This window comes from Brevundimonas sp. FV1ye7S (assembly GCF_058680995.1).
The window spans coordinates 2013099-2069068 of the sequence record NZ_CM178726.1; the positions used below are offsets into that span (position 1 = coordinate 2013099).

Genomic DNA, 55970 nt, shown 5'->3' on the forward strand with positions numbered 1-55970 from the left:
TCCGTCCATGCTTCCCTACCAACCCGCCCCCTTCCCGCTCGCCCGTCCCCGGCGTCTGCGCGCCAGTCCCTGGGTCCGCCGTCTGGTCGCCGAGACCGTTCTGACCCCGGCCGATCTGATCTGGCCCCTGATTGTCCACGACGGCGCCGAGGACCGCGTGCCGGTCGCCTCCATGCCCGGCGTCTTCCGCCTGTCGCCCAAGGAAGCCGCAAAGGCGGCGGTCGAGGCGCGCGACCTGGGCATTCCGATGCTGGCCCTGTTCCCGAACGTGGACGGCGCCATCAAGGACGCGGTCGGCACGGGGGCGACCGATCCCGACGGCCTGATCCCCGACTGCATCAAGGCCATCAAGGACGCCGCGCCGGAGATCGGGGTCATGACCGACGTCGCTTTGGACTGCTACACCGACCACGGCCACGACGGGGTGCTGGAAGGCGACCGGATCGTCAACGACGCCTCGCTGGATCGGCTGGCCGAACAGGCCTTCATCCACGCCCACGCCGGCGCCGACGTGGTCGCCCCGTCGGACATGATGGACGGCCGTATCCAGGCGGTGCGCGAGGCGCTGGAGGCCAACGGCTTCCACGACACCCTGATCCTGTCCTATGCGGCCAAGTTCGCCTCGGCCTTCTACGGCCCCTATCGCGACGCCGTCGGCTCCTCGACTGCGTTGAGGGGCGACAAGAAGACCTATCAGATGGACTACGCCAACTCGGACGAGGCCCTGAAGGAGGTCGCCATGGACCTGTCGGAAGGCGCCGACGCGGTCATGGTCAAGCCGGGTATGCCCTATCTCGACATCGTCCGCCGCGTGTCCGAGACCTTCCGCGTCCCGACCTTCGCCTATCAGGTGTCGGGCGAGTACGCGATGATGCAGGCCTCCATCGCCAACGGCTGGCTGGATCACGACCGCGCCGTGCTGGAGACCCTGCACGGGTTCAAGCGCGCCGGCTGCGCGGGCGTCCTGACCTATTTCGCGCCCCAGGCCGCGCGGCTGCTGGGCTGATGCGGTCTGAGGTCCAGATCCGCGAGGCGACCCCGGCCGACATGGCGACGATCACCGCCATCTATGCCGAAAGCGTCGCCAACGGACGCGGCACCTTCGAGCTGGAGCCGCCGGACGCGATCGAGATGACGGCTCGCTTCGCCGCCGTCCAGGCCCTGGGCCTGCCCCGGCTGGTCGCCGAGATCGACGGCGCCGTGGTCGGCTACGCCTACGCCGGCCCGTTCCGCACCCGCCAGGCCTATCGCTACATGGTCGAGGACTCGATCTATGTCGCGCCGGAAGCGCGCGGTCGCGGCGTCGCCGGCGCCCTTCTGGACGCCCTGATCCTCGCCTGCGAAGCCCTGGGCCTGCGCCAGATGGTCGCCGTCATCGGCGATTCCGACAACGCCGGCTCCATCGCCCTGCACCGCGCCCGCGGCTTCGCCGACGCCGGGGTATTCAAGGCGGCGGGCTGGAAACACGACGACTGGCGCGACGTCGTCTTCATGCAGCGCGAACTGGGCGCGGGCGGTCAGTCGGCGCCGGACGCCCCGGGCCTGCCGCTGGTGGACAAGAAGCCGGCGCGATGATCCATTGCCGCGCCCCGCGCCCGCCCCTATCCTGACGCGGTGAAGATCGTCTCGTCCCTTCTGCTGCTGATCGGCGCCCTGGCGGTGCTGACCCTGGGCGCCCTCGGCGTCTCGACAGGACCGGCCATGGCCGAGGCGCCCTGCCACGAGACGAGCGCCGAGGCCCGCCCCGACGCCCGTCACGCCGCGCCGGACCAGACGCCCGCTCACCAGAACAAGGCGATGAAGGCCATGGCCTGTTGCGCCGCCTGCGTCACGGCGCCGGCGCTGGAGCCCGTTTCCCGTCCCGGCCCGACCGTCGCCCCGGCTCGCCTGAGCGCCCCCCAGATCGACTTCCCCGCCGGCCGCCTGCTCTCGCCCGAACCCGGCCCGCCCCGCCTCCTGATCGCCTGAGCCCTGCGCCGTTCGCGGCGCCTTCAGTCACGATCATTCCAGGAGGCCTTCATGGCTCCCCATACGCTCGTCGGCGCCCTCGCCGGCGTCTCCCTGCTCGCCCTCGCTCAGGTGGCGACGGCCCAGGACCATTCTCACCACCAGGCGGCGCCGGCCGCCGATCCTCACGCCGGCCACGACATGGCCGACATGCCGGCCGCCTCACACGCCCCGGCACACGCCATGACCAGCCCCTACGGCCCCTGGCCCATGAGCCGGGACGCCTCGGGCACCAGCTGGCAGCCCGACTCCGGCGAACACGCCGGGATCCACACCATCCGAGGCGACTGGACGGTGATGACCCACGCCCTGCTGAACCTGACCTATGACACCCAGTCCGGGCCCCGCGGCGGCGACAAGACCTTCGTCTCGGGCATGCTGATGGGCACGGCTCGCCGCGACTTCGCCGACGGTTCGACCCTGAACCTGCGCGCCATGCTCAGCCCCGACCCCCTGATGGGCAAGTCCGGCTACCCGCTGCTGCTGGCGGCCGGCGAAACGGCGAACGGCGTCGATCCCCTGGTCGACCGCCAGCACCCGCACGACTTCTTCATGGAGCTGTCGGCCAGCTATTCGAAGCGCCTGTCGGAAAAGGACAGCCTCTACGGCTACATCGGCCTGCCCGGCGAGCCCGCCTTCGGCCCGCCCGCCTTCATGCACCGGATGAGCGCCATGGACAGTCCCGAGGCGCCCATCACCCACCACTGGCTGGACTCGACCCATATCGTCTTCGGCGTCACCACCCTGGGCTGGGCCCACGACCGGCTCAAGATCGAGACCTCGGCCTTCAAGGGGCGCGAACCGGACGAGGAACGCTGGGGCATAGACTCGCCCAAACTGGACAGCTGGTCGGTGCGCGGCTCGTGGAATCCGACGGCCGACTGGTCCTTCCAGGCCTCCTACGCCGACGTCTCGGCCCCGGAACAGCTGGAGCCTGACGAGGACGAGACCAAATGGTCGGCCAGCGCGATCCACACCCGTCGCCTGGGCAAGGCCGGCTGGTGGTCCTCGACCCTGGCCTGGGGCCGCAAGACCAACAGTCACGACGAGTCCAAGGACGGCTGGCTGCTGGAATCCGCCGTCCATCCGAACGACCGCTGGACCCTCTTCGCCCGGGCCGAGCGGATCGAGACGGACGAATTGGTCCCCGGCGACCATGGCGGCCACGGCCCGCTCTACACCGTCGGCAAGGCCTCGCTGGGCGCCGTCCGCGACTGGCGGATCGCCCCCCGCGTCCGCTTCGGCCTCGGCGCCCTCTATGCGATGAACCGCGTGCCGGACGCGCTGGAGCCGATCTACGGCGGCGATCCGGACGGCGGAATGATCTTCATGCGCCTGAAGATCGATTGACGGCTCAGGCCCGTCCGGTTTCAGCCGGGCGGGCCGACGACGGCGTCCCCATGTGCCGCACGGCCTCGTAGCCGAGCGCGACTGCAGACACGGCGATCACGAGCCCCCCTGCGATCAGCAGCAGGCGAAAATGCCGGTGAAGATGATAGAGCAACTCGCCGATCATCGATCGTTCGTGTCCCGTCAGGTCGTGCCAATTCGATCCGTTCAGGACAGTTTACTGCAAAAGGCGGCCCCATAGTAATCGCAGGTCCGTGAACACAGTTTGATCCCAAGCCTTGATCAGACCAGACGGCTCTGAACCACGGCGGCGCCGATGAAGCTGGCGAACAGCGGGTGCGGCGCGAACGGTCGGCTCTTCAGTTCGGGGTGATACTGGACGCCGATGAACCAGGGATGGTCCGGCCGCTCCACCGTCTCGGGCAGAACCCCGTCCGGTGACAGTCCGGCGAAGACCAGGCCGGCCTTCTGCTCGATCGCCTCGCGATAGTTGATATTGACCTCGTAGCGGTGGCGGTGTCGTTCGCTGATGGCGGTGGAACCGTAGATCTCGGCGATCTTGGAGCCTTCGGCCAGGGTCGAATCATAGGCGCCCAGCCGCATGGTGCCGCCCAGGTCGCCGCCCTGCTGGCGCAGGACGCGCTGATTGCCTTGCGTCCATTCGGTCATCAGGCCCACGACCGGCTCGGCGGTCGGACCGAACTCCGTGGACGAGGCCTTGGGATAGCCGGCCAGGTTCCGCGCCGCCTCGATCACCGCCATCTGCATGCCGAAACAGATGCCGAAATAGGGAATGTTGCGCTCGCGGGCGAACCGCGCCGCCTCGATCTTGCCTTCCGAGCCCCGCTCGCCGAAGCCGCCCGGCACCAGAACGGCGTGGGCGCCCTGCAGCCGCTCCTCGCAGGCCTCCGGGTCGCCCTCGAAGGTGTCGGCCTCGACCCAGTCGATATTGACCTTGACGTTATTGGCGACCCCGCCGTGGTGCAGGGCCTCGATCAGGGACTTATAGGCGTCCTTCAGAACCGTGTACTTGCCGACCACCGCGATGGTGACCTCGCCGTCCGGGTGCAGACGGCGGCGCGCGATCTCCTGCCAGCGCGTCAGGTCGGGTTCCGGCGCATCCTCTATGCCGAAATGGGCCAGGACTTCGCGGTCCAGGCCTTCGCGATGGTAGTCCAGCGGGACGGCGTAGATGTCGGCCGAGTCCATCGCCTGGATCACACCGCTTTCGCGCACATTGCAGAACAGGCCGATCTTGCGCTTTTCCTCGGGCGGGATCGGGAATTCACAGCGGCACAGCAGGATGTCCGGCTGGATGCCGATGGAGCGCAGTTCCTTGACCGAGTGCTGGGTCGGCTTGGTCTTCATCTCGCCGGCCGTCTTGATGAACGGCAACAGGGTCAGATGGACGAAGCAGGACCGGCCGCGCGGCAGATCCTGCCCCAGCTGGCGGATGGCCTCGAAGAAGGGCAGCCCCTCGATGTCGCCGACCGTACCGCCGATCTCGACCAGGACGAAGTCCACATCCTCGCCGTCGTCAGTCAGGGCCGGGGTCAGGCAGAAGGACTTGATCTGGTCCGTGACGTGCGGAATCACCTGGACGGTCGCGCCCAGATAGTCGCCGCGACGCTCCTTCTCCAGGATGGTCGAATAGATCCGGCCCGTGGTGATATTGTCGGACTTGGCCGCCGACACCCCGGTGAACCGCTCGTAGTGACCCAGGTCCAGGTCGGTCTCGGCGCCGTCGTCGGTCACGAAGACCTCGCCGTGCTGGTACGGGCTCATCGTGCCCGGATCGACGTTCAGATAGGGATCGAGCTTGCGAAGCCGGACCTTGTAGCCGCGCGCTTGCAAAAGAGCGCCGAGGGCGGCGGAGGCGAGGCCTTTTCCTAGCGAGGAAACCACGCCGCCGGTGATGAACACATAGCGAGCCATGGGCGGACACCTTACTCCATGATTCGCGAACGACGCATGGGCCGCCGCGAATCGAACTGTTGATCAAAAGAAGAAAGCGCGCCCTGCGGCGCGCTTTCGGAAGTCGGGTCGGTCGCCTGCCCGTTACTGGGCGGGCTGCTGGGCCGGAGCGGACGCCGGCGACCGGGCCGCCGAGGCGGACGGCAGGCTGGCTTCCAGGTCGTCCAGCGACGGCGCGGTCGGCTGGGCGGGCGCGGTCGGCTGCTGTTGCTGGGCCGGTTGTTGCGCCTGGGTCTGCGGCGTCGTGGCCAGAGAGCCCACGGCGTCGGCGTCGATCACCGAGACCGAGGCGCGGTCCATATTGCCGACGACCGTCAGGATGATGGTCAGGCCGAACAGCAGGGCCGCCAGCACCCAGGTGATCTTGGTCAGCAGATTGCCGGCGCCCCGCGCCGTCATGAAGCCCGAAGGACCGCCGCCCATGCCCAGGGCGCCGCCCTCGGACCGCTGCAGCAGCACGACGCCCGTCAGGGAGACGGCGACCAGGATGATGGCGACGAGCAGGATGGTCTGGAGCATGGCGTCATTCATGTGGGCGCGGAGCTGCGCCGATCAAGCGGCGGCCTCTATCACCGAAGCCGCCGGGGGGCAAACCGGAAGCGGCCCGTCAGGCGGCGTGGACGATCTTCAGGAAATCATCGGCCTTCAGCGAGGCGCCCCCGACCAGGGCGCCGCCCACTTCCGGCACGGCCAGAATCTCGGCCGCATTGTCAGGTTTGACCGAGCCGCCGTACAGGATGGGCGCGCGACGGGCGGGCTCGCCCAGGCGCTGGATCATGGCGGTCCGTATGGCGGCGTGAACCTCCGCGATCTGTTCCAGAGTGGGCGTCAGGCCCGTGCCGATGGCCCACACCGGCTCATAGGCGACTGCAAAGTCACGCTCGGACAAACCGTCCGGCAGGGAGCCTGCGATCTGGGCGCTGACGACGGCGACCGCCTGGCCCGCTTCATGTTGCTCCAGGGTCTCGCCGACGCAGACGATCGGCTCCAGACCGGCCGCCATGGCCGCCTCGACCTTGGCGGCGACGTCTGCGTCCGTTTCCCCGAAGGCCGCCCGTCGCTCGGAATGGCCCAGAATCACCAGGGTGGCGCCGGCGTCCGCCAGCATGTCCGCCGACACCGACCCCGTGAAGGCGCCCGACGCCTTTTCGTGGCAATCCTGCCCCCCCACTTCGACCGCGCTGTCCGCCAGGACGCGGCGCAGGCGATCCGTCAGGGTGGCGGGCGGGCACAGGGCGATGCGGCATGCGGGCGGCGCCCCCGCCAGGCCTTCCTTCAAAGCCAGGGCCTCGGATACGTCTGCGGAGACGCCGTGCATTTTCCAGTTGCCGACGATCAACTTCACGGATTGTTTCATGACCCCTGTCTAGGGGCCTCAAACCGGCAAGCCAAGAGGGCGCGCCGCAATCTGGCCATCACGCCGTCCTTGCGGGGGCGCGCCTGCCCCGACTATACGCCGCAGTGACGCCAACGTCGGCAAGTCTACGGGTCTTCGAATGATCACCGCCTTCCGCGCCTTCTCGCGCTCCAAGTGGGCCGCCGCCCTGCTCGTCCTGATCGCCATCAGTTTCGTGATCGTGGGCGCGCGGATGGACGTCTTCGCCAACCTGGGCCCGAAACATGTGATCGACGCCGGCGACCGTTCGATGAACGAGGCCGAGTTCAGCGCCGCCTTCGGGCGTGTGCGCGAAAACATCCAGCAACAGGCCGGTCGTCCCGTGACCAACGAGGACCTGATCGCGGAAAACATCCACACCCGCTTCCTGGACAGCCAGACCGAACAGCTCGGCTTCCTGAACTGGGCCTGGAAAGCGGGCATCCGTCCCGGCAAGGAGCTGATCGTCAAGCAGATCCGCCAGATCCCCGCCTTCTTCAACTCGGTCACGGGCCAGTTCGATCAGCAGGCCTATGAGAGCGCCCTGGCGCAACAGAACCTGACCCCCGCCATGCTGGAGCAGGACCTGCGCGACCAGTATGCGACGGAGCATTTCGGCGCCGCCATCTTCGCCGGCGCCCGTGCGCCGCGCATCTACGGCGCCCTGCTGGCCGGCGCCGCCTTCGAGACCCGCGACGGTCGCTGGTTCGAGGTCACGCCCGCCATGGCCGGCGAAATCCCCGCCCCGACCGACGCCCAGCTGAACGCCTTCATTCAGGAAAACGCCGCACGTCTGCGCGCGCCGGAGTTCCGCATGGTGTCCGTCGTCCTGTTCACGCCGGACCCGGGCGCCGCCCCCGTCGTGTCGGATGAGCGTATCCGCGAACGTTTCGAGTTCAAGAAGGACAGCCTGGGCAAGCCCGAGACCCGCACCTTCGTGACCCTGACCGCGCCCAGCCGCGACGTCGCCCAGAAGATCGCCGCCGCCTTGCGCGCCGGCCAGTCGCCCGCCGATGTCGGCCGCGCCAACAGCATCCAGCCGGCGAACTTCAACGCCACGCCCCGCGCCGCGGTCGGCGACGCGGCCACCGCCGCCGCCGTGTTCGGCCTGCAGGTCAACCAGGTCTCTGACCCGGTCCAGGCCGGCGTCGGCTTCGCCGTCGCCAAGGTCACCGCCATCCAGCCCGGTCAGCCCGCGACCCTGGAAAACTCGCGTGAACAGATCGTCGCGGAACTGCGCGCCGAAGACGTCAAGGGCCAGACCTACGCCAAGGTCGAGAAGTACGAAGCCGCCCGCACCGCAGGCAAGAACCTGGCCGACGCCGCCCGCGAGGCCGGCGGCCGTGTCATCGACCTGCCCCCCTTCACCAAGGACGGCAAACTGCCCAACGGCCAGGCCCTGAACGCCCCCCCGCAAGTCTTCGAGACGGCCTGGAGCCTGACCAAGGGCGGTGAAAGCGACGTGATCGACGCCGGCCAGGGCCAGTATTTCGCCGTCCGTGTGAACGACATCCGTCCCTCGGCCCTGCCGACCCTGGCCGAAGTCCGCGCGCCTCTGGCCGCCCAGTGGACCCAGCGCGAAATCTCGCGCCGTCTCGCCGCCAAGGCTGAGGAACTGGCGAGCCGCGTCCGCCAGGGCCAGGACATCGCCGCCGTCGCCCGTTCGGTGAACGCGCCCCTGACCGTCCGGACCGGCGTGGTCCGCGACCAGGCCACCCAGGAATCGCTGGGCCAGGGGGTGCTCCAGGGCCTGTTCGGTCAGGCCAAGGGCCAGGTCTTCTCCCAGCCGGGCGAAGGCGGTTATCTGGTCGGCCGCGTCGACGGCGTCCACGCCGCCAATCCGGCCGTCGCCGGTCCTCTGGCCGAACAGGCCCGCCCGCGCATCACCCAGGAACTGGTCCAGGCCATGGTCCAGACCGAGATGACCGCCGGCGCCCAGCGCTCCAAGGCCAAGAACGACGTCGGCCTGGCGCGTCAGGCCCTGGGCCTGTCCGCCGAGCCGACCGCTCCCGCCGCACCGGCGCAATGACCACGGCCGGCCAAGACGCCTCGGGCTTCAACGGGGCCGACTACGACGCCTTCGCCGCCGGCCTTTCGGCCGGTCGGCCGCAGGTGCTGGTCCGGCGCGTCATCGACGACCTTGAGACGCCGGTTTCGGCCTATCTGAAACTGGGTCGCCATCGCCCCTACGCCTGTCTGCTGGAATCCGTCGAAGGCGGCGCCGTGAAGGGCCGCTATTCGATCCTGACGCTGGACCCGGACGTGGTCTGGCGTTGCCGGGCGAACGCGGCGGAACTGGCGCGTGGCCCGGCTGTGGTCGAGGGGCGTTTCATCGCCGAGCCCCTGCCCACGCTTCAGTCCCTGCGCGCCCTGATCGCCGCGTCGAAGTTCGACCTGCCGCAGGACCTGCCGCCCATGGCCGCCGGTCTGTTCGGCGTCTTCGGCTATGACATGGTGCGCCTGCTCGAGCCGCTGGGCGAGCCCAATCCGGATCCGCTGGATCTGCCGGACGCCGTGCTCACCCGTCCGTCCCTGGTCGCCATCTTCGATTCCGTCGGGCAGGAGATCATCCTGGTCTCCGCCGCCTATCCCGACGCCGGCGCCGCGCCGCGTGAGGCTTTCGACGCCGCCGTCGCCCGGCTGGACGCCTTCGAGACGGGGCTGCGCGAGCCGCTTCCGGTGCGCGCCGCGCCGCAGCCGACGCCCGCCCCCACCTTCGTCTCGCCCGTGGATGAGGCCGGCTTCGGCGAGATGGTGGCCAGGGCCAAGGACTATATCGCCGCCGGCGATATCTTCCAGGTCGTGCTCAGCCACCGCTTCTCGGCCCCTTGGACCGAAGATCCCTTCGCCTTCTACCGCTCCCTGCGTCGCCAGAACCCCTCGCCCTATCTGTTCTATCTGAACTTCGAGGGCTTCCAGCTGGCCGGGTCCAGCCCGGAGATCCTGGTTCGGCTGAAGGACGGCCAGGTCACCATTCGTCCGCTGGCCGGAACCCGCATGCGCGGCGCCACGCCCGAGGCGGACAAGGCTCTGGAGGTCGAACTGCTGGCCGATCCCAAGGAGCGGGCCGAACATCTGATGCTGCTGGACTTGGGCCGCAACGACGTCGGCCGCGTCGCCGCGCCGGGCACGGTCGAGGTGACCGAGAGCTTCGTCGTCGAACGCTACAGCCAGGTCATGCACATCGTCTCCAATGTGCGCGGCAAGGCCGATCCGAAACTGGACGCCGTCGACACCTTGCTGGCCGCCCTGCCCGCCGGCACCCTGTCGGGCGCGCCCAAGGTGCGGGCCATGGAAGTGATCGACGAACTGGAGACCGAAAAGCGCGGCGTCGGCTACGGCGGCGGGGTCGGCTATATTTCGGCGGGGGGCGAGGCGGATATCTGCATCACCCTGCGCACCGCCCTGTTCGCCGATGATCAGATCTTCGTCCAGGCCGGCGCCGGCGTGGTCGCCGACAGCGATCCTGCGGCCGAATACGCCGAGACCCGGCACAAGGCCCGCGCCCCGATGCGGGCCGCCGACGACGCCTGGCGCTTCCGCACCGGCAATCGCTAGAGCATGATCGTTTCGGACGGAACCGCGTAGCGGTTCCGGCAGAAGCGTGAATCATGCTCTCGCTTCAATCTGGAGCCTGATTCACGGCATCAGCGGAATCGCGAAGCGATTCCTCCTCAGCCGATCAGGCTCTAGGGCCCGTAGGTCGCCGGGGGTTCGTCAAAGCGGACGCCCGGCCCCAACACGACGACCCCAGCCATGACCACGGCCGCCGTCGCGGCCAGGGCGGCGGCGCCCAGGGCCGCATAGGGGCTGATCGGCTTGGGTTCGGCCACGACCAGCTTCGCCTTGGCGGCGGCGATCTTGTCGGCGATGTCTTTTTCGGCGCTGAGTTTCACGACCCCCATCTGCCCCCGCCAATGTTAAGATGCGCTTTAACGCCGCGCACGCTTGGCGCGGCGGCTTGTCACGCCTAGAAGCCAGATCATGATCCTCGTCGTCGATAACTACGACAGCTTTACCTACAACCTCGTCCACTACCTCGCGGAGTTGGGCGCGCCGACCCATGTGGTGCGCAACGACGACCTGACGGCGGACGAGGCCTGGGCGCTGAACCCCGCCGCCGTCCTGCTGTCGCCCGGCCCCTGCGCGCCGGATCAGGCGGGCATCTGCCTGCCGCTGATCGAAAGCGCCCCGGCCTCCATGCCGATCCTGGGCGTCTGCCTGGGCCATCAGTCGATTGGTCAGGCCTTCGGCGGCGACGTGATCCGCGCCAAGACCCTGATGCACGGCAAGACCTCGCCGATCCTGCACGACGGCAAGAGCGTCTTCGCCGGCCTGCCCTCGCCCTTCACCGCCACCCGCTATCACTCCCTGGCCGTGAAGCGCGAAACCCTGCCCGACTGCCTGGAAGTGACCGCCTGGACCGCCGACGGCGAGATCATGGGCCTCCAGCACCGCAGCCGCCCGATCCATGGCGTCCAGTTCCACCCGGAATCCATCGCCACCGAACACGGCCACGACATGCTGGCCAACTTCCTCGAGATCGCCGGCGTGAAGCGCCTCGCGGCCGCCTGATCGTGGCGGCCTGATCATGGCTGACGGGTTCAAGCCGATCCTCGCCCGCCTGGTCGAGGGCCACTCCCTGACGTCCGAGCAGGCGCACGACTTCTTCGCCGCCTGCCTGCGCGGCGAACCGACCCCGTCGCAAGTCGCGGCCGCCGTCACCGCCCTGCGGATCCGCGGCGAGACGGTGGACGAAATCGCGGCCTTCGCCCAGGCCATGCGCGACGCCGCCCTGACGCTGGACCATCCCTACGAGGTGATCGACACCTGCGGCACCGGCGGCGACGGCCAGCACACCTACAATATCTCAACCGCCGCCGCCCTGGTCCTGGCCGGCGCAGGCCTGAAGGTCGCAAAGCACGGAAACCGGGCCATATCCTCGAAATCCGGCTCTTCCGACGTCCTGTCGATCCTGGGCGTCAATCTGGCGGCCAGCCCGGATCAGCAGCGCAAGGCGCTGGACGAGGCCGGAATCTGTTTCCTGTTCGCCCCCGCCTATCACGGCGCCATGCGCCATGTCGGGCCGGTGCGGGCCGAGATCGGTTTCCGCACGGTCTTCAATCTGTTGGGACCGCTTTCGAACCCGGCCTCTGCGAAACGTCAGGTCATGGGCGTCTATGACCCGCGTCTGCTGGAGCCCCTGGTCGAGGTGCTGGGCCGGCTGGGCGCGACCCGCGCCTGGACGGTCCATGGCCAGGGCCTGGACGAACTGGCCACCTCCGGCCCGACGGAAGTCGCGGAGTGGAAGGACGGCGCCGTCCGCCGCTTCCAGGTCACGCCCGAAGACGCCGGCCTGCCGCGCGCCTCCATCGACGCCATCCGCGGCGGCGACGCCGAGGAGAACGCCGCGGCCCTGCGCGCCCTGCTGGCGGGTCAGAAAGGCGCCTATCGCGACATCGTCCTGCTGAACGCCGCCGCCGCCCTCGTGGTGTCGGATCGGGCGACCGACCTCGCGGAAGGGGCCGCCCTCGCCGCCGCCGCCATTGACGACGGCCGGGCCGCCAAGGCGCTTGAGCGTCTGGCCCGCATCACCTCCACGCCGCTGGATACCGAAGACAAAGCATGACCGACGTTCTGGCCCGCATCGCCGCCTACAAGCGCGAGGATGTCGCCGCCCGCAAGGCCGCGACCACCCAGGACGCGATCGAGGGCCTGGCTCAGGCGGCCTCCGCTTCGCGCGGTTTCCGCGCGGCCCTGGACCGGACCGTCGAGGAAACCGGCCGCCCCGCCCTGATCGCCGAGATCAAGAAGGCCAGCCCGTCCAAGGGCCTGATTCGTCCAGACTTCGACCCGACCGCCCTGGCCATCGCCTACCAGGCCGGCGGCGCATCCTGTCTGTCAGTCCTGACCGACGGCCCCAGCTTCCAGGGCGACGACGCCTATCTGGGCCAGGCTCGCGCCGCCACGGCCCTGCCCTGCCTGCGCAAGGACTTCCTGGTCGATCCCTGGCAGGTGGCCGAGAGCCGGGCTCTGGGCGCCGACTGTATCCTGATCATCCTGGCCATGATCGACGATCAGCTGGCCGCTGAACTGCTGGCCGAGGCCGAACGATTCGGCATGGACGCCCTGATCGAAACCCACGACGAGGCCGAAATGGCGCGCGCCTGCGCCCTCGGCGGCGATCTGGTCGGGATCAACAATCGGTCGCTCCGCACCTTCGAGGTCGATCTGGAGGTGACCGAACGCCTGTCCATGCTCAGCCCCGTCCGCGCCCTTCTGGTCGCCGAGAGCGGCATCTTCACGCCCGAGGACGTCGATCGCGTCTCCGCCGCCCACGCCCAGGCCATTCTGGTCGGCGAAAGCCTGATGCGGCAGGCCGACGTCGAGGCCGCGACGCGCAAGCTGCTGGCCGCCTGATTCAACCCGACGCGCGTGGTGAAGCGACGCCGTTAAGTTGACATTAGGAAGGAACACTTACAGAACATCGTCAATGTTCACGGCCCGTTCCGATTCGAGGAAGGGGCTCATGAGGGCCTGGCGATGCTCACGCGCAAGCAGCACGAACTGCTGATGTTCATCCACGAACGGATTCAGGAGACCGGCGTCTCCCCCTCGTTCGACGAGATGAAGGAGGCGCTGGATCTGGCGTCCAAGTCGGGCATCCACCGACTGATCACGGCGCTGGAAGAACGCGGCTTCATCCGCCGCCTCGCCCACCGCGCCCGCGCCCTGGAAGTGACCAAACTGCCGGAACAGGCCACCGCCGGCGCCCCGCGCGGCCGGGCCGGGTTCAAGCCCGACGTGATCGAAGGCGGCGGCGGCGCGCCACGCCCCGCTGCGGCCTCGGCCGCCAACGACACCCGCGAACTGCCCCTGCTGGGCAAGATCGCCGCCGGCACCCCCATCGCCGCGATCCAGCACGAGCAGGAGCGGCTGTCGGTGCCCGAATCCATGCTGGGCAAGGGCGATCATTACCTCCTCGAGATCGAGGGCGACTCGATGATCGAGGCCGGCATCCTGAACGGCGATCTGGTGGTCATCCGTCGCGGCGACACGGCCAACAACGGCGAGATCGTCGTGGCCCTGGTCGAGGGCGAAGAGGCCACCTTGAAGCGTCTGCGTCGCAAGGGCGGCTCCATCGCCCTGGAACCCGCCAACCGCAACTACGAGACCCGAATCTTCGGTCCCGACCAGGTCGAGGTTCAGGGCAAGCTGGTCGGCCTCATGCGCCGCTATCACTGACATCCGGATCCGGCCGGCGCGCCCAGGGGCGATCCCCGCGCACGTCGGCCGTCCACACCGCCTTCCAGCGGTCCGATCCGTCGCGCCACAGCTCCACCGCCCCGCCGCGCGTGAAATCAACGCCGTCGACCACGAGACGGCCGTCGCATGAGGCTGGCAGGGCGACGACCGCAGCCCGCACGCTGACGACGGATGCAGCCCGGCACAGGTCGGCCATCTGCTCCGCATCCGGGGTCTCGCGCGCCCACCACAGGGCGACCGGCCCGGCTTCGAGTGATTCCGGCCGACAGGAAGACCGGTCGCACGTCCAGCCCGCCTCCGGCCGATCCGCCGTCGTCAGGCCCCGCCGCCGTGACCACAGATCGACGGCGAAGGCGCGCACGCCCGGCCGGATCACGACCGCCTGGGCCTGGTGATGAAAGGCGGCGTTCGTCCCGCCGTCCCCGATCCAGAGATCCGGCGTCGGCGCCCTGGGCCAGACCAGAACCGCAGCCGCAAGCGGCAGGCCCAGCCAGCGCAGCCGCCCCTGCCACAGACAGACGAACAACACCCCCAGAAAGGCGATGGGCAGGACATAGTCCGGCGCGCTGGCCACCGTCCGCACCGCCCCCGGCAGACCGGCGGTCCAGCCCCCGATCGCCAGCATCAGTTCGACGCCCCACCCCGCCACCGCCAGGAACGGCCCGCCCAATCCCAAGGGCTCCAGCGCCGCCCCCAGCGCCAGGGCCGGCATCAGGACAAAGTCCGCCACCGGCGCCGTGCCCAGATTGGCCAGAAGCCCGTACATGGCCGTGCGGTTGAAATGCTGCATGGCGAACGGCCCGGTCGCCAGTCCCGCCACGACGCTGGCCGCCACCGCCGCCGTCAACCAGCCGCCGAACCTCTGCGCCGCCACTATGAGCCAGGGCGCCGAAATCTCGCGCACCCGCTGCGGCCAGGCCTCGACCAGGGCCACCAGGGCCGCCGTGGCCGCAAAGGACATCTGAAAGCCCGGCGTGACGATGGCCTCGGGCTGGATGGCCAACACCACAAAGGCCGCCACAGCCAGGCCATGCATCGTCACCGCCTGCCGATCCAGCAGTATGGCCAGAAAGGCGATGGAGGCCGTGATCGCCGCCCGCTCGGCCGGCGGCGGGGCGCCCGACACGACCAGATAGGCGCCGACCGCCGTCAGTCCGGCCAGGGCCGCGACCTTCTTGCCGGGAACCCGCAACGCCAGCCACGGCCAGGCCGCCACGCCCAGTCGGGCCGCGAAAAAGACGAAGCCGCCGACGATGGCCATGTGCAGGCCCGACACCGACAGAATGTGCGCCAGGCCCGAATCCCGCATCACGTCCATGTCCTCCTGGCTGATCCAGGCCTCATGGCTGGTGGTCATGGCCGCCGCGATCCCGCCCGTCCGTTCGCCCAACCGGGCCACGATCCTTTCGGCCAGGGCGTAGCGGGCGCTGTTCACCGCCATTTCCAGGCGCAGCCGCCACGGCGCCGACGGCAGGTCGAGCCGTCGCGTCTCCCCCAGGGCGAAGGCGATCCCGCCCATGCCCTGGAAAAAGGCGTTACGGCCGAAGTCATAGGCGCCGGGGCTGGCCGGTGCGGGCGGCGGATTGAGAATGGCGAACAGACGGACCGCCTCGCCGGGCCGGGGCGGATCGCCCCGCACCGTGGCCCTGAGCCGCACCGGCGTCCGATCCGGCGCCAGCCCCCGAATCCAGACCGGCGCGAGCACGATCCGCGCGCCCCTCTGGCCGGGGCTGTCCACATCCACCACCCAGGCCTCGATCACCGTCGCTTCACCCAGGGCTGGAGCGATGGGCGCCGCCACCATCTCCGTGCGGATCTTGGCCGCCGCCAACCCTCCGGACAAACAGGCCAGCATCATCAGCGGCCAGGTCAGGCGTCGCGCCCATCCCCGTCGTCGCGCCGCCATCCAGCCCGCGCCGGAGACGATCGCCCCGAGCAGCAGCGGCCACAAGGCCGGCTCCGACCGCAGGGCGAAATAGATCGCCCCGCCTCCGCCAAAGGCCACCGGCGCCCACAGCCGCCATCTCAGCCTCTGCGCCGCAGCCTCGTCCTCCAACCAGGCCCGCAATCGCGCGCCGGGGGTAGGCTTTGTCGTCTCGGGGCGTATAAGGGCCTCGCTTACGGACCCTTCCCCCATGACCTCACCTTCCTCGACTGTCGTCACGCGCTTCGCCCCCTCGCCGACAGGCTATCTGCATATCGGCGGGGCGAGAACCGCCTTGTTCAACTGGCTGTACGCCAAACGACACGCAGGGCGTTTCCTGATCCGCATCGAGGACACCGACCGCGAGCGGTCCACCGACGACGCCGTCAAGGCCATCTTCGACGGGCTGAGCTGGCTGGAGCTGTTCGCCGACGAGGAACCGGTTTTCCAGTACAGCCGCGCCGACCGCCACCGCGAGGTGGTGGACGAGTTGCTTGAGACCGGCCACGCCTATCGCGATTTCACCACGGCCGAGGAGACCGGCCGACTGCGGGACGCCGCCAAGGCCGAACGTCGCGCCTTTGAGTCGCCGTGGCGCGACCGCGCGCCGACCGTCGACGACCTGGCCCTGCCTCACGTCGTGCGTTTTCGCCGCCCCCAGTCCACGACCGTCACCGTGGCGGACGAGGTTCAGGGCGCGGTCAGTTGGTCGACGAACGACCTCGACGACCTGGTCCTTCTGCGCTCGGACGGGGCCCCGACCTACAATCTCGCCGTCGTCGTGGACGACCACGACATGGGCGTGACCCATGTCATTCGCGGCGACGACCACCTGAACAACGCCGCGCGCCAGAGCCTGATCTACGACGCCCTGGGCTGGGCCCGACCGACCTTCGCCCACATCCCACTGATCCATGGGCCCGACGGCGCCAAGCTGTCGAAACGGCACGGCGCCCAGGCGGTCCACGAATACGCCGAAATGGGCTATCTGCCCGAGGCCATGCGCAACTACCTGGCTCGGCTGGGCTGGGCCCATGGCGACGACGAACTGTTCAGCGACGCCCAGGCGGTGGAATGGTTCGACCTGGCCGGCATCGGCAAGGCCCCGGCCCGGCTCGATTTCGACAAGCTGGCCCACGTCAATTCCCACTGGCTGCGTCTCGCGGCGGACGAACGCCTCGCCAAGCTGACCCTGGATGTCCACCTGCAACGCGGTCGCGTGATCGCCGAAGACGACGAGGCCAGGCTCCAACGCGCCATGCCCTTCGTCAAGGACCGCGCCAAGACCGTGCTGGACCTGGCCGACCAGACCGAATTCGTGCTGAAGAGCCGCCCCCTCGCGCTGGACGACAAGGCGCGCGCCCTGCTCTCGGGCGAAACCCTGGACCGCCTCGGCCGTCTGCGGGACCGGCTGACGCTGTTCCAGTCCTGGGATGTCTTCGCCCTGGACGCCGAGCTCAAGAGCTTCGCCGAATCCGAAGAGGTCGGCTTCGGCAAGATCGGTCCGCCGGTGCGAACGGCCCTTACCGCAGGGTCAACTTCACCCGATATCGCACGAACTTTGTCCGCTCTTGGGCGCGACGAAAGTCTCGGGCGCTTGGATGATGCGCTGCAACAGACTAAGTGATCACCCACAACCAAAAAAGCGGCCGACGCCTCCCCGCGCCTGGACGTGTGATGCAAAGGGGCATTCATGACTGAACAAGCCAAAACCGCCGGCTCGGCGACCCTGTCCTTCGAGGGCAAGACCATCGAGCTTCCGGTCCTTTCGGGCTCCACCGGCCCGGATGTCATCGATATCCGCAAGATGTACGCGGGTACGGGCGCCTTCACCTTCGACCCGGGCTTCACCTCCACCGCCGCGTGCGAGTCAGCCCTGACCTATATCGACGGCGACGCCGGCGTGCTTCTGCACCGCGGCTACCCGATCGACCAGTTGGCGTCGAAGTCGAACTTCGTGGAGGTCTGCCACCTGCTGCTGCACGGCGAACTGCCGACTGCTGCGCAGTACGAAAAGTTCGAAAACAGCATCACCATGCACACGATGCTGCACGCCCAGTTCGACCGCTTCTTCGAGGGCTTCCGCCGCGACGCCCATCCCATGGCGATCATGGTCGGCACCGTGGGGGCCCTGTCGGCCTTCTATCATGACAGCCTGGACATCCATGATCCGGTCCAGCGCGACATCTCGGCCATCCGCCTGATCGCCAAGATGCCGACCATCGCGGCCCGCGCCTACAAGTACCACGTCGGCCAGCCGTTCATCTCGCCGCGCAACGACCTGTCCTACGCCGAGAACTTCCTGCGCATGTGCTTCGCCGTGCCGGCCGAGGACTATAACGTCGATCCGGCCCTGGTTCGCGCCATGGACCGCATCTTCACCCTGCACGCCGACCACGAGCAGAACGCCTCGACCTCGACCGTCCGCCTGGCCGGTTCGTCGGGCGCCAACCCGTTCGCCTGTATCGCCGCCGGCATCGCCTGCCTGTGGGGTCCGTCGCACGGCGGCGCCAATGAAGAGGCGCTCAACATGCTCAAGGAAATCGGCACGCCCGACAAGATTCCCGAGTTCATCCAGGGCGTGAAGGACCGCAAGTACAAGCTGATGGGCTTCGGCCACCGCGTGTACAAGAACTACGACCCGCGCGCCAAGGTCATGCAGCAGTCGGCCTATGAAGTCCTGGCCGCCACGGGCCGCGAGAACGACCCGCTGTTCCTGGTCGCCAAGGAGCTGGAGAAGGTCGCCCTGTCGGACGAATACTTCACCTCGCGCAAGCTGTTCCCGAACGTCGACTTCTATTCGGGCATCACCCTGTCGGCCATGGGCTTCCCCACCACCATGTTCACCGTCCTGTTCGCCCTGGCCCGCACCGTGGGCTGGATCGCCCAGTGGCAGGAAATGATGGCGGATCCGTCGCAGAAGATCGGCCGTCCGCGCCAGCTCTACACGGGCCCGACCCAGCGCGATTATGTGGCGATCGACCAGCGCGGCTGATCGAGCACCACAGGCCTGAAATGCAAGACGCCGGGGAGACATCCCCGGCGTTTTTGTTTGGGGGCGGCCGACCCGAGATCAGCCGCCCCGCTTGGCTTCAATGACTTGCAGGACCGCGTCAGCGGCAAGGGCCGACGGATCCGGGCCGCCGCGGCCCATCCGATCCAGCGCTGCGGTCTGACGCCGCGCCTGATCGGCCGCCGCCTCATGGTCGGCCAGAAGCCGTTGGACCGCAGGCGCCAGGATATCCGGCGACGCTTCGTTCTGGATGAACTCGGGCGCGATGCGCTCGTCGGCGGCGATATTGAACAGGGTGATGTGTTTCGCCGTCACCACCCGCTTCATCAGCTCATAGCTGAGCGCGCCGATCCGATAGGCGATGACCATCGGCGTTCCGGCCAGCGCCAGTTCCGTCGAGACCGTTCCGCTTGTGGCCAGGGCGGCCGTCGCGGCCCGCATGGCGTCATATTTCTCGGCCTCATCGACCAGATGGACCCGAAACGGCCAGGCGGCGACGCGGCTGGTGACATCCTTGGCCACGGTGCCCGCAGCCACCACGGCCACAGCCAGACTAGGATCGGCGGCCTTCAACCTGCGGATCGTGGCCTCATAGACGGGCGTCATGCGCGCGATCTCGGCGGGCCGACTGCCCGGCAGGATCAGCAGCAGTTTTGCATCGGCGGCGATTCCCCGCCGTGCGCGGAAGGCGGCGCCGTCCGCGCTGTCCATATCCACATGCAGGGCCGACGAGCCGACGACCGTCGTGGGCAGGCCCGCACGCTCGAACCAGGGCGCATCGAAGCTGTACAGCGCCAGCAGGTGATCCACGGCGCCCGCCAGGGTCTTGGCCCGACTGGGGCGCGACGCCCAGACCTGGGGGCCGACATATTTGATCAGCGGCACGTCCGGCCGGGCGGCGCGGATCGCCTCGGCCACCCGGATGGTGAAGCCCCAGCTGTCGATCAGCACCACCGCGTCCGGCTGTTCGCGCGCGGCCAGGGCCGCCGTCTCCCGAACCCGGCGCCGGACCATGCCATAGGCGCGCAGGCCCTCGATCCAGCCCAGGATCGACAGTTCGGCGATGTCGAAAGGGCTGACCACGCCCTCCGCCGCCATGCGAGGCCCGCCGACGCCGACGAAGCTCACCGTGTCGCCCAGCCGCTTCCGGAGCGCCTGGGCCAGGCCGGCGCCGAGCGCGTCGCCCGAGGCCTCGGCCGCGACCAGCATGATCTTCAACGGACGGCTCATCGGTCTTCCCCCCAGACGAACAGACCCAGCCGGTCCGCAGCCTCCACTATAGCCGGACGGTCGATCAGGATCAGCCGCCCGGTCACGCCGGCGATGCCCGCCAGGCCCGCCGCCGCCGCCAGCTCGACCGTGCGCGGCCCGATCACCGGCATGTCCACACGCAGGTCCTGGATCGGCTTGGGCGCCTTGCCCAGAGCCCCCTTGGGGGCTGACGCCGAACCGCGGAGATCGGCCGGCAGGCCCGCCACCCGGTGCAACATGGCGTCCGTGCCCTCCTGGGCCTCGACCGCCAGCACCAGACCGTCGCAGACGACCGCGCCCTGACCGATATCCAGTTCGCCCGATTTTTCGGCGACATGCAGCGCCTTCTTCAGATCGGCGATCTGGTCGGGCGTCGGCGAAACCGCGCCCAAGGCCCCCGACGCCAGGGTTTCGCCGCCCAGGATGTCATCGGCGCCTTCGACCGCGAACCCTTCGGCCTCGAAGATCGAGAGGATCTTGCGCAACAGGGCGTCGTCGCCCTGGGTCGCCGCTGAGACGATCCCCGGCAGCAGGGTCGCGCCCTTGAAGTCCGGCTTCAAGCTCTTGAAATCGGGTCGGTTGACGATGCCGGCCAGACAGACGGTCGTGCAGGCCTCGGCCTTCAGCGCCTTCAGTATGGCTCCGATCTGGGCCATGCCGAACTCGGCGCCCGGCCAGCGGGTCAGATGGGGGTCGGCGAACCCGGCCAGACGGATGATGAAGACCGGCCGCCCCTCGGCGTCGCACCGCGCCGCGACGGCCGCCGGCAAGTCGCCGCCGCCGGCGATCAGGCCCAGCTTTCCGGAAGGGCTCATTCCGCGTTCGGCAGACACAGCGGACGCCGCCCGCCGTCGCGGATGAAGGCGATGATCTCCATGATCTCGGGCAGGTCGGCATAGGCCTGGGCCACGCCGTCGATCCGGCCGGCGAACTCGCCCGAACCTTCGAACAGGTCGCGATAGGCGGCCAGCAGACGCCGCACCTGATCCTTGCCGTAGCCCTTGCGCTTCAGCCCGATCAGATTCAGCCCGCGCAGCCGCGCATGATTGCCCCAGGCTGAGCCATAGGGGATTACGTCGCGAGTCACGGCGGCCAGACCGCCGATGATCGCCCCCTGCCCCACACGCCCGTTCTGGTGGACGGCGCACAGGCCGCCCAGGAAGACCTTGTCGCCGATATGAGCATGACCGCCCAGGGTGGCGTTATTGGCCATGACCAGATTGCTTCCGACCACGCAGTCGTGGCCCACGTGGGCGCCCGTCATGAACAGGTTGTTGGAGCCGACGACGGTCACGCCCGTCCCCTGCGGCGTGCCCCGGTTGAAGGTGCAATGCTCGCGGATCAGGTTGTTCTCGCCGATCTCCAGCCGCACCGGCTCGCCCTTGTAGCCGTTGTGCTGCGGGTCGCCGCCGATGACGGCGAACGGATGGATCGTCGTTCCCGCCCCGACGGTCGTATCCTGCTGAACCACCACATGGCTGACCAGACGCACGCCCTCGCCCAGGACCACGTTCGGCCCGACGGTGCACCAGGGCCCGACCTCGACCCCGTCGGCCAGGGTCGCTGTAGCGTCGATCAGGGCGGTGGGGTGGATGGTCATCAGGCGGCGGGCTCTGTCGCTGGAGTGGGCACGGTCACGACCATGGCCATGAATTCGGCCTCGGCGGCCAGTTTTCCGTCGATGAAGGTCTCGCCGCGGAACTTGTAGGCGTCGCCGCGCGCCTTGATCACCTTGACCTCCATGCGCAGCTGATCGCCCGGCCGCGCCGGCTTGCGGAAACGCACGCCGTCGATGGACATGAACATGATGACCTTGTCGGCCACAGCCACGTCCAGGGTCTTGGACATCAGCAGGGCGCCGGTCTGGGCCATGGCCTCGACGATCAGCACGCCGGGCATGACCGGATCGATCGGGAAATGACCCTGGAAGAAGGGCTCGTTATGGCTGACGTTCTTGATGCCCACGATGGAGGTCCGGGGCACGAAGGCCTCGGCCTTGTCCACCAGCAGGAAGGGGTAACGGTGCGGCAGCCGCCGCATCACCTCGGCGTAATCGATCTTGCCGTCTTCGCTCATCCCTATGATTCCTTCGGGGCCTTCTTTGAAGAGGCCTGTTTGGCGAGCCAGATGGTTTCGCGCAAGAACTGTCGGATCGGACGGGCCGGATAGCCGGACCAGGTCTCGCCCGCCGGAATGTTCGCCAGCACCCCGGCGCCGGCCGCGACCCGCGCGCCTTCGCCGATGGTGATGTGGTCGCCGATCCCCGCCTTGCCGCCGAAGATGACATTGTCGCCGCTGGTCACAGAGCCGGAGATCCCGGTGTTGGCGGCCATCAGATTGTTGCGACCAATGACGCAGTTGTGGCCCACCATGACCAGATTATCGATCTTGGTGTTCTCGCCGATGACCGTGTCGTCATAGGCGCCACGATCGATGCAGGAGTTGGCGCCGACCGTCACCCCGTCCTGCAGGATGACGCGGCCCAGCTGGGGAATATCCATGGCGCCGGCGGCCGTGCCGGTGGCGCCGAAGCCCGCCTCGCCGATCCGCGCGCCGGCGTACAGTTTCACCCGGTCGCCGATCAGGGCGAAGCCGACGGTGACGTTCGAACCGATGACGCAGTCGCGGCCGATCTGAACGCCCGGACCGATGACGGTGTTGGCGCAGATGCGCGTGCCCCGGCCGATGCGGACGCCTTCGCCCAGCACGACGCCCGGTTCGATGACGACGCTGTCGTCCTCCACCGCCTCGGAGGCCTGGATAGCCCGGTCCAGCGTCACCGGACGGTGCAGCAAGGCCGAGGCCATGGCCCAGGACGCCTGGGGCGTGCGTGAGATGATGACGGCGGCTTCCGCAGGCGCCGACTCCACGGCCTCGGCCGGCACGATCACGCAACCCGCTCGGGTCCCCGCCAGCGCCGCGGCGAATTTGCGGTCGCCCAGAAACGCGATCGCGCCCCCGTCCGCAGAGGACAGGGGCGCGACCGAGGCGATGGTCCGGTCCCCGCCCCTCTCGACCTCGCCCCCGATCTGGGCCGCCAGTTCGGCGACGGTCAGAGGAGACAGGGTTTGAAAGAAGCGGGTGTCGGGCATGTCGAACTTAGTTGGCGGCGGCCGGCTGTTGCGACTGCTGGGCCGGGACGGCCATACGGTTGAACGAGAGGGTCGGCAGGGCCGTGTTCAGGCGCTGGATCGCCGTATCGGTCAGATCCATGGCCGGGTTCATCATGAAGACGCTCTCGCGGTCCAGCAGCAGGCCGCAGCCCTTCTCCTGGTACAGGGCGGTCAGGATCGGCGACACGGCCTCGGTGATGGCCTGGCGTTGCATGGCCAGGGTGTAGCGCAGTTCGTTTTCGCGCGTGCCTTCCAGCTGTTGCGCTTCCTGGGCGCGCTGCTGCAGGGCCTGACGGCGCTGTTGCAACTGGTCGGCCGGCAGGCTGGCGCCCGAGGTCTGAAGCTGCTGGGCTTCGGTCTGAAGCGCGGTGGCGTAGGGCTGGAGTTCGCCCTGAACTTCCTGCGCCAGTTGCTGCATGCGCGCCTCGACGGCCTGGCCGGCGGCCGACTGGGCCAGCAGACGGGCGTTGTAATAGACGCAGACGCCCGGGATGACCGGACCGGGGTTGGCGGGTGCAGCGGCCTGTTGGGCCGAGGCGGCGGTGGCGACCAGGGTGGCGGCGGCCGTGGCGGCGATGATCAGAGCTTTCATGGGACTTCCTCGTGCGTGCGCTTTTGCGTCGCGGGCTTAGAACTGGGTGGAGGTCGAGAAGCGGAAGGATTCCGTCTTGTCGTAGTCTTCCTTGGACAGGACCTTGGAGATGTCGAACCGGATGGGGCCCATCGGCGATTTCCAGTGAATGCTGACGCCGGCCGACGCCCGCAGAGACAACTCATCGGCGATATTGGTGTTGACCGTGCCGGTCGTTGTCAACTTGTAGCGATCATCCAGCACGCCCAGGGTGCCGACGTCGGCGAACAGCGAAGTCTTGATGCCGTACTGCTCGGGCAGATAGTTCGGCAGGGTCAGTTCGACGGTGCCGATGGCGTAGAAGTTGCCGCCCAGGGCGTCGGTCGTCCGCAGGTCGCGCGGCCCCATCCCGGCGGTCTCGAAGCCGCGGAAGCTGTTGCCGCCCTTGAAGAAGCGGTCGTTGATCCGGATCGGATCGCCGTTCCAGCCGCTGACATAGCCGGTCGAGCCCTGGACGCTGACGACCCAGCGCGGCGAGAAGCCATAGTACCAGGCTGCGTCGGCTTCGGTCTTCACATAGTTCACGTCGCCGCCGAGACCGGCCAGGTCCTGACGCAGCGAGCCCGACCAGCCGCGCGTCGGGCGAACCGGGTCGTTGGTGTAGTTCATCTGAAGCGTATAGCCGACGGACGAGTTGATATAGCTGCCGACCTGGTCGCACAGGGCCGAAGAGCCGCTGCCGGTCGCGTTGCAGTAGCCGGTCGGGACGATGATCTCGTCCGATTTCAGGAAGTAGCGGGTGCTGAGCAGCATATTGCCGTTCAACGGATAGGACAGGCGCAGGCCGCCGCCGGTCGAACGGTAGTCGTAGGACGAATATTTGCTCAGGTCATATCGCGAGTGGAACAGATCCCAGCCCGCCCGAAGGTCGCGGCCCAGGAACTTGGGCTCGGTGAAGCGGAAATCGACCTGCTGACGCAGCGAACCCCATTCAAGACGCGCGACGACGTTCTGGCCGCGCCCGCGGAAATTCCGCTCGGAAATGCCCAGGTTGACCGTGAAGGAGTCGACCGAGCTGAAGCCTGCGCCGACGGACAGTTCCCCGGTCGGCTGTTCCTGGACGTTGACGTTGATGACCGAACGGTCGGGCGCGCTGCCGCGCGTTTCCTCGATCGTCACATCCTTGAAGAAGCCGAGCGCGCGCAGATTGTTGCGCGAACGCTCCATCAGGGCGCGGTTGAAGGCGTCGCCTTCGGTCAGCATCAGTTCGCGGCGGATGACCGGGTCGATGGTGCGGGTGTTTCCGACCACATTGATGCGGTCGATATAGACGCGCTGGCCCTCGGACACATTGAAGGTCACGTCCACCGTGTCGGTGTCGGGGTTGGCGCGATAGGTCGGATTGATCTCGACGAAGGCGTAACCGGCCGAACCGGCGGCGAAGGTCAGGGCGTCGACCGCCTGTTCGATCTTGTCGCTCTCGTAGAGCTGGCCTTCGCGGATCGGCACAAGCGCCTTGAGGAATTCGGCGTTGAGGCGGTCATTCTGGGTAATGACGTCGACCTTGCCGAAGTTGTACTTGTCGCCCTCGTTCAGGGTCAGGGTCAGCTGGAACGCCTGATCGTCAGGCTGCAGCTCGGCCACCGACGAGACGATGCGGAAGTCGTAGTAGCCGCGGTTCGTATAGAATTTCCGCAGCTGCTCCTGGTCGTAATCCAGGCGGTTCGGATCATAGTTGTCGTTGCTGGAGAAGAACTTCCACCACTGCGACCGCTCGGTCACCATGACGCCGCGCACGTCGTTGTCGGAAAACGCGTGGTTGCCCAGGATGTTGATGGCGCTGATGCCGGTCTGGGGGCCTTCGTTGATCTCGAAGATCACATCGACGCGGTTCTGTTCCAGCTGAACCAGTTTCGGCGTCACGGTCGCCGAGATGCGGCCCTGCAGGCGATACAGTTCGACGATGGCGCCGACATCTTCCTGCACCTTGGCGCGGGTGTAGATGCCGCGCGGCTGAAGCGTGACTTCCTTGGTCAGCTTGTCCTGCGACAGGGCGCTGTTCCCCTCGAACACCACCTGGTTGATGATCGGGTTCTCGACGATCTGGACGATGAGGTCGCCGTTCTGCACACCCAGCTGCACGTCGGCGAACAGGCCGGTGCGTGACAGGGTGCGAACCGCGACATCCAGAACGGCGGCGTCGACCGTGTCGCCGGGGCGGATCGGCAGATAGGACAGGACCGTGGTCTGGTCGATCCGCTGCGCGCCCTGAACCAGGATGCGATTGACCGTCAGCGACTGGGGCGCGGCGATCTCGACGCGCGGCGGCTGTTCGTCGGCGGGCGCGGGCGCCGCAGGAGCCCCTGCAGTCTGAGCCAGGGCCGGGGCGGCGAAGCCTGCGGCGACAGCCAGCGCGAGGAGGCTGGATCGGGCGCCCAGTCGGACGGCGGCGCGTGATGTCATGTCGTTCATTCTGGAAACCATCGGGGGCTGGCGTCGGCTCACGAGACGAGCCCGCCGAGGAATTGGAAGATGTTGAGCTTCTGTAGGTCGTTCCACGTCGCGAACAACATAAATCCCGCCAGAAGCGCAAGACCTGCGCGATAGCCCATCTCCTGATACCGCGCCGCAACGGGCCGCCGCACTATGGCTTCATAGCCGTAGAAAAGCAGATGTCCGCCGTCCAGCACAGGGATGGGCAAGAGATTTAGAAAGCCGATTCCGATCGAAAGTATGGCGGCGAAGGTTGTCAGGGTGAGCAGAAGGTTGATTGCGATGGCCTCGGGCGCCGGATTGGCCTCCACCGCCGCCGTCGTCAGCGAACCGGTCGCCTTGGCGATGCCCAACGGACCGCTGAACTGGTCGCCCGACTCCCGACCCGTCGCCAGACGCCCCAGGTAAGTCAGGGTCGAACCGACGACGTCGCGGGTCTGGCGCACGCCTTCGACCACGGCGTCCACAGGCCCATAGCGAACATGACGCAGGTCGCCCGGCGCAGGCGCGAGCTCCAGGCCGATCCGGCCGACCTTGACCCGCCCGGCGATGGGATCGTTCTCTTCGCGACGCTCGGGAACGGCGGTCAGCTCCACCACCTGCTGCGCACGTTCGACGGTGAATCGGACGGGATCGCCGGTCGACAGCATGACGGTGCGCGTCACCTCTCCGCCGTCCTTGATCGCCTTGCCGTTCACCCCGGTGATCAGGTCGCCGACCTGGAAGCCGGCGGCGGCGGCGGGCGAACCGGCCTGGACCTGGGCCACGCGGGCGGGCCGTAGTTGCGCGCCCACGCTCATGAAGACGATCGCGAAAATGGTGATGGCCAGCAGGAAGTTGGCGGCGGGCCCGGCCACGACGATCAGGGCGCGCTGCCAAACCGGCTTGAAGTGGAAATAGTCGCGCTCAGCCCCCGGCCCGCTCTCGGCGATCACCCGCTGGCGCAGTTCGGCCAAGCCCGCCTGATCCGGCACGCTGGAAGCGTCCAGATCGCCCGAGAATTTGACATACCCGCCCAGCGGCATCCAGCCGAGCCGCCATTCGATGCCGTGCCGGTCGGTGCGGCTGAAGATCGCCTTGCCGAAACCGATGGCGAAACGGTCCACCTTCACGCCGAAGGCGCGGGCGACGAGGAAGTGACCCAGCTCATGAATGGTGACGATGAAGGTCAGCACCAGCAGGAACGGCACGATGTAGATCAGGATCTGACCCAGAGCGCCCAGCATTGTAAAATCGTCTCCCCTGGCCGATCAGGCCGCGTTCGCCAGTCCGGCGATTATGGTTGTGGCCATCAGACGGATCTGGGCGTCGACCGAAAGGGCCGCGCCACAGGCGTCTCCAGAGCCGAAAACCATCCCCGCCTTCGTCGCACGATCAAGGGTTTCGGCGACGACTGCGGCAATATTGAGAAAGGCCAGCTTGCGGTCAAGAAATGCAAAGGCCGCGACCTCGTTGGCGGCGTTGAACACGGCGGGCGCCGCCCCCCCCGCCTGCAAGGCCTGACGCGCCAGATCCAGGGCCGGGAACCGCGCCAGATCGGGCGCTTCGAACGTCAATCGCCCCAGAGCCGCCAGGTCCAGCTTCGGCGCGGGCCAGGCGATGCGATGGGGCCAGGCCAGGGCGCAGGCGATCGGCGTGCGCATGTCCGGCGGCCCCATCTGGGCCAGAGTCGAACCATCCACATATTCCACAAGGCTGTGGATGATCGATTCGGGGTGGACCACGACGTCGATCCGCTCCGCCGGCATGGCGAACAGATAGGCCGCCTCGATCATCTCCAGGCCCTTGTTGGCCATGGTGGCGCTGTCGACCGAAATCTTGGCCCCCATGCTCCAGTTCGGATGGGCGACGGCCTGTTCGGGCGTGATCCCGGTCATCTGGGCGCGCGGGGTCTGGCGGAACGGCCCGCCCGAGGCGGTGAGCACCAGTTTCGACACCTGCTCGGGCGCATCGGCCGGAAACACCTGGAAGATAGCGGAATGTTCGGAATCGACCGGGATCAGCCGCCCCCCGGCCCGTCGAACGCGCTCGATCAGGGCCGGGCCGCAGCAGACCAGGCTTTCCTTGTTGGCCAAGGCCAGGATGGCGCCCGTTTCGGCCGCCGCCCAGGCCGACTTCAACCCTGCGGCCCCGACGATGGACGCCATGATCCAGTCGGCCGGCCGCGTCGCCGCCTCCACAATGGCGTCCTCGCCCGCCGCCGCCGCCACGCCGGTTCCCGCCAGGGCGTCGCGCAGATCGGTCAGCCTCTTCGGGTCGGCCGTCACCGCCAGTTTCGGCTTCCAGCGCCGCGCCTGCTCGGCCAGTTTGGCGATATTGGCGCCGCCCGTCAGGGCCTCGACCTCGAAGGCCCCCGTGCCGGTGGCCTCGGCCTGTTCCATCAGGTCCAGGGTCGACGAGCCGACCGAGCCGGTGGAGCCCAGAACCGTGACGCGGCGACGGATCAAGACGCGCCCTTTTCCAGCAGAACCACCAGCAGACGTCCCGCCGCCACCACCACGACCGCGAACATCAACCCGTCCACCCGGTCCAGCAGGCCGCCGTGGCCGGGGATGGTGTTGCCCGCGTCCTTGACGCCGAACCGGCGCTTCAGCCCCGACTCCCACAGATCGCCGCCCATGGTGGCCAGCGCGGCCGCCAGGCCCAGGATCGCGCCCCAGAAGATGGTCAGGCGGCCCATGTCGAACCAGGCCGTCAGGGCCGCACCGGCGACCGCGCCCGCCAGAATGCCGCCGACGAAGCCGGACCAGGTCTTGTTGGGCGAATAACGCGGCCACAGCTTCGGCCCGCCCAGGGTCGAACCCGCCAGATAGGCCAGGATGTCCGCCGACCAGGTCACAGCGAAGACAAGCGCCGTCCAGTGCAGACCGACCGCGCCGTCCCCGTCGCGCAGCCAGATCAGCAGCACCGAGGGCCAACCCAGATAAAGCACGCCATAGGCCGCATCCACGGCCTGCTGGCCTCGGCTTCGGGCATAGAGCCCCGCAGCGGCGGCGCCGAACACCAGGATGACGAAGGCGACCGACATGACGCCGAAATAGGCGCTGACGACGGCGGCCACGACGGCCAGGGCCACCGCCAATCCGACGGGACGCGGAGCCTTGGGCGCGCTCATGGCGCCCCATTCGAAGGCCAGGACGACACAGGCGGCCAGCATCAGCGCCAGGAACCAGACGCCCCCGAACCAGGTGGCGGCCACCGCCGCCGGCGCCAGGACGGCGGCCGAGGCCGCCCTCAAGGCGATATCCCGCCCCTTGACCGCCATCAGGCCGACACGCGCGCAGGCGCGTCCTCTCGCCCGCCGTAGCGGCGTTCGCGTTGAGCGAAGGCGGCGACCGCCTCCCCCAGCGCCTTCGGCCCATAGTCGGGCCACAGGATGTCCTGGAACACCAGTTCGGCGTAGGCGGCTTCCCACAGCAGGAAGTTCGACAGGCGCTGCTCGCCCGAGGTGCGGACGATCAGATCCAGCGGCGGCGATCCCGCCGTGGCCAGGCCGGCGGCCAGGGTGTCTTCATCGATCGGCTCGACCGTCTCGCCCGCCAGCAGTCTTTGCATGTGGCGACGCGCGGCGTCGACCAGATCGGCCCGGCCGCCATAGTTGAAGGCGACCTGAAGCATGAACCGGTCGTTGTGGGCGGTCTGGCGTTCGGCCTTTTCGATGATGGCGGCGATGTCGGACGGCAGTCCGTCGCGGCGGCCGAGAATGCGCAGGCGCACGCCCGCCTTCTCCAGCCGCGCCAGATCACTGGCCACATAGGTCCGCACCAGCCCCATCAGGTCCGAGACCTCCTCGGCCGGACGGCTCCAGTTCTCGGTCGAGAAGCCGAAGACGGTCAGGCATTCGATGCCGAAATCGGGCGCGGCCTGGATCGTGCGCTTCAGCGCCTGGACCCCCTCGCGATGTCCCATGGCGCGCGGCAGGCCCCGGGCGCTCGCCCAGCGGCCGTTGCCGTCCATGATGATGGCGACATGGCGTGGTCCATCGGAACGCGAGCTCGAAGGCGCGGCGCGGTCTGCCGTCATCTGTCGTTCCGTCCCTTCAGACCCAAGCCGTTCCGCCTCAGACCTGCATGATCTCTTGTTCCTTGGTCTTCAAGGCCTCGTCGATGCGCTTGATGGCGGCGTCCGTCTCCTTCTGGATGTCCGCCTCCAGCTTCTTCTGTTCGTCCTGGCTGATCTCGCCGGCCTTCTCGGCCTTCTTCAGATCGTCGTTGGCGTCGCGGCGCACGTTGCGCACGGCGATCTTCTGTTGCTCGGTGTACTTGCCGGCCAGCTTGACCAGGTCCTTGCGGCGCTCCTCGGTCAGCGGCGGCACGGGGATGCGCAGGGTCTGTCCGTCGACGATGGGGTTCAGGCCCAGGTTGGCGTTGCGAATGGCCTTTTCGACCGCGACCACCATGCCCTTGTCCCACACGTTCACGGAGATCATCCGCGGCTCCGGCACGCTGATGGCGGCCACCGCCGACAGCGGCGAGGCCGATCCATAGGCCTCGACCCGCACGGGCTCCAGCAAGCCGGCGTTGGCGCGTCCGGTGCGCAGCCCGCTGAATTCTTCCTTCAGCGCCACGACCGCCTTCTCCATGCGGTCGCGATAGGTTTTCACTTCGGGCTTGGCCATGGTCTTGGTCTCTCTTGTCTTGAACGGATCGTCGAACGATCAGGCGCGGTCCTGGATGATGGTGCAGGTGCCCTCGCCGGTCAGGGCGCGGCGCAGGGAGTCGTCTTCGCGGATCGAGAAGACCACGATCGGAATACCCGTGTCGCGCATCATGGCGATGGCGGAAGCGTCCATCACCCGCAGATCCTGGGCCAGAACCTCCTGATAGGTCAGGGTCTCGTAGCGGGTCGCGGTCGGATCCTTCTTCGGGTCCGCAGTATAGACGCCGTCAACGCTGGTGCCCTTCAGCAGGGCGTCGCAGCCCATTTCGGCCGCGCGAAGGGCGGCGCCCGAATCCGTCGTGAAGAAGGGCGCGCCGACGCCGGCGGCGAAGATGACCACGCGGCCCTTCTCGAGATGACGCAGGGCGCGGCGGCGGATGTAGGGTTCGGCGATGGCGGCCATCGGAATGGCGCTCTGCACGCGGGTCGAGACGCCGATCTTCTCCAGCGCCGACTGCATGGCCAGGGCGTTCATGATGGTGGCCAGCATGCCCATATAGTCGGCCTGGGCGCGCTCCATGCCCGCCGCCGCCTTGGACAGGCCGCGGAAGATGTTGCCGCCGCCGATCACCAGACAGATTTCCACACCCTCGGCCGCGACCTGGGCCACGGCCTTGGCCACGGTGTCCACGGTCTTCATGTCGACGCCGAAGGCCTGATCGCCCATCAGGACTTCGCCGGAAACCTTGAGCAGGACGCGCTTGTAGCGAAAATTGGCGGGGGCGTCGGGCATGCGGCGGGGGTCCGTTTGAATGCGGCGCCTTTTGAATCAGGCGACTTCTTATAGACGAAGGGCGCGCCGGCCATCAAAGCCGAACGCGCCCTTCTGATACAAAACCCTCACGAATGAGGGGAAGACTGCTTAGTTGCCGCCCATCATCGAGGCGACTTCCGACGCGAAGTCGGGGCCTTCGACCTTCTCGACGCCTTCACCCAGCGCCAGACGGACGAAGCCGGCCAGGTGCAGGTTGGAGGAGCCCAGTTCCTTGGCCGAGTTGGCGACCAGCTGTTCGATGGTCACGTCGGGGTCCATGACGAAGGGCTGCTTGGACAGCACCACGTCCTTCTGGAACTTGTTGATCTGGCCTTCCACGATCTTGGCGATCATGGCTTCGGGACGGCCTTCTTCCTTGGCCTTTTCGGTCAGGACGGTGCGTTCCTTCTCGATGGCGGCGGGGTCCAGGTCGTCCGTGTTCAGCGACAGCGGCGCCGTGGCGGCGACGTGCATGGCGATCTTGCGGCCCAGTTCGCGCAGGGCGGTCTTGTCGCCCTCGCCTTCCAGGGCGACCAGCACGCCGATACGGCCCACGCCGGGCGAAACCGCGTTGTGGACATAGGTCGAGACGACGCCTTCCGACACCGACAGGCGGGCGGCGCGGCGCAGCTGCATGTTCTCGCCGATGGTGGCGATCATGTTGGTCACTTCGTCCTGGACCGTCTTGCCGGCTTCCAGTTCGGCGCCGTGCAGGGCCTCGACGGTGTGATGCTCCAGGCCCAGCTGGGCGAACGACTTGGCGGCGTTCTGGAACAGTTCGTTACGGGCGACGAAGTCGGTTTCCGCGTTGAACTCGATGGCGGCGGCGACTTCGCCCTTGCCGTCTTCCTTGGACGCCACGGCGACCAGGCCCTCGGCGGCGACGCGGTCGGCCTTCTTGGCGGCCTTGGACAGGCCCTTGGCGCGGAGCCAGTCGATTGCTGCTTCGATGTTGCCGTCGTTTTCGACCAGCGCCTTCTTGCAGTCCATCATGCCGACGCCCGAACGCTCGCGAAGTTCCTTCACGAGGGCGGCAGTGATCTCGGCCATGTTCTTCTCCTTGGGGGATTCGTATGTGGGAACGGCCGGGCTGATTTAGCCCGGCCGTGTGTCAGTTCAACGCACGGCCTTCTGATTGACGCTCAAGTAGCGAGCCGCCGCGCGGCAAGCGTAGCGTCAAAAGGAGGGCCGTCGGGCGATCAGCCCGTGGCCTTCTCGGTTTCGACGGCGTCGTTCGCTTCCGAAGTGGCGGCCTGAGCAGCTTCATCGGCGACAGCCGGTTCAGCGGCGGCGACCAGTTCAGCGGCGACGTCTTCCGTGCCGGCCGGAGCGGCGTCGGCTTCGACCGGGGTCGAGGCTTCACGCAGCATGGGCTCTTCCGGATTGATCGCAGCACCCAGGTCCACGCCCGAGGCCGAGGCGCCGGCGGCCAGACCGTCCAGGACCGCGTCGGCGATCAGGTCGCAGTAGGTCTGGATGGCGCGGGCGGCGTCGTCGTTGCCGGGGACCGGATAGGTGATGCCGTCCGGGTCCGAGTTGGTGTCCAGGATGGCGATGATCGGGATGTTCAGCTTGCGGGCTTCCTGGATCGCGATCGCTTCCTTGTTGGTGTCGATCACGAACATGATGTCCGGGATCGAACCCATGTCCTTGATGCCGCCCAGCGACAGCTCCAGCTTGTCCTTCTCGCGCTGCAGGTTCAGCAGTTCCTTCTTGACGCGGCCTTCGCCGCCGTTCTCGAGAATGCCTTCCAGTTCACGCAGACGGGCGATCGAACCCGAGACGGTGCGCCAGTTGGTCAGGGTGCCGCCCAGCCAGCGGTTGTTCATGTAATATTGGGCGCAGCGCTTGGCGGCTTCGGCGACCGGCTCGGAAGCCTGGCGCTTGGTGCCGACGAACAGGACGCGGCCGCCCTTGGCGGCGACGTCGCGCACGGCCACCAGAGCCTGGTGGAACAGCGGCATCGTCTGCGACAGGTCGATGATGTGGATGTTCGAGCGCGAGCCGAAGATGTAGCGGTCCATCTTCGGGTTCCACCGGTGCGTCTGGTGGCCGAAGTGGGCGCCCGCTTCAAGCAGGGTGCGCATCGAGAATTCAGGCAGAGCCATGATCGTTCAGTCCTTTTTCCGATCAAACGTGGCGCGGGGGATTAAAGGTCACAAGACCCTCGGAATGGAGCGGATCGGGATGTCTCCCCGAAACGCGCCTCGCCCGCGTTGCGAAATGCGGGGGCCATGTAGGCGGGATAGGCCCGAATAGCAAGCGCCGCCTGACAAAACACAGAAGGCGGCCCCTTTCGGGACCGCCTGTCATGGGCGAAATTCGTCGCCCTTAGTTCATCGCATCCATCAGGGCCTGGGCGCGATCGCGGTGGGCCGTGATGGTCGGGATCAGCTCCCGGGCCAGACCGGCCAGGGCCGGGGCGTCGGTGTTGTCGTCGAAACCGTTCAGCAGGGTCAGGGTCTCGTTATGAGCGGCGACCTGCTGCTCCAGATAGACCTTGTCGAAATCAGCCGGCGTGGCGGCCTTCAGATTGTCGATCAGCCCCTGGCGACGTTCGTCCAGCGTGGTGGGAACCGTGACGTTCGGAGCCGCCGTCGCGACGACCGAGGTCATCTTCTCGCCCGCAGCCGTATGATCCTTGTCGATCATGGCCGCCAGGGCCTTGACATCGGCATTGATCGACTTGGCGGCCGCGACCTTTGCGGCCTCGATTTCATACATGTTGCCGACCGCCAGGCTGGTGACGAAGCCCTCCACGGTGTTGGCGCCCATGGTGGCGGCGGAGGTCTGGCCGACGACGCCGGAAGCGGCGTCCTGGGTCGCATTGACGGCTTCATCGGCGTTCTGGGCTGCGGTGTCGCCGCCCTGATTGCAGGCGCCGAGCAAAGCGACCGAAGCGACGCCGGCGAGAACGAGATTTTTCATTGGAACAGTCTCCCTTTGGACTGAGTCAACCCCTGACGGCCGCAAGCGGTTCCGTGATTTCAACAGCTTGACCATATGCAACCGGCCTTCAGGGCGTCATTCAGGCAGGCTGTAATCCAGGACATAACGATGCTCCCCGTCGGCGATGGTCAGGTGGAAGACCCCGCTTACTCCCGCCAGATCACCACTGCCTGAGCCCGGCACGATGGTGATCAAAAGCTCTTGCGCGCCCGCATTCATGACGCCCCGATGGATCATTGAGAAACCGCCCTGGCGGCCGTTCAGCGCGCCCGTCACCCGCTCCAGGGCGACATAGGCGCCGGACTGGCCGGCCATGATCCCCAGCATCTCCCCCGCGCCGGTTCCTTCAAGATCGCCGTAGAAGGTCTTGGCGAGCTTCATTCGGCCGTGGACGTCGGCGGGGGCGTCGGCAGGCGCGTCCGGCTCGGGCGCGACCGGCGTGATCTTGACCTCGAAGGTTCCGGCGGCGTGGGACAGCGCGATCATCACGCCTCCTCCAGCATCAGGACGCCCGGCGCCGACTTCAGGGCGCCGCGCAGGGCGCCGTCCAGCCGGTAGCGGCCGGGAAGCTTGACCTCGACCTCCTGACGGCCTTCCAGCGAGGCGACCAGGGAGATTTCGCCGCCCTTGCCGATGGCGCCGGAGCGGGCGCGTTCCAGCCGGGCCTTCAAGGCGTCGGCGTCGGCGGTGCGGGCCGAGACATGGATGCGCAGGCCGATGTTGGCGTCATCCAGCAGATTGTCCATCTGGCTGGCGTCGTCGCCGAAGAACCGCACCTCGCCTTCCGACGCCTTGGCGCGGACCCGCACCATGACCGAGGCGCCGGGCTCCAGCACCTCGCGGCATTTGCGCAGCTGTTCGGGTGGGAACAGGCATTCGAACTCGCCGGTCGGATCCGAGAAGGTGACGAAGGCGAATTTCTCGCCGGTGCGGGCGCTGGCGCGTTCCTGCTTGCGGCGCACCACCCCGGCCATCTGGAAGGCCTCGTGGCCCGATTCCGCCAGGGGAATCGCCTCGGCGACGAAGGTGACGCGCTTGCGTTTCAGGGCCGAGGTCATCTCGTCCAGCGGGTGGCCGGACAGATAGAAGCCGACCGCCGACAGTTCATGGTCCAGCCGCTCGGGCCCGACCCAGGGCTCGACGCTCTTCAGCCGCGGCCGGCCGACATGGGCCTGATCCCCGCCGAACAGGGAGACCTGGGACGAGGCGCGTTCGGCCGCCACGCTCTGGCAATAGGCCATCAGGACGTCGGCCTGTTCGACCAGTTGGCGGCGGTTGGGATGGATGCTGTCGAAGGCGCCGGCCTTGGCCAGGCCTTCCAGCGCCCGTTTGTTGACGCTGCGCGGGTCGACCCGTTCCAGGAAGTCGAAGATGTCGGCGAACCGGCCGCCGGTCTCGCGCACCTCGATGACGTGTTTCATCGCCTCGAGCCCGACGTTGCGGATGGCGCCCAGGGCGTAGAGGACCACCCCACGACTGTCGTCCCAGGCCACGTCGAAGTCGGCCGAGGACCGGTTCAGATCGGGCGGCAGCACCGGCACGTCGAACCGTTTGGCGTCCTGATAGAAGACCGCCAGCTTGTCGGTGTTCGACAGGTCCAGACTCATCGAGGCGGCGAAGAACTCGACCGGATGATTGGCCTTCAGCCAGCCGGTCTGGAACGAGATCAGGGCGTAGGCGGCGGCGTGCGACTTGTTGAAGCCATAGCCGGCGAACTTGGCCACCAGGTCGAAGATCGAGCCGGACTGGGTCTCGGGGACGGTCTTCTCCAGCGCGCCCTTGACGAAGCGCGCCCGCTGGAAGTCCATCTCCTCCTTCTTCTTCTTGCCCATGGCGCGACGCAGCAGGTCGGCCTCGCCCAGGCTGTAGCCCGCCAGGATCTGGGCGATCTTCATCACCTGTTCCTGGTAGATGATGACCCCATAGGTCTCGGTCAGCACCTCCTTCAGACTGGGGTGCAGATAATCGACCTCGGCCCGACCGAACTTCCGGTCGATATAGGTGTCGATCATCTCCATCGGCCCCGGCCGATACAGCGAGATCAGGGCGGTGATCTCCTCGATCGAGCCGCAGCGCATCTTGCGCAGGGTGTCGCGCATGCCCTGGGATTCCAGCTGGAACACCCCGACGGTCTGGCCCGAGGCCATCAGCTCGTAGGTGCGGGCGTCGTCCAGCGGCAGGCCGTTCCAGTCCTGCGCCGCGCCGCGCCGTTCCAGATAGCCGCGCGCGCGGTCCAGCACGGTCAGGGTCTTCAGGCCCAGGAAGTCGAACTTCACCAGCCCCGCCGGCTCGACCCATTTCATGTTGAACTGGGAGGCCGGAATGGTGGAGCGCGGATCCTGGTACAGGGGCACCAGTTCGACCAGGGGCCGGTCGCCGATGACGATGCCGGCGGCGTGGGTCGAGGCGTTGCGGTACAGCCCCTCCAGCTCCAGCGCCGTCTCCAGCAGGGTGCGGACCGCAGGTTCGGCGTCCCTGGCTTCCTTCAGGCGCGGCTCCAGGTCGATGGCCTGGGCCAGGGTGACGGGATTGGCCGGGTTGTTCGGCACCATCTTGCAGAGCCGGTCCACCTGACCCAGCGGCATCTGCAGCACCCGGCCCACGTCGCGCAGCACGGCCCGCGCCTGCAGGGTGCCGAAGGTGATGATCTGGGCCACCCGGTCCTTGCCGTAGCGGTCCTGGACATAGTCGATCACCTCTTCGCGCCGCTCCTGGCAGAAGTCGATGTCGAAGTCGGGCATGGAGACCCGTTCGGGGTTCAGGAACCGCTCGAACAGCAGGCCGAACCGCAGCGGGTCGAGGTCGGTGATGGTCAGGGACCAGGCGACCAGAGAGCCCGCCCCGGACCCCCGCCCCGGCCCCACCGGGATGCCGTGCTCCTTGGCCCATTTGATGAAGTCGGACACGATCAGGAAATAGCCGGGGAAGCCCATCTGCTGGATGATGCCGACCTCCCATTCCAGCCGGCTCCAGTATTCCGCCTCGGGCACGGCGGGGGTGATCTGGCCAAGGCGGACCTTCAGCCCCTCGCGCGCCTGGTGCGCCAGTTCGTCGGCCTCAGACCGCCCTGCCCCGGTGTCGAACCGCGGCAGGATGGGCGCATGGGTGTTGACCAGGAAGGCGCAGCGCCGGGCGATGTCGATGGTGTTGTCGCAGGCCTCGGGCAGGTCGGCGAACAGGTCGCGCATCGCCTCGGCCGACTTGAACCAGTGTTCGCCGGTGATGCGGCGGCGGTCTTCCTGGCCGGTGAAGGCGCCGTCGGCGATGCACAACAGGGCGTCGTGCGACTTGGCCTGGGCCGCCTTGGCGTAATAGACGTCATTGGTCGCGACCAGGGGCGTCTCGTGGGCGTAGGCCCATTCGACCAGACCGGGCTCGGCCCGCTTTTCGTCCTCCAGCCCGTGACGCTGCAGCTCGACATAGAAGCGGTCGCCGAAGGCGGATTTCATCGTCGCCAGGGCGGCCGCCCCCTCATTCGTCTTGCCCTGGGCGAACAGGGGATCGACCGGACCGTCGGGGCCGCCCGACAGCAGGATCAGCCCCTCGGACCGCGCCACGACCTGATCCCAGGCCACGCCCGGTTCGGCCATTTCGCCCGCGTCCAGATAGGCCGAGGACGACAGGGCGCACAGGTTGCGCCACCCGGCCTCGTTCTGGACCAGCAGGACCACGGTCGGGGTCTTGGCCCAGCGCACGGCCTGATGTCCGCCGATGCCGAACACCGGCAGGGCGCAGGCGATGATGGGCTGGACCCCGGCGTCACGGGTGTACTGGCTGAACTCCAGCGCGCCGAACAGATTGGTCCGGTCGGCGATGGCCACGGCCGGCATGCCCGCGTCCGCCGCCAGCTTGCCCAGCTTGCCCGCCTTGATCGCGCCTTCCAGCAGCGAATAGGCCGAGCGGACCCGCAGATGGACGAAACCCTGACTGTTGACCGGTTCGCTCACTGGACCTCCGCCTGTCGCGCCTCCGAAGGGAGGCCGCGCATCATCCTGGACCGAGTCTCACATCGCCGCCCGCCGGAACACCGCAAACCTTCAGCCGGGCCGCGCGATCATCGATCCGCTGTGGATAGAGGCTTCAGACCGTCACGGCGAAAAAACACAGTCCAAATAGTCTAGAATCTCTCATAAGCGATTGATTTTACACAATGCGAATTCAGACCCTGTCGGTGCGAGTCTGAAAATCAGGCGGCCGTCACGCTGAAGGCCAGGGTCCAGACCATCCAGACGAAACCGCTGCACGAGGCCAGCGACAGCATATCTCTCATCAAACGCGGCATGGCGACTTATCCCCAGACATGAATGTTCTTGCCTTGTTCTATGTTCGCTCATTGTTCTCGTCAACCCCGGTCTTATCCCAAGGGGCGAGACGGTCTGAAACCATTTGCAGCGACGCATCGTATGCCTGTGGAGAAAGGGAGATGTCCCCATGCCCAAGTCTCTGAAATTCCTGGCTGGCGCGGCGATTGCGGCCGCCCTGGTCGTCGTGACGACCGCCGCGCTGCCCCGGACCGACCGCGCCCAGGCCCAGCCCGCCCGGTCGATGCTTCAGACGGCCGTCTTCGCCGGCGGCTGTTTCTGGTCCGAGGAAAAGGCGTTCGACGGCCTGCCGGGGGTGCGCTCCGCCGTGTCGGGCTTCGTCGGCGGCCGGACGGCCAACCCGACCTATGAGCAGGTGGTGCGCGGCGGGACCGGCCATATGGAGGCGGTCCAGGTCACGTTCGATCCCCGCGTCGTCAGCTATCGCGCCCTGGTCGACCGCTACTGGCGCACCATAGACCCGACCGATCCGAACGGGCAGTTCTGCGACCAGGGGCCGTCTTATCGCGCGGCGGTCTTCGCCACGGCGGACCAGAGGGCGGCGGCGGTGGCGTCACGCGATGCGGCCATGCGCGTTCTGGGCAAGAGCTTCACCACCCCGGTCGTCGGGGTCCAGCGGTTCTGGCCCGCCGGGCCTGAGCATCAGGACTACGCCCGCCGCAACCGCGCTCATTACGAGGCCTATCGCCAGGGCTGCCGCCGGCCCCAGCAGCTGCGCGCCATCTGGGGCGACGCCGCCGTGGGGTGAGGCGGGCGGGCCTTCAGCAGGCCCGATTCAATAAGCCTGGCTCAATAGGCCTGGCTTTGGGCCGCCCGTTCTTCCAGATGGCCGTCCTTCAGGGCGAAGACGCGGTCCATGTGGCCGGCCAGTTCCATATTGTGGGTGGCGATCAGGGCGGCGACACCCGTGGTCTTGGCCAGGTCGCGCAGGGATTCGAACACCGACTGGCTGGTGGTCGGGTCCAGGTTGCCGGTCGGTTCGTCGGCCAGCAGCAGGCGGGGCTTGTTGGCCAGGGACCGGGCGATGGCGACGCGTTGTTTCTCGCCGCCGGACAGCTGGGCCGGCTGGTGAGTCAGGCGTTCGCCCAGGCCCAGAGTCGTCAGGGTCTCCTCGGCTTGGCGGCGCGCCTGGGCCAGGCTCATGCCCGCGATCCGCATCGGCAGGGCGACATTGTCGCGGGCGTCGAACTCGGCCAGCAGATGGTGGAACTGATAGACGAAGCCGATGCGCGACAGGCGCAGGCGGGTGCGGGCGCGTTCGTCCAGATCGCCGACCATTTCGCCGTCGATGGCGACCGTGCCCTCGGTCGGCTTCTCCAGCAGGCCGGCGGCGTGCAGCAGGCTGGACTTGCCGGAGCCCGAGGGGCCGATCAGGCCGACCATTTCACCGGGCATGACGTCCAAGTCGACGCCCTTTAGCACGGTCAGGCCGCCGTTGGCGGTGTCATAGGTGCGGGTCAGGCCGCGCACCGACAGGATGGGAGACCTACTCATAGCGGAGCGCCTCCACGGGATCGATGCGAGAGGCCGTCCAGGACGGCGGCAGGCTGGCCAGGCAGCTCATGCTGAAGGACAGGATGGCGACCCAGGTCACGTCCATCGGATCGACCAGGGCCGGGATGGCGTCCAGCTGATAGACGTCGGCGTTGAACAGCTGGACCCCCAGCACGGCCTCGATGGCGTGCTGGATGGCGCCAATGTTCCAGCAGAACAGCAGGCCGAGGGCCAGGCCCGCCAGAGTGCCCGCCACGCCGATCATGGCGCCGGACATGAAGAAGATGCGCAGGATCGACGACGGGCTCGCGCCCACGGTGCGCAGGATGGCGATGTCGCGCGTCTTGTTCTTCACCAGCATGACGATGCCGGAGATGATGTTCATGGCGGCGATGGCGACGACCAGGCCCAGGATGATGCTCATGGCCACCCGCTCGACCCGCAGGGCGCCGTAGAAGGCGGCCAGGCGCTCGCGCCAGTCGCTGATGACAGATCCGGGGCCGGCGGCGTCGCGGATGGCGGGGGTCAGCTCGCCGACGCGGTCGGGGTCGTCGACCTTGATCTCGATGGCGTCCCAGACCCCCTCCTTGCCGAAGAACAACTGCTGCTGCTCCAGCGGCATGAACAGGAAGGCGCGGTCGAAGTCGGCCGTGCCCGAGCGGAACAGGCCGCCGACGAAATAGGTCTTTTCCAGACCGCCCAGATTGCCGAAGGCGCTGTCGGCGCCGGTCGGCGAATAGAGGGTGACGGGATCGCCGACCCGCAGGCCCAGGGAGTTGGCCAGGGCCGCGCCCATCAGGATGCGGTCGCCGCCGTATGCGCCCTTGCCGAAGTCGGCGCGTTCCTTGGGCGTCAGGCTGTCGAAGACGTATTTGGTGGTGGCCAGGTCCTGGGGCCGCACGCCGCGCACCATGGCGCCCGTGGTGAAGTTGCCGACCCGGACCAGGCTCTGGCTCTCGTTCAGCGGGGTGACGCTGACCACGCCGGGCACGGCGGCGATCCGCTTCAGGGCGGCGTCCCGATCTTCAGACGTCAGCACCGGCCCCTGGACGTACATATGGCCGTTGAACGACAGCATTCGGCCCAGCAGTTCCGAGCGGAAGCCGGCCATGATGCTCATGACGCTGATCAGCACCGCGACGGCCAGCATGATGCCGATGAAGCTGATCACCGCGATGGTCGCCACCCCGCCCTCCTTGCGCTTGGCGCGCAGGTAGCGGAGGGCCAGGCCGATCTCCCACGAGGAGAAGGCTCCGGAAGGACGGGACGGCAGGTTCAAGCAGTCAACCTTTCGATGGCTTCGGCCAGGGGCACGGAGACCTTCTCGCCGGTGGCGCGGCGCTTCAGCTCGACCACGCCGTCGGCCAGCCCCTTGGGACCGATGGTCAGTTGCCACGGCACGCCGATCAGGTCGGCGGTGGCGAACTTGCCGCCCGGCCGTTCGTCGGTGTCGTCGTACAGCACGTCCTTGCCGAGCTTCTCCAACTGAGCGACCGCGTCCTCGCAGGCGGCGGAGACGGCGGCGTCATTGGCGCGCAGATTGATCACGACCACGTCGAACGGGGCCACGGCGTCGGGCCAGATGATGCCGCCCTCGTCGTGGCTGGCCTCGATGATGGCGCCCAGCAGGCGCGATACGCCGACGCCGTAGCTGCCCATGTGGACATTGGCGTCCTGACCGTCCGGCCCGGCGACCTTGGCCTTCATAGGGGCCGAATATTTCTCGCCGAAATAGAAGATGTGGCCGACCTCGATGCCGCGCGCCGACAGACGGTCGCCCTCGGCGGTCTCGGCCTCGAACCGGGCTTCGTCGTGCATTTCCTCGGTCGCGGCGTAGAGCGCGGTTCGTTGATCAACGATTGACTGAAGATCGTCCCAGTCCACGTCCGCGCCCGGCGCCGGCATTTCGACCAGGGCCTTGTCGCAGAAGACCGCGCTCTCGCCGGTCTCGGCCAGGACGATGAACTCGTGGCTCAGGTCGCCGCCGATCGGGCCGGTGTCGGCGCGCATCGGCACGGCCTTCAGACCCATGCGGGCGAAGGTGTTCAGATAGGCCACGAACATGCGGTTGTAGGCCTTGCGGGCCGAGGCCTCGTCCACGTCGAATGAATAGGCGTCCTTCATCAGGAACTCGCGGCCGCGCATGACGCCGAACCGCGGGCGGCGCTCGTCGCGGAACTTCCACTGGATATGAAACAGGTTCAGCGGCAGCGACTTGTAGGACTTCACATAGGCCCGGAAGATGTCGGTGATCATCTCCTCGTTGGTCGGTCCGTACAGCAACTCGCGCTCGTGCCGGTCGGTGATGCGCAGCATCTCCGGGCCGTAGGCGTCGTAGCGGCCGCTTTCGCGCCACAGGTCGGCCAGTTGCAGGGTCGGCATCAGCAGCTCGACCGCACCGGCCCTCACCTGCTCCTCACGGACGATCTGCTCGATCTTGCGCAGCACGCGCAGGCCCAGCGGCAGCCAGGCGTAGATGCCGGCGGCCTCCTGCTTGATCATGCCGGCGCGCAGCATCAGCTGGTGCGAGACAATCTGGGCGTCCGAAGGGGCTTCCTTCAGCGTGGGCAGGAAAAAGCGCGACAGGCGCATGATGGGGAATCCTAGGCGTAGAGACAGACCAAGGCTTTAGCCGCTGGACCGGGGCGAAAGCTAGGCCGGGATGGGGATTAGACCGCCGGCGCGCGCGAGAAGTCCGGCAGGGGCAGCCAGCCGGTGAAGATCAGCACCATGACGAAGACCCAAACCAGGGCCGCGACCCAGGTGGTGGTGATGAATTTGCGCTTCAGGTTCGGCGTCGTCGGCGCACCCCATTGGGCGCCGTCCGTCGGCGGCTCGTGGGTCTCGCGCGAGGTTCCCAGCGGCAGCACGCCGAACAACACCGTCCACCAGACGATGATGTAGATGCCGAACATGGTGATGGGGCCGATGGGCATGGGACCTCCTGTCCGGGCTTTGGCGCCCGGTTGAAACCGGTCTAGAGGATCGGCCTCCTCTGGACGAGTCCCCGACATGCCGCAGATCACCCTGGAATACACCCGCCACCTGGCCGACGCCGACTGGACCCCGGTCGCCCTGGAGATCCATCAGGCCGCCGTCGAGATCGCCGGCGCCGCCCTGTCGGCCTGCAAAACCCGGCTGATCGCCCTGGATCACGTCGTCATCGCCGACGACGCGCCCGAGACCGCCATGCTGGCCTGCCGCGTCGGCCTGATGCTGGGCCGGACGCCGGAGCAGAAGATCGCGCTGAGCGAAAAGGTGCTGGAGATCCTGACCGCCGCCCTGGCTCGCACGGCCGGCAAGGTCGAGGTGTCGGCCGAGGTGTTCGAACTAAACGAAACCTATCGCAAGGCCACGCTCGGCTGACACGACATCGCGGTCGGTCGCGCCTCAGGGATGCGGCCGACCGACGCCGTAGCGCGCCGCGAGATAGGGGGCGATGGCGTGATCCTGCAGGAAGCGACGCCCCGTCGTTTCGCTGACCTGAGCCTCGGGCCAGTCCAGTTCGCCGTCGAGGATCAGGATAGGGCAGCTCTGATGCGCTTCGCCGACCTCGGCGATGACCGGCGGGCGCGGTCGAGCATGGTCCAGATAGACCACCTCAAGCGCGTTTCGCAGTTGGGGGTAGAAGGCCAGCACGCCCTCCACATAGGCGCCGGCCGGGCAGAACCAGGGACCGCCCTGGTCGTCATGCCAGTCGGGATTCAGCAGGAAGAGTCGCTCTCTCAACGACATAGCCAATACGAATCCACTCCCTCGCGATCCTCGCAAAACGGCCGCCCTCTGCAAATCAGATGCGGCCAGGGTCGCTCATTTCACCGCGTGGAAATAGCACCGGGGATTATTGGGATCGCTGAGCTTGTTGTGTGGATGTTCCGAAATCATCACGTTCTTGAATCCGCACCACTTCAACATGGCCACCACAGCGGCGGGATTGGGCGACCAAAAATTCGTCGGATCGCCGTTATGAGGCATAGCGTTCAGGAACTGCATCGCCGGATCTTTGACATCGACGAGGGCCACAGCGGTTTCTACGATCAAGCATTCCCCAGTCACTTCCGCCGCCCGTTTCAAGATCATTAGGGGATCGGTGACGTGATAAATCACGCCGGACAGAAGAACGACATCGAAAATGCCCACGGTTTCGGTCGAGATATTTGGAACATCGATCTCAAGGTCCTCGACCTTTGAGTTCAGCGCTTGCCTGGCATGATTGAAACCAGCTTGCGTCCCCCAGCCTGGGCCACCCCAACAGTACCAGTCCGTCGCCAGAACACGTGACGCACCCCGCTTCTCGGCTTCGAAAGAAAAAAATCCATCCCATGCGCCAATATCGAGCACCGACTTGCCCGCCACCGGATAACTGAACACGACATCCGCTTCAGCTCGAAGGAGAGCGTTGTCCTTAAAACCGGGCGTTACAACACCATCTCCTAGATCAATACCATGAAACCAGTGAATATTGTCAGGCAGCGTAGCGGTCATGAGGGTTCCCCTTGGCGATCAGACACCCCTACCGCACCCCTTTCCGCCAAGGCAAGGAGGACCGACAATGTCTATCAAAATCAGTTCTACCCACAGGCCGCGCCAAAGCCCGGCGCACGCAGAGCCAGCAGAATTGACGAGCGCGCTTCCTGGGTTATCGCTCCCGCCCCCTCCAGCACGCAGCCGACGGCGGTGTTCGAGTTCGGGGCCAGCAGGCCGTAGGTCAGGCCCTCGGCCTCCAGTCGGGCCTGGGCGCCTTTCAGGGCCTCGACCGCCTCGGCGACGCGGGCCGGGTCTCTGGTGATCCGCGTCATCTCGTGCAGGGCCTCGCCCGAACTGGGGAAGTCATAGGCGTCGGGCGTATAGGGGGCGATCTCGGCCGAGAGACGGTCGGGGTGATCCGTGACGCCGAACTTGGCGTTCTGGCTGGCGGAAAAAGCGATGGCCGGTCCCGTCTGCGGCACGACCAGGATGTAGGCGTGGCGCGGAAACAGCAGATAGTGGCCCATGTATTTGGTCACGGGCACCAGCGGCAGCCGGTCCGGCCCCAGGGCGTGGGCGCCGACATAGACGCCGGACGGCAGGCTGCGCGCGTCGATCCGTCCGTTCAGCCTCAGGATCCGGTCCACCATCACATGGTCCAGCAGAAAGACCCCGTCCTCGGCCTCTCGCTCCAGATAGGCGTGGATCGCGGCGGTGTCGGGCGCCGGGCCGAGGTCGCGGCTATAGACGGTTGGAAAGGCCGTCGGCGACATAGGCTGTCCGTCCGGCGGACTGAACCACAGGACGCGCAGTTCGTGGACGGTGCGCGACAGCGGCTCGTCGCCGCGAAAGGTCGAAAGGCTGAGCGCCAGGTTCACCGCGGCGAACAGGGCGACGAAGCCAGCCGTCCCCTGCCCTGCGATCATAGCCCAGCGGCGCCAGCCGCGCAACGGATGACGGGCGTGGCGCACCCGTTCCAGCAGACGGCGGCCGCGCGTGGGCTTGTCTGACATGAGTTTCCCCAACCGTTCAGGCGCAAGAAATGCGCCTGAACGGTCAAGGTTGCATCAGACCCGCAGGACGACCGTCTCGACGATCGGACGGCGATCCCAGATCTGCTGGCTGGCCTTCTTCAGCACGCGAGCCACGGCCTGTTCGATGACCATTTCGTCGTCCAGGGCGTCGCCCTTCAGGCTCTTGATCACCTGTTCGACGCGCTCGGCCAGATTGTCCAGGGCGTCGCCCAGCGGTGTGGCGGTGTCGCCGGGCAGGCCGACGCTGCGGATGTCGATGTCGCTGGCGATGCGGCCGCGCTTGTCCAGGGCGAAGCTGACGATCAGCACGCCGTTGGTCGAGGCGTGGCGACGTTCCTTCAGGGCCTCGCCCTGTTCGGTCACCAGCATGCCGCCGTCGACGTAGAGGCGACCGTTGGGCACTTCGTCGATGATCTTGGCCGGTCCGGGGGCCAGGCGAACCATGTCGCCGTTGCGCGGCGTCACGGTTTCCTTGACGCCGATATCCTTGGCCAGATTGGCGTGTTCCAGCAGGAAGCGACGCACGCCATGGGTGGGCACCGCGATCTGCGGCCGCACCCATTCGTACATCTGCTTCAGCTCGTCGCGGCACGGGTGGCCCGAGACGTGGATGCCGGGGTGATCCTTCTCGGTGTAGAGGCGCACGCCCCGATCCGCGAGGCGGTCCTGCAGATTGCCGATGGCCAGTTCGTTGCCGGGGATCTGACGCGACGAGAAGATGCAGTGGTCGCCCAGGCCCAGTTTGACGACCGGATGGGTGCCGTCGGCGACGCGCGACAGGGCCGCGCGGGCCTCGCCCTGGCTGCCGGTGCACAGATACAGGATCTGGTCGGCGGGCCAGACGCGGGCCTCTTCGTCCGACAGGAAGGGTTTCACGTCCTGCAGCATGCCGACGTGTTTGGCCGCCGCCGTAATCCGGTGCATCGAACGGCCGGCCAGCGACACGCGACGCCCGCAGGCCTCGGCCGCGCGAATGACGCTGTCCATCCGGGCGACGTTGGAGGCGAAACAGCCCACGGCGACCCGGCCCTTGAGGCTGGAGATCAGCTTGGTGATCGCCACGGCCACATCGCCCTCGGACCCGGCGACGCCCGGTACGAAGACATTGGTCGAATCGCAGACCATGGCCAGCACGCCCTCGTCGCCCATGGCGCGAATGGCGGGGGCGTCGGTCTTCTCGCCGATGATCGGCTGGTCGTCGATCTTCCAGTCGCCGGTGTGGAACACCACGCCCAGGGGAGTGTCGATGGCCAGGCCGCTCGGCTCGGCGATCGAGTGGCTCATGTTGACGAAGGTGACGCCGAACGAGCCGATGTCGACCGTGCCGCCCAGCGGCACCTCGATCAGCTCGACCTCGTCCAGGATGCCGCGCTCGCGCAACTTGTCCCGGATCAGATAGGCGGTGAAGGGGGTGGCGTAGATCGGCGCCTTGATGCGCGGCCACAGCCAGCCCAGGGCGCCGATATGGTCTTCGTGCGCGTGGGTCAGGACGATGCCCTTGATCGTCTCGCCTTCCAGATAGGAAGGATCGGGCACGATCACGTCCACGCCGGGCGTGGACAGGTCGCCGAAGGTGACGCCGACATCGACGATCAGCCATTCACGATCAGCCTCTGGCCCGAAGCCATAGGCGTTGAGGTTCATACCGACCTCGTCCGAGCCGCCCAGCGGCAGGAAAACGAGTTCGTCTTGGTTTTGCTTTTTCATTCAGTCAGTCATTTGGGCGTTACGACGCCAGATTTCCAGGAGGCCGCGAATAGTCAGGTCGGGATCGAAGTGATCGATGCTGTGTGTCGCGCCTTCGAACAGGCTGGCGACGCCGCCGGTTCCGATCACGGTCATGGGCCGCGCCCATTCCGCCTTGATGCGCTGGACCAGGCCTTCGATCAACGAAATATAGCCCCAGAAGACGCCGGACTGCATGGCCTCGACGGTGCCCTTGCCGATCACATGTTCGGGCTTCTGAATGGCGATGCGCGGCAGTTTGGCCGCCGCCTCGTGCAGGGCCTGAAGCGACAGATTGATGCCGGGGGCGATCAGGCCGCCCTCGAACGCGCCGTCGTCGGCGACGATGTCGAAGGTGGTGGCCGTGCCGCTGTCGATGACGATCAGGTCGCCGGGATAGACCAGCTTGGCCCCGATGGCGTTGACCAGCCGGTCGGCGCCGGCCTCGCTGGGTTTGGCGATACGGACGTCGATGCCCAGCTCGGCGTTCTCGCCGATGACCAGAGGTTCGATGTTCAGATAGCGGCGCGCCAGATTGCGCAGGTTGAAGATCGACTGGGGCACGACGCTGGAGATGATGCAGCCGGTCAGGGCGGCGAAGGCCAGCCCCTTCATGGTCATCAGCTGGTTCAGCCAGACGGCGTATTCGTCGGCGGTGCGGCTGGCCTCGGTGGCCGCGCGCCACTGGGCGATCCAGTCCGTTCCGTCATGCACGGCGAACAGCGTATTGGTGTTGCCCTGTTCGATGGCGAGCAGCATGTCAGGCGGCCTTGCCGAAGAAGACGTCGCCGGCCGAAATCAATCGCACGGAGCCGTCGGCGAGGCGCAGGCGCAAGGCCCCGTCAGGCTCCACACCCTCGGCCAGGCCCTCGATCGTTTCGTTGTCCAGACGCGCGGTGCACGGGCCGTTCAGCCCGGTCAGACGGCTGGTCCAGGCGTCCAGCACCGGCTCGAAGCCCATCGTCTGCCAGCGCCCCCACCAGACGGCGAAGGTCTCGGCCAGGATCTCGGCGGCGGCTTCGACCGGCGGGGCGAAGGCGAGGTCCTCGCGTAGCTTTTCCGCGATCGCGGCCGAGGCCTTCTCGGTTCCCTCGGGCGCATGGGCCAGGTTGACGCCGATCCCGACGGCCAGCCAGAGCCCGCCGGACGCATGCGCGCCGCTTTCAACCAGGATGCCGCACGCCTTGCGGCCGTCCAGCAGGACGTCGTTCGGCCATTTGATCGAGACCAGGGCCGGCGAGACGAAGACGTCCAGCAGGTCGGCGACGGCCAGGGCGGCGATGAAGGTCGCCTGCGCGGCCTCGCGCGGCGACGCATGAACTCGGATCAGCAAGGTCGCGGCCAGATTGCCGGGCTTGTCCACCCAGCTTCGGCCGCGCCGGCCACGCCCCGCCGTCTGGCGGCGCGCGATGATCCACTTCGGGCCGACCTCGCCCGCCTCCGCCAGCCGCCGGGCTTCCGACAGCGTCGAGTCGATCTCGTCGAGGATGACCAGGGGGGCGGGCGTCAACGCCCTAACCGTTCCCGAAGCCGGCGCTCGCAACCTTGGTCAGCGGCTCCAGCCAGGTCAGACCGACAATCACCAGCGGGAAGGCGAAGGCGGCGCAGGCCCAGCCGATGATGCTGGTCTCCGGCGAGGACTTGTCCATCTGGATGTCGTCCACGGGTGCGTCGAACCACATCAGTTTGATGATGCGCAGATAATAGAAGGCGGCGACGACCGAGGCGACCAGACCGGCCGCAGCCACCGGCCACAGACCGGCGTCGGCGGCGGCGCCGAAGACATAATACTTGCCCCAGAAGCCCGAGAACGGCGGCATGCCCAGGACCGACAGCGACAGGACGGTCAGGGCCACGGCCGTGACCGGACGATCCTTCTTCAGACCCGCCAAATCGGCGATGCGGCGGATCGGACGGCCCGACTTGGACAGGCTGAGCAGGATGGCGAAGAAGCCCAGCTGGTCGATGACATACAGGGTCATGAACATCAGCATGGCCTGCAGGCCTTCGCTGGTGCCGGCGGCGATGCCCAGCAGGGCGTAGCCGATGTTGGCGATCGACGAATAGGCCAGCAGGCGCTGGACATCCTTCTGCACCAGGCCGCCGAAGGCGCCGACGACGAAGCTGATCAGGGAGATGGCGACCAGGACCTGCGACCACTGGGCGTGGGCCTCGCTGAAGCCGCCCTCCAGGGCGCGGGCGATCAGGACCATGGCGGCGACCTTGGGCGCCGTGGCGAACAGGGCCACGACCGGGGTCGGGGCGCCTTCGTACACGTCGGGCGTCCACATGTGGAAGGGCGCGGCCGAGACCTTGAACGCCAGACCGCAGATCAGGAAGACCAGACCGAACACCAGGCCGGGGCTGGGGTGATCGACGGCAAAGGCGGCGATGTCCTCGAACCGCATCGAACCGGCGAAGCCGTAGATCAGGCTGGAGCCGTACAGCAGCAGGCCCGACGACAGGGCGCCGAGGACGAAATACTTCAGGCCCGCTTCCGACGCCTTGACGTCGTCGCGGTGGAAGGCGGCCAGGACGTACAGGGCCAGCGAATGCAGCTCGATGCCGACATACATGGAGATCAGGTCGCCCGAGGACGCCATCATCCCCATGCCGACCGAGGCCAGCACGATCAGGACCGGATATTCGAACTTGGCGATGTGGGTCCGTTTCATCCAGCCGTCGCCCAGCACGATGGCCACGGCGGCGGACAGATAGATGACGCTCTTGCCGTAGATGGCCAGCGGATCGGCCACATAGGCGCCGTTGAAGGCGACGCCCCACGGTCCCATGAAGGCGAGGACGGCGGCGGCGATTAGCAGCAGGACCGACAGGATGGACACCAGCCGGGCGCTCTTGTCGCCGATGAAGGCGCCGACCATCAGCAGGACCAGGGCGCCGACCGCGAGGGTCAGCTCCGAGGCGGCGAGGTGCAGGGCGGAGGACAGATCAGGCATGCTTGGTCTCACCCGCCGATCGCGACGCGATAGGCATTGGTCAGGGCCTCGACGGCGGGCCCGGTGTAATCGAGGACGGCGGCCGGATGGACGCCCAGCCACAGGGTGCCGAGGATCAGCGGCACGAACAGCAGCAGCTCACGCTTGTCGATGTCGGCGATGGTCATCAGCTTCGGATTGGTGATCTCGCCGAACATGACCGCCCGATACAGGGTCAGGGCATAGACGGCCGAGAAGATGACGCCCGAGGCCGCAACCAGGGCCGCCCAGGTCGAGGCCTGATAGGCGCCCGTCATGGTCAGGACTTCGCCGATGAAGCCCGAGGTGCCCGGCAGGCCGACGTTGGCCATGGTGAACATCAGGAAGATGGCGGCGAACCAGGGCATGCGCGAGGTCAGGCCGCCGTAGAAGGCGATCTCACGCGTATGCATCCGGTCGTAGACGACGCCGACGCACAGGAACAGCGCGCCCGAGATCAGACCGTGGCTGATCATCTGGAACACCGCGCCCTGCATGCCCTGATAGTTGCCCGAGAAGATGCCCAGGGTGACGAAGCCCATGTGGGCGATCGACGAATAGGCGATCAGCTTCTTCATGTCCGTCTGACGCCAGGCGACCAGCGAGGTATAGACGATGGCGATGACCGACAGGGTGAAGACCAGCGGGCGGAACATCTCGGACGCCACCGGGAACATCGGCACGTTGAACAGGATGAAGCCGTAACCGCCCAGCTTCAGCAGGATGCCGGCCAGGATGACCGAACCCGCCGTCGGCGCCTGAACGTGGGCGTCGGGCAGCCAGGTGTGGACCGGCCACATCGGCATCTTCACCGCGAAGGAGGCGAAGAAGGCCAGCCACAACAGGGGCTGAACGGCCGGGTCGAAGGCGTACTGCTTCAGCTCGGGAATGCTGGTGGTGCCGGCGGTGTGCGACATCCACAGCATGGCCAGCAGCATCAGCACCGACCCCAGCAGGGTGTAGAGGAAGAACTTGTAGGCGGCGTAGATCCGGTTGGTGCCGCCCCAGATGCCGATGATCAGGAACATCGGCACCAGGGTGCCTTCGAAGAAGATGTAGAAGAGATACAGGTCCAGCGCCGTGAAGACGCCGATGACCAGGGTCTCCAGCACCAGGAAGGCGATCATATATTCGACGACGCGCGTCTCGACCGACTTCCAGCTGGCCAGGATGCAGATCGGCATCAGGAAGGCGGTCAGCAGGACGAACAGGATCGAGATCCCGTCGACGCCCAGATGATAGCTGGCCCCGGCGAACCAGGGGACCATTTCAACGAACTGATATCCGGGGTTCGACGGATCGAAACCGGCGACCAGCACGACCGAGACCGCCAGCACGACCAGGGTCGTGATCAGGGCGATCCAGCGCGCGGCCGGAGCGGCGGCGTCCTGGGACTTCGACGCCAGCCGGGCGAGGAAGATCGCCAGGGCGCCGGCCAGCGGCATGAATGTAACGAGGCTCAGGATGTAGGGCACGGGCTCAGGCTCCCCACGCGAGGATGGCGAAGGTGAGCAGACCGGCCACCCCGAGCAGCATCACGAAGGCATAATGATAGACGAAGCCGGACTGGAGCTTGCCCAGTCGTGCGGCGGATTTCAGCGACGCCCAGGCGGCGCCGTTCGGGCCGAGGCCGTCGATGATCTTCACGTCGACGATCTTCCAGAAGACGTCGCCCACGGCCTTGAAGCCGCGCACGAAGACGAAGTCGTACAACTCGTCGAAATACCACTTGTTGTACAGGAAGTTGTACAGGAACCCGCCCCGCTCGGCCATGCGACGGCCCATGCCTTCGCGGGCGACATAGATCCAGTAGGCGAAGGCCGTACCGGTCAGGGTCAGGATCAGCGGCGACCACTTCACCCAGGTCGGGACGTCGTGGCTTTCGTGAAGCACATGGTTGTGCTCGCCGGTGAAGATGGCCCCACGCCAGAACTCATGCTCGTGATGGCCGATGAAGTGCGGCGCGAACACGAAGCCTGCGGCGACGGCGCCGACCGACAGCAGGATCAGCGGAACCAGCATGACCCAGGGGCTCTCGTGCGGTTGCAGCGGACCGTGATGGCCATGATCGTCATGCGCATGGTCGTCATGGGCGTGCGCATCGGAGACCGGCTCGGAATGGGTTTCCAGCTGGGCGTGCGAGGCGTGATCGTCGGCATGATGGGCGTCGCCCTCTTCCTTCCACACCGGCTTGTTGTGGAAGGTCATGAAGATCAGGCGCCAGGAGTAATAGGCCGTCAGACCGGCGGCGATCAGACCGATGGAGAAGGCGAACATGCCGACCGCCGAATGGCCCGAGGCCGCCGAGGCGAAGGCGCTCTCGATGATCGAGTCCTTCGAATAGAAGCCGGCGAAGCCGCCGACGCCGGGGATGCCCAGGCCGGTGATGGCGATGGTGCCGATGGTCATGACGGCATAGGTGATCGGCAGCAGCTTCCACAGCCCGCCCATCTTCCGCATGTCCTGCTCGTGGTGCATCCCGTGGATCACCGAACCGGCGCCCAGGAACAGCAGGGCCTTGAAGAAGGCGTGGGTGAACAGGTGGAACATGGCCGCCTGATAGGCGCCGACGCCCGCCGCGAAGAACATGTAGCCCAGCTGCGAACAGGTCGAATAGGCGATGACCCGCTTGATGTCGTTCTGGGTCAGGCCGACCGTGGCGGCGAACAGGGCCGTGATCGCGCCGATGATGGCGATGATCTGCGACGCGCCGGGCGCGTACTCATAGATGGGCGACAGCAGGCAGACCATATAGACGCCGGCGGTCACCATGGTGGCGGCGTGGATCAGGGCCGAAACCGGGGTCGGGCCCTCCATCGCGTCCGGCAGCCAGGTGTGCAGGAAGAACTGGGCCGACTTGCCCATGGCGCCGATGAACAGCAGGAAGCCGGCCAGGTCGAGCGCGGACCACTGGACGCCCAGGAACTCCCAGGTCGTGCCGGCCTTGGTCGCGACCAGCGGGAACAGCTCGGCGAACTCGATCGTGCCGTACATCCAGAAGATGGTGATGATGCCCAGGACGAAGCCGAAGTCGCCGACGCGGTTGACGACGAAGGCCTTGATGGCGGCGGCGCTGGCGGTCGGCTTCTTGAACCAGAAACCGATCAGCAGATACGAGGCCAGACCCACGCCTTCCCAGCCGAAGAACAGCTGCATGAAGTCGGCGGCCGTCACCAGCGCCAGCATCATGAAGGTGAACAGGGACAGATAGGCGAAGAAGCGCGGCCGGCTGTCGTCCTCGGCCATATAGCCCCAGGAATACAGGTGGACCAGCGACGAGACGCTGGTGACCACGATCAGCATGGTCGCCGACAGGGCGTCGATGCGGATCGACCAGGCCGACTGGAAGTCGCCCACATTGATGAAGGGCGCCAGGCGGATGGTGAAGGGCTCCAGATGGCCCCAGGTCCACTGGCCGAACACCGTCCAGGCGACGGCGCACGAGAAGAACAGCAGGCCGGTCGTGAGGGTCTGCGAGGGGATATTGCCGATCCGGCGGCCGAACAGGCCGGCGACGGTCGCGCCCAGCAGCGGGGCGAAGATCCCGAGAATGATCAGGGTGTGGAGGTTCACGCTCAGCCCTTCATCACGGAGGCGTCGTCGACGGCGATGTCGCCGCGGTTACGGAAGAAGGTCACCAGGATGGCCAGGCCGACGGCGGCCTCGGCCGCGGCGACGGTCAGGACGAACATGGCCATGATCTGCCCGCTGATGTCGTTCAGATAGGTCGAGAAGGCGACGAAGTTGATGTTCACGGCCAGCAGGATCAGCTCGATCGACATCAGGATGATGATGACGTTCTTGCGGTTCACGAAGATGCCGAAGACCCCGATGGTGAACAGGATCGCCGCCACGCTGAGATAATGGATGAGACCGATGTCCATCAGAGAAGCTCCTCGGGCGAGACGCCCTGCCCGGTCTGGACCGATTTGACCTCCATCGCCTTGGCGGCGGAGCGGTTGACCTGGTCGGTGATGTTCTGGCGCTTGATATGCGGCTTGTGGCGCAGGGTCAGGGTGATGGCCCCGATCATGGCGATCAGCAGCACGATCCCGGCCGCCTGGAAGAAGTAGATATAGTCGGTGTAGAGCACCCGGCCGATGGCCTCGACATTGCTCATGTCGGGATCGGGCGCGCCGGGCCCCGCCAGACCGGCGGTCGCCCCGCCCTGGATGACGGCGCTGGACACCAGGATCATTTCGGCCAGCAGAACGGCGGCGATGACGGCCCCGATGGGCAGGTATCGGGCGTAGCCCTCGCGCAGCTTCAGGAAGTCGACGTCCAGCATCATGACGACGAACAGGAACAGCACGGCGACCGCGCCGACGTAGACGACGACCAGCAGCATGGCCAGGAACTCGGCCCCCAGCAGGACGAACAGACCCGCCGCCGAGAAGAAGGCGAGGATCAACCACAGCACGCTGTGCACCGGATTGCGCGCGGTCACGACCAGAAGGCCGGACACCACGGCGGTCGCCGCCAGCAGATAGAAGGCTATGCCTTGCAGCATGTCGGGACGAAGCCCCTTTCGTAGCGGCCGCGACCCCCGTTTGGGAATCGCCGACCCGTTAGCGTGAGCGCCTTAGCGGTAAGGCGCGTCGAGTTCCAGATTCTTGGCGATCTGCCGTTCCCAGCGATCCCCGTTGTCGAGCAGTCGGGCCTTGTCGAACAGCAGCTCCTCGCGCGTTTCGACGGCGTATTCGGAGTTCGGCCCCTCGACGATGGCGTCCACCGGGCAGGCCTCCTGGCACAGGCCGCAGTAGATGCACTTGACCATGTCGATGTCGTAGCGTGTCGTGCGGCGGCTGCCGTCGGCGCGCGGTTCGGCCTCGATGGTGATGGCCTGGGCGGGGCAGATGGCCTCGCACAGCTTGCAGGCGATGCAACGCTCTTCGCCGTTGGCGTAGCGGCGCAGGGCGTGTTCGCCGCGGAAGCGCGGCGACTGCGGATTGCGCTCGAACGGATAGTTCACGGTCGCCTTGGGGCGGGCCATGTACTTCAGGGTCAGGCCGATGGCGCCGATGGCGTCGAGCATCATCGCGCCCTTGGCGGCCTGGGCGATACGAGTGAACATCAGAAGCGATCCTCTGGCGCCGGGGCGCCGTTGGTTGAAGTCTGGGCGGGGGCGGCCGGGGCCGCTCCCTGAGTCTGGCCTTTGGCCTGGCCGTCGCGCCATTCACGCTCGATGCGCTCCTGGCGGCGTTCCCATTGATAGCCGGACTCGGGCATGCGCGTATCGGGCGCACAAGCCGTC

General features: G+C 67.2%; 55 protein-coding genes (1 of these 55 only partly in view). 14 read left to right on the forward strand and 41 right to left on the reverse strand.

Annotated features, from left to right (window positions below; genetic code table 11):
* The first annotated feature begins 7 nt into the window (after positions 1-7).
* From hemB to ACW18C_RS09730, 4 genes are read left to right on the forward strand one after another with little or no spacing between them, the layout of a single operon-like run.
* Positions 8-1006 carry a porphobilinogen synthase gene (gene hemB / locus ACW18C_RS09715; protein WP_492070683.1) on the forward strand — a complete coding sequence of 333 codons (999 nt, stop codon included), beginning with the start codon at positions 8-10 and terminating at the stop codon, positions 1004-1006.
* The gene (locus tag ACW18C_RS09720; protein ID WP_492070684.1) at positions 1006-1575 is read left to right on the forward strand and encodes a GNAT family N-acetyltransferase; all 570 of its coding nucleotides are present in this window, start codon (positions 1006-1008) and stop codon (positions 1573-1575) included. The genes hemB and ACW18C_RS09720 overlap by 1 nt, the downstream gene beginning before the upstream one ends.
* Before the next feature lie 39 nt (positions 1576-1614).
* Positions 1615-1968 (forward strand): hypothetical protein, encoded by a 354-nt coding sequence (locus tag ACW18C_RS09725; protein WP_492070685.1) that lies wholly within the window; start codon positions 1615-1617, stop codon positions 1966-1968.
* A gap of 51 nt (positions 1969-2019) precedes the next feature.
* Complete coding sequence (locus ACW18C_RS09730) at positions 2020-3357, forward strand: hypothetical protein (RefSeq protein WP_492070686.1); 1338 nt, start codon at positions 2020-2022, stop codon at positions 3355-3357.
* A 4-nt stretch (positions 3358-3361) separates the two neighbouring features.
* Here ACW18C_RS09730 and ACW18C_RS09735 read toward each other — a convergent pair whose 3' ends face one another.
* From ACW18C_RS09735 to tpiA, 4 genes are all read right to left on the reverse strand, one after another.
* Positions 3362-3523 carry a hypothetical protein gene (locus tag ACW18C_RS09735; RefSeq protein WP_008258848.1) on the reverse strand — a complete coding sequence of 54 codons (162 nt, stop codon included), beginning with the start codon at positions 3521-3523 and terminating at the stop codon, positions 3362-3364.
* 116 nt (positions 3524-3639) lie between these two features.
* A complete protein-coding gene (pyrG, locus tag ACW18C_RS09740) occupies positions 3640-5292 on the reverse strand; it encodes a CTP synthase (RefSeq protein ID WP_008263745.1) in 1653 nt (550 codons plus the stop codon).
* 123 nt (positions 5293-5415) lie between these two features.
* Positions 5416-5862 carry a preprotein translocase subunit SecG gene (gene secG, locus ACW18C_RS09745; RefSeq protein WP_492070688.1) on the reverse strand — a complete coding sequence of 149 codons (447 nt, stop codon included), beginning with the start codon at positions 5860-5862 and terminating at the stop codon, positions 5416-5418.
* Positions 5863-5938: 76 nt separating this feature from the next.
* On the reverse strand, positions 5939-6688 hold the full coding sequence (tpiA, locus tag ACW18C_RS09750; RefSeq protein ID WP_426026009.1) for a triose-phosphate isomerase: 750 nt from the start codon (positions 6686-6688) through the stop codon (positions 5939-5941).
* 139 nt (positions 6689-6827) lie between these two features.
* Between tpiA and ACW18C_RS09755 the strand changes: the two genes are divergently transcribed.
* Positions 6828-8735: a peptidylprolyl isomerase gene (locus ACW18C_RS09755; RefSeq protein WP_492070690.1), complete on the forward strand. Its 1908-nt coding sequence runs from the start codon at positions 6828-6830 to the stop codon at positions 8733-8735.
* The gene (trpE, locus tag ACW18C_RS09760; protein ID WP_492070691.1) at positions 8732-10264 is read left to right on the forward strand and encodes an anthranilate synthase component I; all 1533 of its coding nucleotides are present in this window, start codon (positions 8732-8734) and stop codon (positions 10262-10264) included. The genes ACW18C_RS09755 and trpE overlap by 4 nt, the downstream gene beginning before the upstream one ends.
* 131 nt (positions 10265-10395) lie before the next feature.
* On the opposite strand, the gene ACW18C_RS09765 is transcribed toward trpE, so the two are convergent.
* Complete coding sequence (locus ACW18C_RS09765) at positions 10396-10602, reverse strand: peptidoglycan-binding protein (protein WP_492070692.1); 207 nt, start codon at positions 10600-10602, stop codon at positions 10396-10398.
* Positions 10603-10690: 88 nt separating this feature from the next.
* On the opposite strand from ACW18C_RS09765, the gene ACW18C_RS09770 reads away from it, so the two are divergent.
* The 4 genes from ACW18C_RS09770 to lexA all read left to right on the forward strand — a co-directional run bounded on the left by ACW18C_RS09770 (position 10691) and on the right by lexA (position 13951).
* Positions 10691-11281 carry an anthranilate synthase component II gene (locus ACW18C_RS09770; protein WP_492070693.1) on the forward strand — a complete coding sequence of 197 codons (591 nt, stop codon included), beginning with the start codon at positions 10691-10693 and terminating at the stop codon, positions 11279-11281.
* 16 nt (positions 11282-11297) lie between these two features.
* Positions 11298-12335 (forward strand): anthranilate phosphoribosyltransferase, encoded by a 1038-nt coding sequence (trpD, locus tag ACW18C_RS09775; RefSeq protein WP_492070695.1) that lies wholly within the window; start codon positions 11298-11300, stop codon positions 12333-12335.
* Positions 12332-13126 (forward strand): indole-3-glycerol phosphate synthase TrpC, encoded by a 795-nt coding sequence (gene trpC / locus ACW18C_RS09780; protein WP_492070696.1) that lies wholly within the window; start codon positions 12332-12334, stop codon positions 13124-13126. The genes trpD and trpC overlap by 4 nt, the downstream gene beginning before the upstream one ends.
* A gap of 123 nt (positions 13127-13249) precedes the next feature.
* The gene (gene lexA / locus ACW18C_RS09785) at positions 13250-13951 is read left to right on the forward strand and encodes a transcriptional repressor LexA (protein WP_292148980.1); all 702 of its coding nucleotides are present in this window, start codon (positions 13250-13252) and stop codon (positions 13949-13951) included.
* Here lexA and ACW18C_RS09790 read toward each other — a convergent pair.
* Positions 13932-16040: a ComEC/Rec2 family competence protein gene (locus ACW18C_RS09790; RefSeq protein WP_492070697.1), complete on the reverse strand. Its 2109-nt coding sequence runs from the start codon at positions 16038-16040 to the stop codon at positions 13932-13934. The genes lexA and ACW18C_RS09790 overlap by 20 nt on opposite strands.
* 67 nt (positions 16041-16107) lie before the next feature.
* On the opposite strand from ACW18C_RS09790, the gene gltX reads away from it, so the two are divergent.
* On the forward strand, positions 16108-17523 hold the full coding sequence (gltX, locus tag ACW18C_RS09795; protein ID WP_492070699.1) for a glutamate--tRNA ligase: 1416 nt from the start codon (positions 16108-16110) through the stop codon (positions 17521-17523).
* A gap of 66 nt (positions 17524-17589) precedes the next feature.
* Positions 17590-18891, forward strand: a complete 1302-nt coding sequence (gene gltA / locus ACW18C_RS09800) for a citrate synthase (protein ID WP_008261264.1) — start codon at positions 17590-17592, stop codon at positions 18889-18891.
* Positions 18892-18969: 78 nt separating this feature from the next.
* On the opposite strand, the gene lpxB is transcribed toward gltA, so the two are convergent.
* The 18 genes from lpxB to dnaE all read right to left on the reverse strand — a co-directional run bounded on the left by lpxB (position 18970) and on the right by dnaE (position 38646).
* Positions 18970-20139 carry a lipid-A-disaccharide synthase gene (lpxB, locus tag ACW18C_RS09805; RefSeq protein WP_492070701.1) on the reverse strand — a complete coding sequence of 390 codons (1170 nt, stop codon included), beginning with the start codon at positions 20137-20139 and terminating at the stop codon, positions 18970-18972.
* Complete coding sequence (gene lpxI, locus ACW18C_RS09810) at positions 20136-20975, reverse strand: UDP-2,3-diacylglucosamine diphosphatase (RefSeq protein WP_492070702.1); 840 nt, start codon at positions 20973-20975, stop codon at positions 20136-20138. The genes lpxB and lpxI overlap by 4 nt, the downstream gene beginning before the upstream one ends.
* Entirely contained in the window at positions 20972-21760 is a 789-nt protein-coding gene (gene lpxA, locus ACW18C_RS09815) for an acyl-ACP--UDP-N-acetylglucosamine O-acyltransferase (protein ID WP_492070703.1), read from the reverse strand. Before lpxA ends, lpxI begins: the two co-directional genes overlap by 4 nt.
* The gene (gene fabZ / locus ACW18C_RS09820) at positions 21760-22236 is read right to left on the reverse strand and encodes a 3-hydroxyacyl-ACP dehydratase FabZ (protein WP_292148992.1); all 477 of its coding nucleotides are present in this window, start codon (positions 22234-22236) and stop codon (positions 21760-21762) included. Before fabZ ends, lpxA begins: the two co-directional genes overlap by 1 nt.
* Positions 22237-22238: 2 nt before the next feature.
* Complete coding sequence (gene lpxD / locus ACW18C_RS09825; RefSeq protein WP_492070704.1) at positions 22239-23252, reverse strand: UDP-3-O-(3-hydroxymyristoyl)glucosamine N-acyltransferase; 1014 nt, start codon at positions 23250-23252, stop codon at positions 22239-22241.
* 7 nt (positions 23253-23259) lie between these two features.
* Positions 23260-23865: an OmpH/Skp family outer membrane protein gene (locus tag ACW18C_RS09830; RefSeq protein WP_035307349.1), complete on the reverse strand. Its 606-nt coding sequence runs from the start codon at positions 23863-23865 to the stop codon at positions 23260-23262.
* A gap of 36 nt (positions 23866-23901) precedes the next feature.
* Positions 23902-26307, reverse strand: a complete 2406-nt coding sequence (bamA, locus tag ACW18C_RS09835) for an outer membrane protein assembly factor BamA (RefSeq protein WP_492070706.1) — start codon at positions 26305-26307, stop codon at positions 23902-23904.
* A gap of 38 nt (positions 26308-26345) precedes the next feature.
* Entirely contained in the window at positions 26346-27563 is a 1218-nt protein-coding gene (locus ACW18C_RS09840) for a M50 family metallopeptidase (RefSeq protein WP_492070707.1), read from the reverse strand.
* Between the two features lie 24 nt (positions 27564-27587).
* Positions 27588-28784: a 1-deoxy-D-xylulose-5-phosphate reductoisomerase gene (gene dxr, locus ACW18C_RS09845; RefSeq protein WP_492070708.1), complete on the reverse strand. Its 1197-nt coding sequence runs from the start codon at positions 28782-28784 to the stop codon at positions 27588-27590.
* The gene (locus ACW18C_RS09850; RefSeq protein WP_154726163.1) at positions 28781-29602 is read right to left on the reverse strand and encodes a phosphatidate cytidylyltransferase; all 822 of its coding nucleotides are present in this window, start codon (positions 29600-29602) and stop codon (positions 28781-28783) included. The genes dxr and ACW18C_RS09850 overlap by 4 nt, the downstream gene beginning before the upstream one ends.
* A complete protein-coding gene (uppS, locus tag ACW18C_RS09855) occupies positions 29602-30360 on the reverse strand; it encodes a polyprenyl diphosphate synthase (protein ID WP_035307337.1) in 759 nt (252 codons plus the stop codon). The genes ACW18C_RS09850 and uppS overlap by 1 nt, the downstream gene beginning before the upstream one ends.
* A gap of 37 nt (positions 30361-30397) precedes the next feature.
* Positions 30398-30955, reverse strand: coding sequence for a ribosome recycling factor (frr, locus tag ACW18C_RS09860; protein ID WP_008263615.1), 558 nt, complete (start codon positions 30953-30955; stop codon positions 30398-30400).
* A 39-nt stretch (positions 30956-30994) separates the two neighbouring features.
* The gene (pyrH, locus tag ACW18C_RS09865) at positions 30995-31729 is read right to left on the reverse strand and encodes a UMP kinase (RefSeq protein WP_008263497.1); all 735 of its coding nucleotides are present in this window, start codon (positions 31727-31729) and stop codon (positions 30995-30997) included.
* Positions 31730-31858: 129 nt separating this feature from the next.
* Positions 31859-32800 (reverse strand): translation elongation factor Ts, encoded by a 942-nt coding sequence (tsf, locus tag ACW18C_RS09870; protein ID WP_008260965.1) that lies wholly within the window; start codon positions 32798-32800, stop codon positions 31859-31861.
* Between the two features lie 149 nt (positions 32801-32949).
* Complete coding sequence (gene rpsB / locus ACW18C_RS09875; protein ID WP_008264289.1) at positions 32950-33858, reverse strand: 30S ribosomal protein S2; 909 nt, start codon at positions 33856-33858, stop codon at positions 32950-32952.
* 223 nt (positions 33859-34081) lie between these two features.
* The gene (locus ACW18C_RS09880; protein WP_492070710.1) at positions 34082-34678 is read right to left on the reverse strand and encodes a DUF4142 domain-containing protein; all 597 of its coding nucleotides are present in this window, start codon (positions 34676-34678) and stop codon (positions 34082-34084) included.
* Between the two features lie 96 nt (positions 34679-34774).
* Positions 34775-35185, reverse strand: a complete 411-nt coding sequence (locus ACW18C_RS09885; protein WP_492070711.1) for a DUF3224 domain-containing protein — start codon at positions 35183-35185, stop codon at positions 34775-34777.
* The gene (gene dnaE, locus ACW18C_RS09890; protein WP_492070712.1) at positions 35185-38646 is read right to left on the reverse strand and encodes a DNA polymerase III subunit alpha; all 3462 of its coding nucleotides are present in this window, start codon (positions 38644-38646) and stop codon (positions 35185-35187) included. Before dnaE ends, ACW18C_RS09885 begins: the two co-directional genes overlap by 1 nt.
* Positions 38647-39130: 484 nt before the next feature.
* On the opposite strand from dnaE, the gene msrA reads away from it, so the two are divergent.
* Complete coding sequence (msrA, locus tag ACW18C_RS09895; protein ID WP_492070714.1) at positions 39131-39769, forward strand: peptide-methionine (S)-S-oxide reductase MsrA; 639 nt, start codon at positions 39131-39133, stop codon at positions 39767-39769.
* Between the two features lie 41 nt (positions 39770-39810).
* On the opposite strand, the gene ACW18C_RS09900 is transcribed toward msrA, so the two are convergent.
* The 4 genes from ACW18C_RS09900 to ACW18C_RS09915 all read right to left on the reverse strand — a co-directional run bounded on the left by ACW18C_RS09900 (position 39811) and on the right by ACW18C_RS09915 (position 43451).
* A complete protein-coding gene (locus ACW18C_RS09900) occupies positions 39811-40515 on the reverse strand; it encodes an ABC transporter ATP-binding protein (protein WP_008262155.1) in 705 nt (234 codons plus the stop codon).
* Complete coding sequence (locus ACW18C_RS09905; protein ID WP_492070715.1) at positions 40508-41794, reverse strand: lipoprotein-releasing ABC transporter permease subunit; 1287 nt, start codon at positions 41792-41794, stop codon at positions 40508-40510. The genes ACW18C_RS09900 and ACW18C_RS09905 overlap by 8 nt, the downstream gene beginning before the upstream one ends.
* Positions 41791-43107: a proline--tRNA ligase gene (gene proS / locus ACW18C_RS09910; RefSeq protein WP_426026030.1), complete on the reverse strand. Its 1317-nt coding sequence runs from the start codon at positions 43105-43107 to the stop codon at positions 41791-41793. Before proS ends, ACW18C_RS09905 begins: the two co-directional genes overlap by 4 nt.
* A gap of 77 nt (positions 43108-43184) precedes the next feature.
* Positions 43185-43451 carry a DUF1467 family protein gene (locus ACW18C_RS09915; protein WP_008259708.1) on the reverse strand — a complete coding sequence of 89 codons (267 nt, stop codon included), beginning with the start codon at positions 43449-43451 and terminating at the stop codon, positions 43185-43187.
* Positions 43452-43527: 76 nt separating this feature from the next.
* Between ACW18C_RS09915 and ACW18C_RS09920 the strand changes: the two genes are divergently transcribed.
* The gene (locus ACW18C_RS09920) at positions 43528-43881 is read left to right on the forward strand and encodes a 5-carboxymethyl-2-hydroxymuconate Delta-isomerase (protein ID WP_492070716.1); all 354 of its coding nucleotides are present in this window, start codon (positions 43528-43530) and stop codon (positions 43879-43881) included.
* Between the two features lie 24 nt (positions 43882-43905).
* Here ACW18C_RS09920 and ACW18C_RS09925 read toward each other — a convergent pair whose 3' ends face one another.
* The 13 genes from ACW18C_RS09925 to ACW18C_RS09985 form a co-directional block, all read right to left on the reverse strand.
* Entirely contained in the window at positions 43906-44244 is a 339-nt protein-coding gene (locus ACW18C_RS09925; RefSeq protein ID WP_492070718.1) for a DUF3088 family protein, read from the reverse strand.
* A gap of 81 nt (positions 44245-44325) precedes the next feature.
* A complete protein-coding gene (locus ACW18C_RS09930) occupies positions 44326-45000 on the reverse strand; it encodes a class I SAM-dependent methyltransferase (RefSeq protein ID WP_492070720.1) in 675 nt (224 codons plus the stop codon).
* Between the two features lie 86 nt (positions 45001-45086).
* Entirely contained in the window at positions 45087-45995 is a 909-nt protein-coding gene (locus ACW18C_RS09935) for a hypothetical protein (protein WP_492070721.1), read from the reverse strand.
* 54 nt (positions 45996-46049) lie between these two features.
* Positions 46050-47723, reverse strand: a complete 1674-nt coding sequence (locus tag ACW18C_RS09940) for a ribonuclease J (RefSeq protein ID WP_035309031.1) — start codon at positions 47721-47723, stop codon at positions 46050-46052.
* Positions 47724-48500 carry a type III pantothenate kinase gene (locus tag ACW18C_RS09945; RefSeq protein WP_492070723.1) on the reverse strand — a complete coding sequence of 259 codons (777 nt, stop codon included), beginning with the start codon at positions 48498-48500 and terminating at the stop codon, positions 47724-47726. It lies immediately after the preceding gene.
* A gap of 1 nt (position 48501) precedes the next feature.
* Positions 48502-49251: a biotin--[acetyl-CoA-carboxylase] ligase gene (locus tag ACW18C_RS09950; RefSeq protein WP_154725277.1), complete on the reverse strand. Its 750-nt coding sequence runs from the start codon at positions 49249-49251 to the stop codon at positions 48502-48504.
* 4 nt (positions 49252-49255) lie between these two features.
* On the reverse strand, positions 49256-50698 hold the full coding sequence (gene nuoN / locus ACW18C_RS09955) for an NADH-quinone oxidoreductase subunit NuoN (RefSeq protein WP_008260532.1): 1443 nt from the start codon (positions 50696-50698) through the stop codon (positions 49256-49258).
* Positions 50699-50706: 8 nt separating this feature from the next.
* Positions 50707-52191, reverse strand: coding sequence for an NADH-quinone oxidoreductase subunit M (locus tag ACW18C_RS09960; RefSeq protein ID WP_492070724.1), 1485 nt, complete (start codon positions 52189-52191; stop codon positions 50707-50709).
* Positions 52192-52195: 4 nt separating this feature from the next.
* The gene (gene nuoL, locus ACW18C_RS09965; RefSeq protein ID WP_492070726.1) at positions 52196-54289 is read right to left on the reverse strand and encodes an NADH-quinone oxidoreductase subunit L; all 2094 of its coding nucleotides are present in this window, start codon (positions 54287-54289) and stop codon (positions 52196-52198) included.
* 2 nt (positions 54290-54291) lie between these two features.
* Positions 54292-54600 (reverse strand): NADH-quinone oxidoreductase subunit NuoK, encoded by a 309-nt coding sequence (gene nuoK / locus ACW18C_RS09970; RefSeq protein WP_008264046.1) that lies wholly within the window; start codon positions 54598-54600, stop codon positions 54292-54294.
* Complete coding sequence (locus tag ACW18C_RS09975; RefSeq protein WP_008262516.1) at positions 54600-55226, reverse strand: NADH-quinone oxidoreductase subunit J; 627 nt, start codon at positions 55224-55226, stop codon at positions 54600-54602. The genes nuoK and ACW18C_RS09975 overlap by 1 nt, the downstream gene beginning before the upstream one ends.
* 72 nt (positions 55227-55298) lie before the next feature.
* Positions 55299-55790 carry an NADH-quinone oxidoreductase subunit NuoI gene (nuoI, locus tag ACW18C_RS09980; protein WP_183195166.1) on the reverse strand — a complete coding sequence of 164 codons (492 nt, stop codon included), beginning with the start codon at positions 55788-55790 and terminating at the stop codon, positions 55299-55301.
* Positions 55790-55970, reverse strand: the 3' portion of a protein-coding gene (locus ACW18C_RS09985) for a hypothetical protein (protein ID WP_008262419.1). 44 nt of this gene lie beyond the right edge of the window; 181 of the gene's 225 nt are visible here — the last part of the coding sequence; its start codon lies off the right edge, out of view; it ends in the stop codon at positions 55790-55792. The genes nuoI and ACW18C_RS09985 overlap by 1 nt, the downstream gene beginning before the upstream one ends.

What these genes read in the sequence shown, in the direction of transcription:
- ACW18C_RS09840 (WP_492070707.1), bottom strand. Translation starts at nt 27,563, where the DNA reads ATGCTGGGCGCTCTGGGTCAGATCCTGATCTACATCGTGCCGTTCCTG.
- ACW18C_RS09770 (WP_492070693.1), top strand. Translation starts at nt 10,691, where the DNA reads ATGATCCTCGTCGTCGATAACTACGACAGCTTTACCTACAACCTCGTC.
- ACW18C_RS09720 (WP_492070684.1), top strand. Translation starts at nt 1,006, where the DNA reads ATGCGGTCTGAGGTCCAGATCCGCGAGGCGACCCCGGCCGACATGGCG.
- frr (WP_008263615.1), bottom strand. Translation starts at nt 30,955, where the DNA reads ATGGCCAAGCCCGAAGTGAAAACCTATCGCGACCGCATGGAGAAGGCG.
- pyrG (WP_008263745.1), bottom strand. Translation starts at nt 5,292, where the DNA reads ATGGCTCGCTATGTGTTCATCACCGGCGGCGTGGTTTCCTCGCTAGGA.
- pyrH (WP_008263497.1), bottom strand. Translation starts at nt 31,729, where the DNA reads ATGCCCGACGCCCCCGCCAATTTTCGCTACAAGCGCGTCCTGCTCAAG.
- ACW18C_RS09880 (WP_492070710.1), bottom strand. Translation starts at nt 34,678, where the DNA reads ATGAAAAATCTCGTTCTCGCCGGCGTCGCTTCGGTCGCTTTGCTCGGC.
- ACW18C_RS09850 (WP_154726163.1), bottom strand. Translation starts at nt 29,602, where the DNA reads ATGGCGGTCAAGGGGCGGGATATCGCCTTGAGGGCGGCCTCGGCCGCC.
- ACW18C_RS09730 (WP_492070686.1), top strand. Translation starts at nt 2,020, where the DNA reads ATGGCTCCCCATACGCTCGTCGGCGCCCTCGCCGGCGTCTCCCTGCTC.
- ACW18C_RS09920 (WP_492070716.1), top strand. Translation starts at nt 43,528, where the DNA reads ATGCCGCAGATCACCCTGGAATACACCCGCCACCTGGCCGACGCCGAC.
- uppS (WP_035307337.1), bottom strand. Translation starts at nt 30,360, where the DNA reads ATGACGGCAGACCGCGCCGCGCCTTCGAGCTCGCGTTCCGATGGACCA.
- trpE (WP_492070691.1), top strand. Translation starts at nt 8,732, where the DNA reads ATGACCACGGCCGGCCAAGACGCCTCGGGCTTCAACGGGGCCGACTAC.
- lpxB (WP_492070701.1), bottom strand. Translation starts at nt 20,139, where the DNA reads ATGAGCCGTCCGTTGAAGATCATGCTGGTCGCGGCCGAGGCCTCGGGC.
- trpC (WP_492070696.1), top strand. Translation starts at nt 12,332, where the DNA reads ATGACCGACGTTCTGGCCCGCATCGCCGCCTACAAGCGCGAGGATGTC.
- ACW18C_RS09885 (WP_492070711.1), bottom strand. Translation starts at nt 35,185, where the DNA reads ATGATCGCGCTGTCCCACGCCGCCGGAACCTTCGAGGTCAAGATCACG.
- rpsB (WP_008264289.1), bottom strand. Translation starts at nt 33,858, where the DNA reads ATGGCTCTGCCTGAATTCTCGATGCGCACCCTGCTTGAAGCGGGCGCC.
- nuoI (WP_183195166.1), bottom strand. Translation starts at nt 55,790, where the DNA reads ATGTTCACTCGTATCGCCCAGGCCGCCAAGGGCGCGATGATGCTCGAC.
- hemB (WP_492070683.1), top strand. Translation starts at nt 8, where the DNA reads ATGCTTCCCTACCAACCCGCCCCCTTCCCGCTCGCCCGTCCCCGGCGT.
- lpxD (WP_492070704.1), bottom strand. Translation starts at nt 23,252, where the DNA reads ATGCCCGACACCCGCTTCTTTCAAACCCTGTCTCCTCTGACCGTCGCC.
- secG (WP_492070688.1), bottom strand. Translation starts at nt 5,862, where the DNA reads ATGAATGACGCCATGCTCCAGACCATCCTGCTCGTCGCCATCATCCTG.
- nuoK (WP_008264046.1), bottom strand. Translation starts at nt 54,600, where the DNA reads ATGGACATCGGTCTCATCCATTATCTCAGCGTGGCGGCGATCCTGTTC.
- tsf (WP_008260965.1), bottom strand. Translation starts at nt 32,800, where the DNA reads ATGGCCGAGATCACTGCCGCCCTCGTGAAGGAACTTCGCGAGCGTTCG.
- ACW18C_RS09940 (WP_035309031.1), bottom strand. Translation starts at nt 47,723, where the DNA reads ATGAAAAAGCAAAACCAAGACGAACTCGTTTTCCTGCCGCTGGGCGGC.
- ACW18C_RS09945 (WP_492070723.1), bottom strand. Translation starts at nt 48,500, where the DNA reads ATGCTGCTCGCCATCGAACAGGGCAACACCAATACGCTGTTCGCCGTG.
- bamA (WP_492070706.1), bottom strand. Translation starts at nt 26,307, where the DNA reads ATGACATCACGCGCCGCCGTCCGACTGGGCGCCCGATCCAGCCTCCTC.
- lexA (WP_292148980.1), top strand. Translation starts at nt 13,250, where the DNA reads ATGCTCACGCGCAAGCAGCACGAACTGCTGATGTTCATCCACGAACGG.
- gltA (WP_008261264.1), top strand. Translation starts at nt 17,590, where the DNA reads ATGACTGAACAAGCCAAAACCGCCGGCTCGGCGACCCTGTCCTTCGAG.
- trpD (WP_492070695.1), top strand. Translation starts at nt 11,298, where the DNA reads ATGGCTGACGGGTTCAAGCCGATCCTCGCCCGCCTGGTCGAGGGCCAC.
- ACW18C_RS09915 (WP_008259708.1), bottom strand. Translation starts at nt 43,451, where the DNA reads ATGCCCATCGGCCCCATCACCATGTTCGGCATCTACATCATCGTCTGG.
- lpxI (WP_492070702.1), bottom strand. Translation starts at nt 20,975, where the DNA reads ATGAGCCCTTCCGGAAAGCTGGGCCTGATCGCCGGCGGCGGCGACTTG.
- msrA (WP_492070714.1), top strand. Translation starts at nt 39,131, where the DNA reads ATGCCCAAGTCTCTGAAATTCCTGGCTGGCGCGGCGATTGCGGCCGCC.
- proS (WP_426026030.1), bottom strand. Translation starts at nt 43,107, where the DNA reads ATGCGCCTGTCGCGCTTTTTCCTGCCCACGCTGAAGGAAGCCCCTTCG.
- tpiA (WP_426026009.1), bottom strand. Translation starts at nt 6,688, where the DNA reads ATGAAACAATCCGTGAAGTTGATCGTCGGCAACTGGAAAATGCACGGC.
- ACW18C_RS09900 (WP_008262155.1), bottom strand. Translation starts at nt 40,515, where the DNA reads ATGAGTAGGTCTCCCATCCTGTCGGTGCGCGGCCTGACCCGCACCTAT.
- ACW18C_RS09755 (WP_492070690.1), top strand. Translation starts at nt 6,828, where the DNA reads ATGATCACCGCCTTCCGCGCCTTCTCGCGCTCCAAGTGGGCCGCCGCC.
- ACW18C_RS09830 (WP_035307349.1), bottom strand. Translation starts at nt 23,865, where the DNA reads ATGAAAGCTCTGATCATCGCCGCCACGGCCGCCGCCACCCTGGTCGCC.
- ACW18C_RS09975 (WP_008262516.1), bottom strand. Translation starts at nt 55,226, where the DNA reads ATGCTGCAAGGCATAGCCTTCTATCTGCTGGCGGCGACCGCCGTGGTG.
- gltX (WP_492070699.1), top strand. Translation starts at nt 16,108, where the DNA reads ATGACCTCACCTTCCTCGACTGTCGTCACGCGCTTCGCCCCCTCGCCG.
- nuoN (WP_008260532.1), bottom strand. Translation starts at nt 50,698, where the DNA reads ATGCCTGATCTGTCCTCCGCCCTGCACCTCGCCGCCTCGGAGCTGACC.
- ACW18C_RS09930 (WP_492070720.1), bottom strand. Translation starts at nt 45,000, where the DNA reads ATGACCGCTACGCTGCCTGACAATATTCACTGGTTTCATGGTATTGAT.
- lpxA (WP_492070703.1), bottom strand. Translation starts at nt 21,760, where the DNA reads ATGACCATCCACCCCACCGCCCTGATCGACGCTACAGCGACCCTGGCC.
- ACW18C_RS09935 (WP_492070721.1), bottom strand. Translation starts at nt 45,995, where the DNA reads ATGTCAGACAAGCCCACGCGCGGCCGCCGTCTGCTGGAACGGGTGCGC.
- ACW18C_RS09735 (WP_008258848.1), bottom strand. Translation starts at nt 3,523, where the DNA reads ATGATCGGCGAGTTGCTCTATCATCTTCACCGGCATTTTCGCCTGCTG.
- fabZ (WP_292148992.1), bottom strand. Translation starts at nt 22,236, where the DNA reads ATGAGCGAAGACGGCAAGATCGATTACGCCGAGGTGATGCGGCGGCTG.